We start from the raw sequence: 55,027 nt of genomic DNA on the forward strand, positions 1-55,027 counted from the left end.
CCATTGCTTTTAGCAATTGCCTGGATTATCGGAGGAAGAGGGCGTGTGTAGCTATTACCGATAAAAAGCACAGATAGAATTTCCTGAGTTTTCTGCTCAGTCTGCTTCTTTGGCCCTACTAGTAAGTAAGCTCCTACCAATAATAGAAAGATAAGAAAAAATATTTGGATTTTTAGATGGCTTTTAAATTCTTTCATTGTGTTGGATTTCCAAGTGGGGCTATTACCACTTAGGATAGGTCTATTTTGTAATTTGTTCTGTGCAGCGTGTTTAAGGATCTACATTCTTATGAGGTTGAATAGGTTATTGAGGGAATAAATTGTTATCTTGAAATTAGTCATCTGATTATTTTTCGTTACTTTATGAGCTGTGAGAATAATTATGAATATGAACGATCTAGATTCGCTAAATATAAGTCCTATTTTAATTTGGGGGGAGAAACATTACATATATTTAATGTTCAGTCCAGCAGAGGGTTAGTATGTCCTTTTAGACTTCCCTTTCAGTAAATGGGAGGAAAGAGCAGATATGTTGCTATCAAAAGGTAATCTTGTACTAGCTGCCTGTCTTGCAGTACTAGGCTGCAAGGATTCGGGGGACTCTGGAGGGAGGCAGGTGTTAGAACCCAGGGGTTCGCAAGTAGACTTAAGCCAAACGTCGGCTGGTTTTTTTGCGCACTATACCCGTGTCAACTCAGTAGATATTCCGGAAAAGATCACAGGACCTTATGCTGACATTATTGTGAACCTTGAAGGGAAAGGTAAGCTTGTTTTTGCTCGTGATCATAGTTATCGGCCTGTTTGGCACTTTGGAAAAAATTCTAATCCTGTAGCGCATTTGGCTGATATTTCGAGTGATGCCAATACTCGCTTTGATAAATCAAATGACTTTTCTTATGTTCGTATTTTAGAGCAGTCAGATGAAAAGGTTGTTATTCATTGGCGTTACTTCCCGAAAGCTAATGCGAAAATGGGGCGAGATCCCGAAGGGGTAGTCCATGAGATATATACGATTACTCGAGATGGCAATGTAACCAGGTTATACCGGCCAGGCACTGATACCATCACAGGCTGGGATGTGCGTCGAGGGGCTATTATTCAGACTATGCGTCTCACGGAAAATGGCATAGCCGATGTACAAAATAAGTCTGGAGAGCTACAGGCAGGTGTGTCTCAGGGTAATGGGAATACGATAGTTAATTATACTCCCCCTGCCTTACCAGTGGCGCATTGGAAGTTTGATGAGGGGGAGGGCACGAGTACTGTTGAGAGCTTGAAATCAGCGACTGGATATATTGACAGCCACGGGGGTGATTGGGTCGCTGGTGTGTCTGGTTCGGCCCTTTTTTTTGACGGTTATAGATCAGCAGTGGTGGTCGCGCAGGATGAGGCACCCATATTTAAGGAGGCTCTTTCTATTGAAGCCTGGATTAATCTAGCCGCTTATCCATGGAATAATGCTCCTATCATTCACCAGTCAGATAATATGGGAAATGAGGGGTATTATTTTGGAGTAAGTTCTGACGGTAAGCTGCTTTTTACGGTAAATGGAAAAACTTTAACTTCTGATAGTGTAATCCCAGTTAATCAGTGGATTCATGTTGGTGTTTCTGCAGAAAAGAGTTTGTCGCTCTATATCAATGGTGTTTTAGATAAAAGCCAATCTTATGATGTCAATTTTTCAATTCCAGATATGCCAATGATTGTTGGAATGAATAATTCACCTTTACCAGCAACAGATGGAGTTCGGGAGAGTGAATTGAATGAATTCAATCATTTCTCCAGTATATTCGGTATTGAGGGGGCAATAGACGAGATTGCCATTTATAAGCACTCTCTGACTTCTAAGGATTTTGATGATAGCTACAACGGTTTTTTATTGGCACAAAAGAAAGCTCCAGATCCTGGTTTTACGAAGCGGCAATTGCCAGACCTTGAAAAATACCCCCAGAAGTTTGGTGGGATTTATACAAAGTTAGACTTTCATGATGCTTGGGATAACCTATGGAGGGTTACGGACAACGAAGATATTGTAGTCCGATTCGATAATAAGCCGATCAGTTATGTATATTGGCGAGGAACATCACACGGCATGAACTTGGTGACAGATAATCGGTGGATGTCTGATCAAAGTGTGGAACTGGTGATTCCCGATCCGGATGATCCTGAAACCCCAGCTTCAGTCAACCCAATTGTTTCTTTGGCTGAACACATGTCTGATAAGGCCGCTCTACGCACCCATGTTCGTATGATTGAAAATACTCCTGCACGGGTTAAAGTTCACTGGCGTTATGCTGCCGCAGATGTATTTGATTTACTCGTTTTGGATACTGCTTATATTGATGAGGTGCATACAATTTATCCCGATGGGGTGGCAATCCGGGATGTTTTTTACCATCCTGCAGCTGATGAAGGTGGCGTAGAATTTTATCAGGACTTCCAATGGTTACTAGGACCGGGTCAAAAAGCTGAGGACTTTCTGAATTATAATGCAGTTTCGATTGCGGGGCTTACGGGTGACTCCTCTGATATCATTTATCCTATATCCTTAGACAGGCCTGGTGATGGAGTGGACCCCAGTCCTTTGCCCGGTAATATTGCGGTGCTCAATAGCCAAACTAACTGGAAGGTCTTTGGAGTAAGTCAGGCAGGTGGTTTTTTCCCCTCTGCTAATGAGGAGAGTTCAAAGCATATAGATTTCCTGGGAGGTATTTTTCCGTTTGCAGGCCCTTGGAATCATTGGCCAATAGCTCAAATTCCTTCCGATGGTCGATTCTCCGTTGCCAATGATAGAGTTTCTCACTTTGCGGTTGGTAATCTAGAGGCCTTTGAATATGGTTCTGGATCTATGATGTATGGCTTTACCCAGGGAACACCGGTTGATTTACAGGGCTTGGCAAGTTCATGGATTTCTCCACCTGTAATAGATGCGGTTCAAGGTGTTAAGGGCAATGTAATTAATTTTATCACTGATGAAAGAGCCTATAGCCTGACATCAGATGGGGTATCAGGAGATATTTCTTTGATAGTGAAGGCTAATGATAGTAGTCCTTTGGTAAATCCATCACTAATTATTCGCGAATGGGGAACAAGCAAAACTCCGAGAGTAAAATTCAATGGCAAAGTACTATCCGATGTAAAATTGGGTATTATCAGAGATACAGATGGATCCCAGACTTTGATTGTGTGGTTACCTGTGACGGCAATCACGGATTCATCCATTGAAATTGTTCGTAATTCTGTTGGTGAGAGTTAATCTTCTTATTGGTTGTTGCATTTTAAGAATAAGCAGAATAGCCGTACCATTGTATGGCTATTCTGCTTTGTAAGTGGAAATTATCTGTATAGAATTTTTAACTTCCTTGTACGGATAAATATTCAATATAATTCACTGAATTTACTTTCCTGAGAATTTAATGAATGGGCGGGATGTGGATCTGTGATTGAAGGGATATCTATCTGTATCTTTAATCCATTGCAGTTAGCTAGGTGAATCTTAGCTTTGTGCAAATTACAAACAGCCAAAACAAGACTTAATCCAAGTCCATTACCTTTTGTATGCCTATGCGATTCCAACCGGTAAAATCGCTCAAAGACCTTTTTATGATCATCTTCTGGAATTCCCGGACCGCTATCGTGTAGCTGCAATTGAAGATTCTCCCTACCTTGTTGAGGTTGAGCTGAAAGCCTAATATCCAGTTTGCCACTTCCTGGTGCGTACTTAATTATATTGTCAAATAGGTTTGCAATAGACTGAGACCATTGGTTTTTATCTCCAAAGATCATATGTTGGTCATCAATCAAAGTAACGGATGGAAGTATTCCCTGATCATGAAAAATCGGTTCATAGACTTCTACCAGGGTTTTAAGAAGGTTATGAAGCGAAAAGTGCCGAAATGCTGACCTTTGTGCTCCTTGCTCAATTTGCGAGATTCTGAGTAACGCATTAAAGCACTCGATGATCCTGTCGTTTTCATTAATAATGGCTTCGATAGTATCTTTATCTGGTTTTTCTATATGCAATAATAGTTCTAGCTGGCCTCGTAGCCGAGAAAGTGGGGACTTCAAGTCATGGGCAATATTGTCGGAAACTTGTTTTATTCCCATCATCAATTGTTGGATTTTGTCCAGCATTGTATTGATATGTATAGATAACTGATCATAGTCTCCGCCATTACTATTATATGGGATCCGTTTGTCCAGATCTCCAGACATAATTTGGCGGCATACTTTGTTAATCTCGCTTATTCTTCTGACTGCTTGCCTAGATACAAGATATCCACAAATTAGGCTAATAATTGCAGTGATCAGAAGTCCGTAAAAAATAACAGAGTTAAGACTTTTCAATAGGTGATATTCTTGGGTGAAATCCTTCCCCAGTATTAGTTCTCCCCCGTCACTTAGTAGGGAAGTTCTTGCTAGGCATATGTGCTGTTCATCTTCTTGACCAAATGTAGAGTCTGGATTGTAGGTTGCCGTGTAGGTAGACTTATAGTTCTTGCTTTGTGGGGAAATTCCTTCGATATTACTAAGTATAATATTTCCCTTCGCGTCTTGAAGTTTTACACAGAGATCCTCTGTATCTAGAAAATACTCTGTCTCAATGTAATATTTTGCGAGTAGTGTTGCATCTATGTGGCGTTTCTTATGATATTGGGGCCAATGGCTAAATCGCTCATCAGTAATGTTGTCTACATAATCGTGAAAATCTTCGGGGAATTCACTATTAAGTAGATGCCAGATTAGGTTGGCGGGAATTTTTTCTAGTGGGGGATTGATATTCTCTCCCAGTGCGAATAATCGCCCTTGAATAGCAAGTTTCTCCTGATTGCTTAAGCTGCTTTTATTTAAAAGATTTTTGAAGTAGTGTGTGTAGTCGCTAGTGAATTTTGATGGTGAAGTGTGGTTGTTAATGAAATTTCTAGGTTTTACATTTTTAAAGTTTGGAAATATATCAGGGTGAAAAAACTCTAGATCATTGATTTCCGCAATAGATTCTTTTGTTATATTTTCAATTTTATGAAATGTTGGATTTGCCAACGATTGTTTTGTGATTAAATAGATGCTTGCCAATGAAATACTGGAGCTAAGGCAGACGCAGCTGAATGTGATAATTGCCAGTCTGAAACTGGAGCTTTTATGTAGCTTAATTTTTTTTGCGAAGGACATAGCCGGCCCCCCTTACTGTGTGAATAAGAGGACTGTCCTGAGATTGGTCAACTTTCTTTCTCAATCTGCTTACGTGCACTTCTACTACATTAGTTTTCGGGTCAAAATGAAGATCCCAGACTTGCTCCAAAAGCATTGTTTTTGTAACAATTTGACCTTCATGTCTCATAAGATATTCCAGGAGTTTGAATTCCTGGGTTAATAGTTCAATACTACGGCCTCTGCGTTGTGCCTTCCTTGTTAAGAGATTGAGCTCAAGGTCTGAAACAATAAGGAATTCGCAGGTGTTGGACTGAGGTTGGCGCCTACCAATGACTTCGACTCTGGCTAAAAGTTCTGCAAAAGAAAAAGGTTTGGAAAGGTAGTCATCACATCCACTACGTAAACCCTCTACGCGATGGTCGACGTCTCCGAGGTTACTTAGCATTAAAACTGGTGTACTGATTTCCATTCCCCGCAGGGATTTTAATAGTTTTAACCCATCCATACCAGGAAGCATTCGGTCAAGGATTATTACATCAAAATTTTCGATGCTGGCTTGAATTAACCCTGTTTTTCCATTATGGCATAGCTCTACACCATGCCCTTCCTGACTAAGGCCCTTGTGAAGGTAATGACTTAATTTGATGTCGTCTTCTATTATAAAGATTCGCATATATCTTTAGCTGGTAAATAGTTTTGGTTGCCGGTTATTTGTTGATCGAGTTGTTTTTTTAAGGTTTTCTGATTTGCCTCAGACTAAGCCATGTACATATGGTGAATATAAAAACGTAACTAAATATTGCTAGGCACTTTCAGCCTTTTAGATATGAAAAGACTTAATTAAAAGTGACAAATGCTATTTTTACACCATTCTGAAGAACTGGAAGTAGTGAAGTCTTTCTAGTTTTTTGTTTGTGGAGAACACTAACAAAAAAAGAGTTGTTAGGCTAAAACTGCGTCTTAAGTTGTGTGTTAAGTGTGCTTCATACCCCTTGTAATATCAATGCTATGTGGATCAGGTATTGATAGAATACCCTTTTGGTTAAGCTCACCTTGGTGTAAACAGTGCATTAAAAATGACCTGTAATCTATCGGGAAATTTAGAGGCTGTTAAAAAGCTTTGGTTCACGGAGTTACAGCAAATGACTCAATTGAGGTAGTAGTTCTTGCTCTCCAGAGTAGACAGACGTGAGACCAGGAAGTCAAAGGATCGGAAAAACATGAGTAACGATAGCTTGACTGCACTGAGTTTTAATATGGATGAAGTGCACGAGGGTAATGATCACCGCTATTGATAGGTACTTGAGAAAATTATCCCGTTTATACCGAAAGGAGCGCCTTCCGAATTCCTGGGGTTGCAGTTTCAAGGTCCGCAGAACGGGAAACGAGATCTTGAGCTTGTTTCGATGTTTCTGCGAAACTCTTAGAGTAGGGTGAAGGTATGCCTTTGGATGATGGCATGTTTGGATAGTCAACCGGCACAATCGGATTCTTAGCTGGCGTCTTTAGCTTATATACTGATTCCAAGATTAACGCTTGGGAGACAGTTAAATGGAAACGGCACTTATTACAGGAGCCTCAGGTGGTATTGGCCTTGAGTTGGCCAGGATACATGCGGCTAAGGGCGGCAACCTGGTTCTGGTCGCTCGGTCTGAGGGGAAGCTTTCAGCACTCAAACAGCAGCTGGAGAAGGATTTTGGTATCCAGGCAATGGTTATTGCTGAAGATCTTTCCGACCCTTTGTCCGCACAGAGAATTTTTGAGCGAACCCAAAGCGAGGGTGTGGAGGTTGGTACCCTTATCAATAATGCGGGATTTGGTGGTCACGGTCTCTTCTATCAGCGAGATCTGGAAGCTGAGCAGGGTATGATGCAGGTGAATATGGTTTCCCTAACCAATCTCACCCACCTGTATGTCAAAGGCATGGTTGCCCGCAATAGTGGGCATATCCTTAATGTTTCATCCACGGCATCTTTTATGCCCGGTCCTTTACAGGCGGTTTACTACGCAACTAAAGCCTATGTGACTTCCTTTAGCCAAGCCTTGGCGGAAGAATTGAAGGGCACAGGTGTAACAGTAACCGCTTTATGTCCGGGCGCTGTTGCGACTGGGTTTGTAGCGGCTGGTGATCTTCAGGGAGTAGATATCTGGAAGAACGCCCGTTCAGCAGAATCCGTTGCTAAATGTGGTTACGGGGCTATGGAACGTGGGGATTTGGTTGCTTTTAATGAGAAGCGGCTTAAAGTATTTCTGAATTGGATAATGCCATTACTGCCCCGTAAAATGGTGTTGAAATTTTCCCGCCAGACGATGGAAAAATCTTGATTGCGAGTAGACCCGGTAATGACCAAGCGCGCAGCTAAATTTCTGGTATCCCCCAGCTGGAAGCTGATGTTACACGATATGAATATCGACTCAGCCATGGCTCTGGCTTATGCCGGGTTACCTGCAGATCTATTGCAGCGAGAGTCTGTGACACTTACTCCAATAGAGTACTTCCGCTTTTGGTGTGGTATAGATCAGGCCTCAAAGGATAGGCCGCTACCGCTCTTGTTGGCGGAGCATCTTACAGCTGAATCGTTTGATCCCCCTGTGTTTGCGAGTTTGTGTAGTGCAAACCTAAATCAAGCCCTATTGCGGATACAGCAGTATAAACCCTTGATTGGTCCCATGGATTTGCACCTGGATATTACCGAAGAATACACAAAGCTCAATTTAGAGTGCTATGGAAGTGACGGTAATATTCCTACTGCTTTGGGGCTAAGCGAATTAATTTTCTATATCCGCCTGGCCCGGTTGGGAACCCGGGAGAAAATTCGGCCATTGGAATTGGCGTTACCACAGTTACCAGAAGATCAAACGCCTTATAGAGAGTTTTTCGGTTGCTCAATTAAGCAATCAGATCGGGTACGAATTTGTTTCTCGGCGCAAGATGCGCAAAAGCCATTCCTGACCGCCAATATGCCTATGTGGGATTTTTTTGAGGGCAAATTAAGTCAGCAGTTAAAAGACTTGGATCGCGAAGCAACAATGGGAGACCGGGTAGGCTCTGTATTGATAGAACTCTTACCAGCGGGTGAGAGTTCTATCGAATCTGTCTCTGAGCGTTTATCTATCAGTAAAAGAACTTTACAGCGAAAACTTGGGGAGGAGAACCAAACCTTTCAGACAGTGTTACAGGAAGTCAGGTCAAATTTGGCCGATCACTATCTTGCCAGGTCCAGCCTACATTTGGGAGAGATCTCCTTTATGCTTGGGTTTAAGGAGCCCAATTCATTTATTCGAGCCTACCGAGGTTGGAAAGGAATAACACCATTACAATATCGGGATTCGATTGATTAGGCGACTAAAGTTATTTCTGGTAATAAAATTTAGTCGATTTTCTTTCGATTGTAGGTCTTACCGATGCACAATTCGAGAATATCAAAAATAAAAGATCTACTGGATTTGTTACCTGGCTGGACGATCAGCAAAAATTATTCCGTTATCTGGATTTACTTCCAGAGCTCTTAGTTCTCCTTGATACACGGCTTGTATTTTCCAGCGACCACCAACAAACCGCATACTGGTTATAGGTTTGAATCCCAGACTGTAGAGTTTTGCCCTAATAGTTGATGGATCAAGTGCGATTACCGAAGGGGTCGCCCCGTAAAGGTCGGGGCTATCATAGATAGGTGCTGGTTTATTAGGGTCTATCCCCGGGGGGATTGGATTGGTCAAGTTGCTCACGAGCACAACGGTTGTAATAAAACTCACATGAGGCTCCACACTACATAAAAGCCATATACTTAGTGTGGACAGGGGATGATCGTAGCGCCAGTGCTTAGGGGGGTATTTTTGGGTTTCCTTGCCAAAAAAATACCCCGGCAATGAGTTTTGCCGGGGCAATAAAATCAATTAGCGGTTAAAAATTTTACAAATGTATCTTGCGGTTAACGGGTCATCTTCAACATTACGTTCAAGATTTTGTTTGTGACATTCCCGTAGGGAGGGCGCATAAGTTTTAGTAGGTCAACAGGGCCCTGCTGAAATATTGGGCGTAACTTTGAAAAAGTGAGAAACCCTTCATAGCCGTGATAGTGCCCCATTCCACTCTCACCTATACCACCAAATGGAATATCGTGTTGGCCAACATGTAATACACAGTTATTAATCGATACACCGCCGGACATAATCCGCTCAATATAGCGGTTTTGCAGATTTTTATCGTAGGTATATGGGTATATTGCCAATGGTCTTGGGCGGGCATTGATATAGTCGATGACTTCCTCGGGCCTTGAGTAGGTCATAATTGGCAGGAGCGGGCCAAAAATTTCCCTTTGCATCGCCAGCATATCACCGTTCATATTAACCAGAATATGTGGTGGGAACTTGCGTAAGCTGTCATCCCGCTTGAGTTGCCCGCCACTGAGGTCATATACCTTAGCTCCTTTGTCGACTGCATCGTCCAGGGTTTTCCACAGGCGCTGGTAGGCGTTGCTATCAATAATGGAGGTGTAGTCAGAGCTGTGCCAATCTGGAAAGCGCTTCTTAATTAGCTGTGTCGCATGCGCAATAAAATTGTCCAGCTGGTTTTCTGGAAGGAAGAGGTAATCTACATTTACGCAGATCTGTCCGGCATTTACTAATTTCCAGTGGATCAGGCGCTCTGCCGCTTTTTCAATCGGGAAATCAGGGGCGATGATAGCCGGCGATTTTCCTCCCAACTCTAATGTGACTGGAGTTAGGTTTTCTGCAGCGGAGCGCATTACAGCGCGGCCTGTAGTACTTGAGCCAGTAAAAATTAAGTGATCAAATTTCAGGCTGGAGAATAGTGGGCCTATTTCGCCATAGTCGGCGATAAAAGAAAGCTTCTCCTGGGGAAAATACTTGGGGCTGATCTCTATTAACAGCTCGGCCAGCCGGCATGAGTTTGTGGACATCTTGACCATTGCCTGATTGCCTGCGGCAAAGACATTGGTCAATGGGGAAATACTCAGGTTAATGGGAAAGTTCCAGGGCACTATCACTCCAACTACACCAATAGGCTGGGGCACCACAGTATTTTTTGAGAGCGGGTAGGCCTTGAGGTCAATATGGCGCCGTCGAGGTTTCATCCACCTTTTGAGATTTTTTATCGCATCCTTGATACCTGCAAGTGCCGGGTAAATCTCCAGGAGCAGGGTTTCTTCCCTCGAGCGGTTCCCATAGTCTGAACATATGGCTTCTATGATCGCCTCCTGTTGTTCCCTCAACATTCGCGCCAGGGTTTTCAGGTCCTGTACTCGCTGCTGATAACTGGGGACTGGGTTGGCGTGATAGGCTCGACGCTGGCTATCCAGCTGACTCTGGAGTAGCGCCTTGTCTGCATCCTGCCGGGTAAGGGTCTGGATGGTCATTTTATTATCCTATGGCGTTTATCTTCGACCAGATTAACCGAATAATCGTTTGGGAGATTGACCAATCGCGTCAGCAGATTGACTAAATAGTAATTAAAGCGCACGTTCCAACTTTGAGGGTGGAAGTGCTAAGGGTCTGGCCCCGTCACAATAAATGTGTGCGGGGCGATAAGTAGGATCCTCGTAATTCGAGGGTCAGCACTTCTTTGTAAAGGCGACCGCTTAACTGTTGTCAGGTTTGTCAGACAAAACTTCTGCAGAATTAGGATCTACTTCCAAGTCGTGTTTCTGGTCTCCTTTATAGGCCTCAATTTTCCAGCGCCCATTGTCCAAGTCTACTTCGACAATGGGAGTAAAGCCTTGTTGTTCGAGTTTTGTCAGAACAGTGGATAGAGCCATAGCACCAGGAGGGGGTTTCTCATCGGCAAGAGCGGGATGGAGAGCGACCGCAGCGATACTCGCTAGTAATAGCTGGTAGGTGGTCTTCATGGTTGTACTACCTCGCTTGTAGTTGATTGACCGCTATTAGCGGAATAAATTGACCCCGCTCCTCTCCCCAGAGGAACGGCGGTAGAAGCGGTTTTCTGGCTCTTTATGGGCCCTGGCTACCTCCTTGAGTAAGGCGCTTTTGGATCTGCTCACACCACTCGGGACTTCCCGGTTCTATTCCGGGAAAGCTGCCACCTGTCAATATGGTTACTGCAGTAAACCATTCTTTACTGCCAACTGGAGGCAGGCCGGATGGGTATAGTTTTGCTATATGGGCACTTTGTCTGGCGATGATTTGTTGCTGCGCCCAAGCGAACCACTCTGGGGTGCAATCCCTTGCGTTCATACTGTGTTCTGTTGGTGGTGCTGGAGTGTTCCCTATAGGCGTGGGCGGCGCGACTGGCTCTTTCATGGCTTCTCTGGCAGTCCCGTCAGGGGCAGGGGTGTCGGGCTCGGGAGATCTGTGGCTATCGGACTGACGCTCACAGCCGTGAATGACAAGCATCAAGACGAGTAGGGGAGCAAAGCGGACCATGAAAACTCAAAAGGGTGACTGATTTGCTCCTAAGCATAGGAGGGATTTTGCGACTTTGCCGGTTACAGAGGTTCCAGGTTGACATTAACATTCATCCAAATGAGAATGCTTCTCAAGTTATCCCGAGGGTGATAGGACTCCCATGTTTACCAGATCTCTATTTCAAAAAGCGATTGCAACTATTGGTTTGATTGGTGCCTTTGGTGCCAATGCCGCTGAGCAAGTCAATATTTACTCTTACCGCCAGCCCTTTCTGATTGAGCCGATACTGGAAGAATTCACCGAGAAAACCGGTATTGAGACCAAAGTGGTCTACGCGAGCAAAGGCTTGAACGAGCGACTGCAAAGGGAAGGGCGCAACAGCCCCGCCGATCTGGTGCTCACCTCCAATACCAGTAGCCTGATGGACCTGCTTAACAAGCAGTTGACCCAACCAGTAAACAGTGAAGTCCTGAAAGACAATATCCCGGCACAATTCCGCGATGAGGCCGGCAACTGGTTCGGCCTGACCACCCGGGCGCGTTTGATTTACGCTTCCAAAGACCGCGTTAAGCCCGGTGAAATTACTCGCTATGAAGAGCTGGTAGACCCTAAATGGAAGGGGCGAATCTGTACTCGCAGCGGCAAGCACCCCTACACCCTGTCCCTGATCGCCTCCATGATCGCCCATCACGGTGAAGCAGAAACCAAGCAGTGGCTGCAAGGCGTGAAAGCGAACCTGGCGCGTAAGCCCCAGGGCAATGACCGGGCTCAGGTAAAAGCGATCAGCGAGGGTGTCTGCGACCTTTCCCTGGGTAATAGCTACTACTTCGGCAAAATGATTACCAATAAGGAGCAGCCGGAGCAGGTGGATTGGGCCAAGTCAGTCAACCTGGTCTTCCCTAACCAGAAGGATCGCGGCACCCATATGTTTATTTCCGGTGCGGCGCTGACCAAGCATGCCCCCAACCGTGAAAATGCCGTTAAGCTGCTGGAATTCCTCAGTGGCGCCGATGCTCAATACACTTACGCTGAGAAAAACTTTGAGTTCCCGGTGCGCCCCGGCACTGCCCGGTCTGGGTTGATTAAGGAATATATGGGTGAATTCAAGGAAGACGATCTGAGCCTAACGGAAATCGGTTCCTACGTTCCGGCGGCTTCCCGTATGGTTGATGAAGTGCGCTTTGACTTTTAGAATGGTCAACTAATGGGAATTGCTGCCTGGCATATTGGCAGCACTATCTCAGCCTTATTCGAACGGCCCTGTCGAGAGACCAGGGCCGTTCTTTTATAATGAGCTTTTGATTCCTTAATCCATGCTAAACCGAGCGAATTTATCAGCTTCCCGCTGGCTGCTACTGATAGCTACTATTTCCCTACTAGTGGCCCTGCCAGTGTTATCCATCTTTTGGTTGGCATTTTTCCCTGAAGAGAATATCTGGCCGCACCTGTTAGACACGGTGCTGCTCCACTATGTGTCCTCCACATTGATTCTGGCTGGTGGTGTCGGTTTGGTAACGCTGATGGCGGGCGTGGGCAGTGCCTGGCTGGTGAGCATGTGCCAGTTCCCCGGACGCCGTTTGTTCGAATGGGGACTGTTACTGCCGTTTGCTGTTCCCGCCTATGTCATTGCCTATGTCTATACGGATTTGCTGGAGTATGCGGGCCCTGTGCAAAAGTCCTTGCGCGCCTGGTTTGGCTGGCAGACGGCCAGGGATTACTGGTTCCCCGAAATCCGCAGCATGGGTGGGGCGATTGCCATGCTGTCACTGGTGCTCTTCCCCTATGTGTATATGCTCGCGCGCGCGGCATTTATCGAGCAGTGCGGCAGTATTCGGGCCGTGAGCCGGTCATTGGGCTGTACGCCCTGGCAGAGCTTTCTGAGAGTATCCCTGCCAATGGCACGCCCGGCAATTGCAGTGGGTTTATCACTGGTGTTGATGGAAACCCTGAATGACTTCGGCACTGTCGACTTCTTTGCCGTGCGCACCTTGAGTGTCGGGATTTACGATACCTGGCTGAGCCACGGAAATTTAGGGGGCGCAGCACAAATTGCCTGTAGCACTCTGATTTTTGTTGTTCTGTTAATTACGCTGGAGCGAATGGGGCGGGCGAGACAGAAGCACTTTGTACAGTCACCAAATTCCCAACGTGAACGCTATGTATTGCGCGGTTGGCGAGCCGGCGTAGCCCTGTTGTTCTGCGGGTTACTGCTGGTGGCGGGTTTTATTATTCCCCTGCTGGTTTTGGGAGGATACGCACTTAGTAACTTCTCCAGCTATTGGAGCGAAGATTTTATACAGATCGCCAGCAATAGCTTGTTACTGTCTATCGCAGCCGCATTGGTCTCTGTATTGCTGGGCTTGCTGTTGGCTTACGGTAAGCGGTTGCAACCCAAAGGGCCCGTGAAGCTTTTAGTCGGCTTTTCCAAGCTGGGTTATGCAATGCCAGGGGCGGTATTGGCGATTGGTGTCCTGATTCCACTGGCTGCATTTGATAATGCCGTCGACGCTTTTTTACGTGAGCACTTCGATATCTCCATAGGGCTACTGTTAAGCGGTAGTATTTTTGCCATTATTTTTGCCTACACGGTGCGCTTCCTGGCCGTATCCACGGGGGCCATAGAATCCAGTCTGGAGAAGGTAACCCCATCAATGGATAGGGCTGCCCGCTCTTTGGGGCGTAATAGCTGGCAAACCCTGTGGGCCGTGCATTTACCTTTGGTGCGTACAGGCCTGCTCACAGGCGGCTTGGTGGTCTTTGTGGATTGTATGAAAGAACTGCCGGCGACTTTGCTACTGCGCCCCTTCGGCTTTGACACCCTGGCGACCTATGTTTATCAATTTGCTTCCGATGAGATGTTGGAACGCTCGGCCATGGGGGCTTTATTGATTGTCCTGGTGGGATTAATTCCGGTGATTATGCTGAGTCGTTCCATTGGTTGGCGTAGAGGTGAGGAGCGCACAGCCCTGGCGAGCTCTGAAACGCCCGCCTTGTCCTGATCGCTTCTATTGGGCTTGGTCAAACACCAGTGCAGAGGAGAGGTGCAGGGGAAGTTTATCGCCCGGTGCCGCTTGAATATCTGCCTTCAAAGCGGCCTCGATAGTATCCCCTGCGGCCAGCTGGAAGCGATAGCTTACCTGGTTACCGAGAAAATTCTTTTCCAAAACCTGAGCCATCACAGCACCGGGATGTTCGCCTGCGGCAATATCCTCACTGCGCACAAACAGCTCGAGCTGATCTCCACTTTCGTACGCAGCTGTCGGCACCTTTACTTCCCCCAGAGGGGTGCTGATCAGGTCATTGCCCACAACAGTACCGGAAATGATATTTCCTTCACTGACGATTCTCGCAACCGCCAAATTCCTCGGCTTCTGATAAGTATCCTGTGGGCTGTCCCACTGCTGTAATTGGCCTTGGCTGAGTACTCCCAGCTTGTCTCCAGCAATAAAGGCCTCGTGGCGGTCGTGGGTAACAATAATCGCGGGGATTTTTTCCTCACGTAGTATATGGCGGACTTCGGCGGCGAGACTTCGGCGCAACTCGGTATCCAGATTGGAGAAGGGTTCATCCAGAAGCAACAACTTGGGGCGTGGTGCCAGCGCTCGAGCCAGAGCGACACGCTGCTGCTGTCCGCCGGATAGTTGGTGCGGGTACTGTTGCCCGAAGCCTTCGAGGCGCACTAACCGTAGTAACGACTGAGTGCGGGATTGCCGCTTGTTTTTTGGCATCGACTGGATACCGAAGGCAATATTCTGTTCAACGGTAAGATGTGGGAAGAGGGCGTAGTCCTGAAATACCACCCCTATTTTCCGCTGCTCTGCTGGAACCTGTATCTCAGGGGAGGAAATCACCTCCTTTGAGAGCTGGATACTCCCTTCCGTAACCGGCTGAAAACCTGCAATGGCGTGCAGCAGCGTCGTTTTGCCACAGCCGCTGGGGCCCAATAAACAGGCAATTTCCCCTGCCTGCAAAGCAAACGAGACTGATTCGATAACCACCTGCTCGCCGTAGCAGCACTGCAGGTTTTCTATAGAGAGTATGGGGTGCACAGGTTTTCCGGTAGTTTGGCTTTTAAACACTTCGGGCAGCTTTCGAGTGTAGTTGCTGATCATACTTACCACTAAACCAACCAGTCTAGTGTGAAGCATACCTTTAGCTGTACAGCGGAGGCTTCTTTTGATCGGAGTAGAGTTGGGTGTTTTTTAAGCAGGCAGGTTGTTAAAACACTCAACATAAACCCCATACGCTAATATATCCATTCTCAAGGATATTGAGATTTCACCTACTCCATAATCATAGTGATCAGCTGAATAGTATCGACATCTAATTGTAAAATAAGCTGGTCCAATTCAGATTATACCATCAGCCTAGGTATTTAGTCGTGTATTGGGCTACAAGTGATTTCGAACGGAGATAATAATACATCACTTACATTGAATTTTTCAGGGAGGGATATCTTCACTGGACGCTCATCAATACTGAGGTCGATGTGATGATTGGAATTCGCTTTTGAAGTGAGGAAAACTGGAGTAAAACTTTTTGAAGAGGCTAATCAAAGCTCCGTATACGCCTGAGTTTTCCTCCTGTCTATGCCACACTTCCGTTTTAGGCCGAAACCTAACTATACAAGGTATCTACTAAACGTGGGTAAGTTCTACCTTTAGCGCTGTGGCCAAATTAACTTTGCCACTATAGTCATGAAGCTTGTTTTTTAATCTTTGCTTTATGATCATTTATTAATAGAAAGTAAATCCATAAGGTCGATATTGCAGCAAAGAAACACCAGGTTGATACCCATGTTTCACGCTGAGTAAAGTAGACGATAACACCGAGTAGCATGACAAGTGCCCAAAACTTTCTAAAAATTAGATTGCTCGATAATAGAAATAAGAAACCAAGTGAAGAATAAATAATATGTCCTGCTGTAATGGAGAATAAGCTGTCATCGGACATGATATAACATAGGCTATGCCCACATACACTCGTTTTTATTAAGTGTCTTGGCCCTGTTTCTAATAGGACAGGTATCCAAAGGTATAAGCCAAAAATAAAACCTATCATAATTAATATAATAAAAAAAATCCTTTTCCATCTTTTTGTTTCAAGGCTAAAGGCTACGATTGGTATCCAGGCAAGCCAAAAAAGTAGAGCAAAAAATAAAAAGAAAATAGAAGATGCTGTTGTCAGTGAGGTTAAGTTTCCGTTGTGTCCAATCCATACCACGCCTTCACTCACTTGTTGTAGCGCAAAAAGAATAGGGGTAATCGCGAGCAACAAATAGGTTTTATCATTTTTTATAGCGTGTCTTATACACAAAGTCCCGCCGACAAGAAGCAGCGCTGCTGATCCGAATGATGCTGTGGCTGAAAAACACATAAGGATATTCTCTATATGTAGAATAATGTATTTTAAGCCAGGGTCTTATGACTTAATGTACAACATAACAATAGCCTTAACCTGGAAAATCAGTATAACTTCGCTAATTTGTACTAAACTTTGGAGTTGATCTGTGAAGACTATATCAAGTTCAGTGCTTTCAATTCTTCCAGTGAGTGAATCTGAAAACATCAACAAAGATGCATCAAAATTGCCCACGGAAATCGATACTTATACAGACAAAGTCTATGTCGCATGAGGGCAACAAGCCAATGCGATGCCGCTCGGTCAGTAGTCGTTCTTTATTCATTTATAAACGCTGGCCACCGTTTTGACCCTTGAATTGAGGATCGCCCGTTGCATATTAAGGTAATAATGCTCCCACTAAATTAAATGTATTTGGGGTATGTCGGTACTATCTGGTCAAACACGTTACGCGCGTTTAGCTTGGATCGCCACTGATCCCGCGACAACGGAGCTATTGAGTATGACTAATGTGGTTAGCGATGGCTCAGTCCGTCGCGTCTTGCTCAAACTGGCAGAAAAGCTCGCTAAAGATTTGTTGTAGCAACATTTACTTGAGAGTTATCGTCTCCTATCAACGACAACTTGGATTTTAGACGTGGATACCACGGTTAAACCTACCCGCGGTAAACAAGAACCGGCAGTCAAAGTTGATAACCCCATAAACCTGGGCGTCCTTGTCACACTTTTATGATCGTGAATTTACGGCTCATTTTGGATGTTGTGGTAAAGGCGGACACTCACTGCCATTCGAGTCACAGTTTTCCCGGATTACTGGTCATACTCGAACGACTAGAGCGTTCAAAATGGCCTCGTTTTGTACTTTGGTAACCCCAAGTAACTTAGTTGCATGCCACGGAAATAGCCGACAACAATAAAATTAGAAAAGTCATCTTGATATTCCGGTTATTTATAGATGACTTCCAACACTCTAATAAGGTGAAAAAAGAGGCGTAGCGTATAGAGATCGGATTAATTGGTTTTTTAGGCTGGTTTAGGTAATGCGTAGATATCTCTACTCAAACCGTCATTAAACTGTACCCGCCTAGTTTTTTTTCCACCTAGCCTTTCTACTAGGGCACGTGCAGCAATATTCTCATCATCCATATAGGTTTCTACTATATTCCATTTGAACTCATTATAAGCGTGCAACAAAGCTGCATTAGATGCTTCTGTAGCTATACCTTTTCCTCGCCCTTCAGGTGTTACCCACCAAGTAAGTTCTCTAGGCCAGTCTTTACCCTGCCAAAAACCACACGTTCCAATATAGCTATTATCTGATTTTAATTGGATGGCCCAAACACCAAAGCCAAGTAAATGCCATGATCCTAGATCGGCTTTCAATCTAGACCAAACTTGTTCTTTTTTAATAGGCCCGCCATACATTTTTGATGCTTCTTTATCTGTATAAAATTCCTCATATGCTTCAAAGCACTCTTCGCTTGGCGGAACTAATCTGAGCCTTTCGGTCTCTATTATTGGTATCATACTTTTCCCTTCAGTTTAACGCCTTTAGCAGCGGGCCGAAAAGGCGCCAGGATTTTTGATCCGTTGCCTAAACTTGTTAGAGTAAATATCGCACATTAGTTTTCGCGGACAAAGTTAATCAGACAGAGCGCTAAAAGCAAGGTTGCAATAACGCCAGATCCTCCAGCAATAGCAGAGGGCAAAAAGGCATCTCGTCCAAACGCAATCAAAATTGCATTAGCGAATATGGCAACAGCGCCAACTAATGCAGTCACACCTCCCAATGCCTTGCTATTCCCATGCATTTTGGCTATTCCAAAAATGAGTGCAGCAAAGCCTAACAAGAGCTTTGCTGCGTAATAGATCATGAAGGACAAGGCTACAACTGCTCCTGCCGTAGTTCCAAGCACGTCAAGTTGACTAGCGGCTTCGCGAAATGGTCCGAACATGGTAAGACCAATGCTAACCTGGACTACATTCAGTACTGCGCTGAACGCAATGGCGGACCATCCAACTTGATAGTTACTAGCTTGCACCATTGCGGCTCCGGCAAATGCTGAGAGAATAGTGAAGAGTAAGGCTTCGAGCCCCCAGAGAATTTGCCGCGGGGCGTTAATCTCAGCAATGTAGAGAGCAGTATAAACTGTCTGCGTAAGCGCCAGTACCAACAGCAGATATGATGTGATTTGGACAGTTTGTTTATTAGTAAAATTCATAATTACATGCCTCGTATTTTCTATGCCCGACTTTTGCTTTTAGGTGTAACTATCGTTCCAATACAATCCGTCTAAAGTTATTAGCTGGTGGCCGATTAGTCCAATTCATCAGGTTCCGTCTCACGCCGCCATCACCCACCGGAAGTAACTGGCGCTTTTTGTGCTCAGCAAAAAAGGTGACAGTTACCGGAGGTCCGTTGTCTGCCCTTGTTTGGTTGTTCTTGCCCGATTCTGATGTTGAAAATCCTTTTCTCTAATGGGTAAATTGAGATCCACTTTCGGCAGCTACCGAAGGCTTTGTTTACCACAGTTCGTTGCAGAGCCGGTTCATAAAGACCGATAGCAAGTAGGAACGTGACAGGCACTCACTAGGCATAATTCGAACAGTCATGTGGGCTTTGAGCCCGAATAGCATTGACGATGATGCTCCTCACCATCTAGATTTCTACTAGAGACGGTACTCTGAAACCCAGTCTATCTATATGAGAATAGAGAGGCATGTAAATAAACATAAAAGTGCCATACAAAAGAGTAAAATTCCTTGTGAATTTTCCTCTTCTAATCCTTCTAGTTCTTTCCAAGCCCTTTTACTGCTTTTCTCGCCATTTAAACACTTATAGCTACCATGCTCTTGTCAATAACGCCCACAGCAGGAGCGGCAGAAACGTAGTGTAGGCCGCCCCGCGCAGGCCCGAAGGCGAAAGGCCGGAGCAACCTGCCTGTATTTTTAAGCATTTTTTCGCTCTGCAAGTTTTAACATGCTGCATATCACCAAGGCCATTAACTCTGCAGCTAGAGTGAAAAGCAAGAGCACTATTGGTGCGACGATAACATGTATTTGTGTCGCTGATGTGTCTGAGTTTTCAGCGCGACCGTTCAAGGTGTAGTAGGTATAAGCAACCATGCTTAAGGCTACAGAAAAGATAGCTACAAGCTTGAAAGGAAGCTGGGGAAAACTGGAAAATTTAGAAACACCTTGTAAGATCAGATTGGCCAATATTGGCGCAGCTACAGCACCAAGGTTAGCTACGCAAAAGTCCCAAAAGTTGAAATAGCCTTCTTCGTACCAATTGTAAATCGATAGCAAGAAAATAAACGCTATCAGAATCCAAAGATATTTGTTCATACTTATGCTTAACGTTGCTGACACGCGCTTGTCGTGTGCTCAGCATTATTAAATTTTTTAACGTCCATAAGGCCACTCCGAGCCAATCGGCTCTGAAACATGCCAATAAAGAAGCTCGATGTACCGCAGGGGGCCATATACCCATACTGCAACTTGTCCTACCCCGGCAGCGAATGGCTGAAGTGAACCAATAAAGTCCCCTCTGCGCACACTATGCTGATATATCTTCTTATCAGTCCCTACCTCTGATTTGTAACCAGTCGCATGTACGAGAATGTCACTATGCCTGATCTCAACATATCCCAGGAGGTAAATTGCTAAAGCAACTAGGAGAGCTATTTTTTTCATGAAATTTAACGCCTCAATGTGCGGTGAGTGTTAGTGAGTCCAGCCCAAGCTCGCTTGGGCGATGCACCATTGACTTGTTATGAGTGATTCCTAGCACCAACTCGAATTGCTTATAGTTTTGTATTTGATAAAGACCTACTGATGCAGATTTAGCTAATGGCATTGACCATCCGCCACGATACAGCCAACGCCCAGAATCATTGCCACCAGTTTAAAGCCCTTTGACCAATCCATTCGTATCTTTTTGTCAGACGCAACCTTGGTTTGCCACAATGAGTAAAAGGCTTCAATGTCTTTTGGCTGAGTTAGCTCATTTATTTTTTTGAACTCACCATCAAAAACTGTAACGGACTTATTCTCTGCAAATGCCGCGCTACAAAATAAAGTCAGTGACAGAAATAGTATGTTCTTCATTAAATTACTCATAACGCCCGCTGAGGCCCGAAGGGCCGTAGCATTCTGCTTGCGTTTGTTAGGTGATTGATGCTTGCGCAGAGCTTTGCGTACCACTTTCACTTGCCGATAAATAGTGATTCCATACACCCGCTGCACCTGCAATTGCTACGCACACTAGAAAGCAGCCGATACATCTAAGGGCATTTACTCTATTTTTGTTACCTAGATCAGTAAACAAAGAAGGCATGAAGACCGCAAATGGGAGTGCCGCTCCCCATTTTCGATTTTCCCTCATGTTCTTGTTCGCTGCAAAGATATAGAAAAAACCAGCGATTCCAAATCCTAACCCAGCGACACTGGATAGCAAGAATAATACGTAGCTGACTAAGGCTATTCCTTCTGTACTCATAATCACCTAACGCCTTGCGGAGGGGCGAAGGGCGCAGCACCTTGTCCCGCTTGCGCAATTGTTATGTTTATGGCTGGCATGGTACTAGGTACTTAGCGTCAGGTTTTGGGACATTTTCTTCTTTTCCATTTATCCAGTAAGGGCTAGGGTGGACTAGGGAGAAAGATGGTAGTTCGATTTCCATTTCCGTACCACCTGAGGTTATGCTCCCCCGAACAGCTCAATATCTCCCAATTGTTCCCCACCCATGGTGAACTACTCTTGAGATGGTAATCTGAGTGCCTGACGGAACCTCAAATAGCATAGTCCTCTGTTTTTCAAATAGGAGCTTATCGAATTGTTTTTTATCAAATGCTTCACGATTTTCAAGATAAACAGTCCAGCTAGACGGAAATCCACCTTGTCCTACCGCCTGCACACTATTACATAGTTCGCTATTTTCATTAAATCCAGTTAAGTCAGCACATCGCCCTTCGTAAATGAATGCATTCTTCTTGAATTCGAAGCACTGCCCGATTAAATGCATTGCTTCAGGGGCCTCGCCCATATCCATGGAGGTGATGCAACCTGCCAGCAACGCAGGCAATAGTAAAACTAATTTTTGATGCATAAAAAATAGTTCTTAGTAAACATAACGCCCGCGTCATTTGCCGCAGCGCATCGGAGGTCAAATGCACGCGTTTATTATATTTTCGCCGCATTCTTTAGGTTGCTACCCTTTAGCGACACAATTTGATCTGCCAAAGTGAAAAGCTCTTCATCAATGGTACTGCCGTAGTATGGTTTAACTTCAATCACATTATTGTATTCAGACTTCACCAGATGTGGCTTATCATCAATGACTATAAAATTTTCGTAGCTCCAACCTAGCTCAACGATTTTTCTTGTATCTTTGACAAACGCATCATAACCGTCATTTTCAGTTATTTGAGCGCAATCTTCCCTAGTCAAAAGAAACTCTAGGTTATCTACACCACCAAAAAGTCTTTTAACGATATCCTGAATATACAGGCCATAAGACGCTGTCCAAACCGCTAAAACGAAATGCTCGGACAATTCTGCAAGGAGTCTCTCGGCTCCGGGCCTTATATGCACCATCGCATTTGATATAGAAAAACTTGGTTTCTTACCAATCCATTCATGGCATGAGTGAATTAGTGTTTCATCCAAGTCAAGAACAACTAGTTGCCTGCTCATAGTGCCCTAATAAATATAACGCCTACGATAATGGGCCGCAGTGCCGGCGCGAAGCGCCGGAACGGAGGTCCGAGGCCACTTGCGGCCGGGCGTTGATTGTATTGTTAGGCATTTAAGAAAACCATTCCTTTGACTCTTTTGCATTTAGCAGTAGAAACACGAAAAGAAAACACACTGCCTCCCCTATATCCGTGTATATAGAATACTCCTCTAAAGGGGTATAAATACTCATACCTGCAACCAATAATGCCAGAATTAGAAATGTATTCTTCGGATTGTCACTTCTAGTTCGGATTGAGCTTGAAACCCAATATAGAATTCCGGCCCAAACCGGGATAAATAGATAGTTATATATATCGTAGGGCCCTTCTTCCGAGGCATAGGTCAGCTCTTCAATTAGAAAGATTATAAAGCTAAGCACAATAAACCCAAATGCAAAATATATTGTTTTTGGCATCACTTTCGTATCTGTACTTAAATCTGATTCTGGAATTTTGTATGGGTCCATGATTTATGCCTAACGCCAAGCCTTGCTGCCTGTGATTGTTAACTTTGATCTACGCTCTTGAGCTTAACTCGCGCACTTAGCTTCCTAGCAATACCAGTGAGTACAGAGTCAAAGGGATTTTCATACTGAATAAAACGAACCCCATGCTCAGTAAAATGAAAGCAAACTTTCCCGTCGTAAGGAAATCGCTCTAAGTTCATAGAGCTTGGAACCCAGTAACCAGATCCCGGAATCTCAATTTCTAGAAACTCTTTTGTAAATGGGTTTTGCTGAATCAGTTTATCGGTGACTAGAAAGTTCGGCTCTCCACCCGCAACTTCACGCCATTCATCAACCGATATCCTTCCCCCATCCCTTTCTATGATGCAATGCTTCATTGGCTACTCGTAAAGCTAACGACCACAGCACGGGCGGCCAGAGCGCAACGTAGGCCGTCCCGCGAAGGACCGAAGGGCCGTAGCAACGTGCCTGTAATTGTTAGCTGCCTTTGCGTAATTGCTCATTATATATTTCCTGTATCTCAGCATGGCCAACTACTCTTGAGCCTTCTCGAACCTCCAGATGAGCACCAGTCTCTAGGCATTTTGGGTATGCCTCTGGCGTGATGAATTTAACAAACGCTAGAGTGCGCCTGTTAGGTTCCGCAATCCCCGCATCAATAAACCAATGAATTGTAGTCGTGAGGTAGTCGGCTTTAACCCTGTAATGAGGTCGGTATCCATTCTTTACGATGATATCTTTACCGGAAAGACATATCTGCACAAGAACATCAGGCTCCCAGTCTGGATTTTCAATTCTATTGAATTTATCAGATATCACATTTGTCTCTTACAACAGTTAACGTTGCCAACAGGGGTAGCCGGAGCGTTTGCGTGCGAAGCGCGCCGCGTAGGCTGTCCAGCCTAGCCCCACTGGGGCTGGGCGAGCCTGCTTGGCCTAGTTATGGGGCCCCATTGTATAATAAGTACCCCTGAATTATCCCATAAAATAACACACCCACCACAACACTACTTGGGACATAGTAACGAGCGTTGTTTACCGGTAAAGCCGCTGTCAATAATGCTGAACAAACTGCTGAAACCACAGCAACACCAAACCAATTTCCCTTTAACCCTGGTGAAACTGCCCAAAGTACATATGCCATGGGAATCAAGCTTGAAGTAAAAAGACAAACCATGAATTTCCACAGATATACACTTAATTTTTGGTCTTTGTGAATTTGGCTCAATTTCTAGCCCTATAACGCTTCAATAACCGGCAGCCAGAGCGTAGCGTAGGCTGTCCGGCGCCGAAGGCGCGTAGTTCATTGATTTGTTAAACATAATACACCACCAATGCCACTAGAACTAAAATTAACAACAGGTAGATTGGTTTGATCTCGATGGAGCCGGCATTCTCTGCCTCAGCCTCTAGCTTCAGTAGTTTTTCGGTATCGCCAATATTGTTTAGGAGCATTTTGTTTGAGAATTTCGCAATCCTAATACTCCATTCATTAGGGCCAAGCTCTTCTAAAGAATCACAAAGGGCAATCAGCTCTCTAGATTCTTGTTCGGGGAGACTTTCAATAACCTCAGAGATCAAATCATGCAACTCGATAATATCCATTAGATGTTTAACGCCGTGCTAAGCGGCTGATTTTTATTGATTTGAATTTGTGCTATTCAAGCACAAATTTGAAGCAATGAAAATGAGTCCGCCTTAAGCGCCTTGTTAGTTGTCGCCTCTAATTTACTCATTGAATTCGCCACTTAGTTTTGAATTTACACGTACCATGGTAACAACATCATCTTTTAGCCAGAACTCAATTTCTTTACCGGTATAATTGTATTCTTTATAATCGCGATCATTAACGTCCAATATAAGCTCAGGAAAAATCGAATTTAGCTCAATGTCTGTCAGTCCTACTGGTTTGATTCCTTCTAGAGTTACTTCCTGTGAAGTGATGTTTATTCCCCACAATTTAAACTTTTCATCCGGATTAAAATACAGTTCTAAGCCCATATTGTGGTACAGCCATATTTCAGAGCTGACGCCATCGGCTCCACCCTCATTATTTATTTCATCAGGGAATCCAAATATTTCTCGAGCTTCACTTAACAAAGCACCGAAACTGATGGCATCTAATCCTTTAAGTGGCTCTATGTTCATTGGCAACTAACGCCGCCAGCAGGGGCAGCTTACCTTGTGCACGTTTTGCGCAAAAATGGGAGCGTAGCGACCTGCGCAAAACGTGCACAAGGTAAGCTGTCCCGCGGAGGGCCGAAGGCCCGGAGCTTTTTGCCTGGCTTTGTTATGAGTATTACTTGCTCCAAATTGTTTCAGAGCCACTATGTGGAGGAACCTCTCCCCAAGAGAGCTTTATTGACTGAACCTCGTTTGGCTGGTTTAACCCATTGAAGCTCATAACTACACCATGATCCATACAGCCACTTACGAGGATATAACCTCTTTTAGGGCGCAGCTTTATGATTTTCAAGTCAGCAAATTCTGGCGGCATTGCTTCGCCTTCACCGTGAAAACTATAGACACGCCGTACATTTTCATCAGCCGCTAGTTTCTCGAAATCACTGAAAAGTAATGCTAAACGTTCATCTGTAAGTGAGCGAGCCCAGACGGCCGCGTCTGAATTTCTCCCGCAGCTATCAGTGCCTTTTGAGCAAGATACAGAAAAAAGACAACTGACGACCATAACAATAATGCAAATTTGTCTTTTCATTGGCTCGTGCTGATTTACTCATAACGCCGTGCACAGCGGCTGGCAAAGCTGGCGGTTTTTGTGCGGCGTAGCTGCACAAAAAGTGACAGGTTTGACAGTCCGTTGCTGCGCCTTGTTATGTGCCTAGTCATATTTTTGCCAATTTGCCACTACATTTTGATATTGAGAGGGTAAATGAGCTTTGGCCTCTTGAATAGATGCGTATTCAGAATCTTGCTCCGACTCCCAATCAGAGTCACAACTAAAACGGTAGATAATCTCGCTATTGGGATACTTACAAAGTGCTAGACCGAATATCTCTGCAGCAACCTTTCCATCTGGAAAGCAAACAGTACCGAACGGCTTGGAACCAGACCACGCCCACTCTATAACTCTAGCCCCGTCAATTTCTCTAGGAGGATTGCTCATGACTCTCCTTGCACATAACAGTGTATTCAAAAGCAGCTGCATTATATCACCAGTCAATATACCCCAAGAGTAGAAGGCTTCTCTAGCCAGAAAAAAGTATATAAATCAGTATGTTAGCCAGCACTGGTGGAAAATTAATCTAGTGGATATATCGCGACTGAATTATATCCTGATATTTAGCTGCATTTGATCACAGGCGTAAATCATTCAAAATCAATAAGTTAGCGATTTTTTTACTGTGGATATGTGCGGCTGCTCTTGATCTTTGATATGGATAGCATGAAAAGTCAATAAGGTGTATACAAAAATAACAAATTCAAGTCACTACGGTTGATATTTGCCCAAAGCTAACTGTTAAACCAGAGTCTCTGGTCGACAGTCTGGTGCAGCCTATTTCAAATAGTGTTTACCGTACCAGAAGGCTTCTAACTTAGATAATGGGTGAAAATAACACTATTGCTACGAATAGAATGCCGACCAAGATCCCACAGCAATATTTTAAAAGTCTGTAAGATAATTAGGTTATTGAGAGATCTTTCCTATTGATGCGTGGGAAATATTTCAAGTAGCAATACTACTATTGTTTTTTGTGTTCTAACGTGAGAAACGCTGAAGGGTTCTAATTTAAGTGACCATTTTTATGTGTGACTGAAATTTTTCAAAGCGTAAATAGCCAAAAATATAGGTGCAGAAATAATTTTATTAGATTTGTTTAAGTGTTAAAGCTGCGTAATATCTATACATATTTATTAGTATAACGTGTAGCAATATGGTTTTGTCGCGCCTGCTGGGGCTCAATAAGCAGGTAATTTCCCCTGGGAGCAGGGGGAACAGATTCGATCACGTGTTCTGCCTCTGCGTTGGAGAGATTGCCATAGCGGGACAGTAGCTTGACCTCCTTTTGGGAGCCGAATGTGACGGGCGTCCATCTTAGGAGGGAATAACACTTTCCTGCAGTTAAGGTGTTCCAATTGACCTTTGGGGGGCGGCGGTATGCAGACAGGAAATTTTTAAAAATTGCTGACAACGCTGTCATCAATCTTGTAGTATGGCTACAAATAGTTAGCGCAGGAGCGTTTATTGCTCTTCTGGCGTTACTTCCGGGGGACTGGGAAGCCCGGATGTAGTACATAACAATACAAATTCTTAGAGGCCGTTTCTGATGGCTGCGTTGGGAGACAGGGAAATTCTTTATATCGGTATCGATGGAGGCGGCAGTAAGTGCCGTGCTTCAATCCTCAACAGTGACAATCGGGTGTTGGGCACAGGGATATCAGGCCCCGCGAATCCACTCCACGGTTATGCGCAAACAATAGATTCGATTGTGCGCTCCGCCACGCTTGCGCTTTCTGATGCAGGCCTTCCGCCCCAAGCGCTCGGTGAACTCGTCGCCGGAGTTGGTCTTGCGGGCGTTAATATGCCAAGCCTCTACAATGAAATGGATGCCTGGGCGCACCCCTTCAAACAGATGTTCCTCACCACTGATCAGCACTCGGCCTGCCTTGGTGCGCATCGTGGTGGTGATGGGGCGGTCATTATTGCCGGTACCGGTTCTTGCGGTTACGCCTGGGTCAATGGTGAGGCTCGCCTTTTGGGCGGCCATGGGTTTCCCCATGGCGATAAGGGCAGCGGTGCCTGGATGGGGATGGAAGCGGTCAAGTACTTGTTTCTGGCCCTCGATGGTCTCGCTGAAGATTCCCGACTGAAAGATGAATTGCTGTCAGCGCTGGAAAGTGCCGATGCCCAGCAAGTGTTTGAGCGCATTGGTGGAAAATCCTCCAGTCATTATGCGCGCCTTGCAGTGCCGGTGGTGGAATATGCGGAAGCTGGTGATCCGGTTGCGCTGGCGATCGTGCGTGATGGTGCAAGTTACATCAGTGACCTTGCGGATAAATTATTTGAAATGAATGCTCCACGGCTTTCCCTGATCGGCGGCGTTGCACCGCGCCTGAAGCAGTGGATGGCTCCGCATGTTGTGGAGCGTGTGGCGGAAGCCCTGGACCCGCCGGAGTTTGGCTGTGTTTATTTTGCTCGCCAATGTGTTGCCGAGGCGGCGAGTGGCAGTGCAGGTCCTATCGATGCCGATGAAAAAGCATTGTTCGGATAATTGAAAAGATTGGTACGGAATTGAATTTTCCCGCTGGAGCCGTTAAGGGAGACAGGTCATGGCGATGACAATTATGGAAACCGAGGCCCGTGAAGCCCCGGATTGTATTGCAGAACAGCTGCAGAGTAATGCTGCGGTAATGGCCCAGCTGGGTGAACGCCTGCGCAACAAACCGCCGCGGTTTGTCATGATCGTGGGGCGTGGGTCCTCTGATCATGCGGGCGTGTTTACCAAATATCTGATTGAAATCGAGACGGGTACGCCGACTTTCGCTGCGGCGCCCTCTGTATCCAGTGTCTATGGGCGCACGCTCAAGCTGGAAGATTCCTTAGTCATCGTCATTTCCCAGTCGGGCCGTAGTCCTGACATCCTGGCTCAGGCGAAGATGGCTAAAGAGGCCGGTGCCTATACCGTCGCTTTTGTGAATGATGAATCGGCCCCGATCAAAGATATCGTCGATTTGATGGTGCCTTTGAAAGCCGGGCCGGAAAAAGCGGTCGCAGCGACCAAAAGCTATCTGGCGACGTTATCCGCGGTGCTGCAGTTGGTAGCCAACTGGAAGCAAGACGAAGAGATGCTGAAGGCTGTTGCTGAACTGCCGCAGGCGCTACGTGGTGTGGTTTCCGCGGAGACCCAACTGCGTCCGGAAGATCTCGCTGCGGTGAAAAACCTGGTTGTGTTGGGTCGTGGACCGGGTTATGGCATTACCCGCGAGCTGGCGCTGAAGCTGAAGGAAGTCTGCAATATCCATGCAGAGCCTTTTTCCAGTGCGGAGTTCTTACATGGGCCGGTAACCCTGGTTGAGCAGCAGCTGACCGTGATCAATGTGCCGATTGAAGATGAATCTTATCAGGCGCATAGCGAACAAATCGCAGATATTATCCGTCGCGGTGGCACCCTGATTAATCTGCATGTGCCTGCAAAAGGCATACATCCACGCGTTGCTCCGCTACCTCTGTTGCAGCGTTTCTATATTGATGTAGCGCATATCGCTGTCAGCCGTGGGATTAACCCGGACGAGCCGGCAGGTCTGAAAAAAGTCACCCAGACGGTCTGAGTTTGACCGCTAGAGCAGGGGGGGTGCGCGTGGTTCAGGTGTTGCTGGCAGAGCGTTTGTTTGATGGTGAGCGGGTTCTCAATGATATCCCGGTCTCAATCAATGCCGATGGCAGAGTTGCTGCGATAGGTGGTGATGTACCGGCTTCTGGCGCGGAGCGCTTGCCCGGTACCCTGGCGCCGGGCCTGATTGATGTTCAGGTCAATGGTGGTGGGGGTGCATTATTAAACAATGAACCGACGTTGGCATCGTTGCAGAAGATGGCCGGTGCGCATGCCGGTTTTGGCACCACGGGTATGTTGCCGACACTCATCACTGATGAGGTTGAAGTCATGCAGCGTGCGGCGGACGCGATTAGTACCGCCTTGCGTAAAAAAATACCCGGCATTATCGGTGTGCACTTTGAGGGGCCGCATCTCAGTACTCCGAAAAAGGGTACCCATGAAGCACGTTTTATTCGAGGTCTCAGTCAGGCAGAGCTGGATATTTACGCGCGTGACGACCTGGGTGTAAAAGTCGTGACGCTGGCGCCCGAAAATGTTGCGCTGGAGGATATCCGCAAGCTGGTGTCGCTGGGCGTGCATGTGTGTCTTGGGCACTCAAATGCCGATGGGGCGACAACCGCTGCGGCATTGGAAGCGGGGGCGAGCGGATTTACCCATCTGTATAACGCGATGTCGCCGTTCCAGTCTCGGGAACCGGGTGTGGTCGGAACGGCGTTGATCAGCGACGATGCGTGGTGTGGTCTGATTGTTGACGGCCATCATGTTTGTGCGGATGCAATTCGCCTGGCTCTGAAGGCCAAGCCCCGGGGGAAATTGATACTGGTGACAGATGCCATGTCGCTAGTCGGTAGTGAAGAGACCAGCTTTCCTTTATTTGAGCGCGTGGTGACCCGCGAGGGTGACAAGTTGACTTCGACTACCGGAGAGCTGGCAGGTTCTCACCTCGATATGATCGGTGCCGTACGAAATATTCGAGACTGGTGTGATGTGCCATTAGAGGAAGCGCTGCGAATGGCCTCCCTTTATCCGGCGACGTTCCTCAGCGTGGAAGGTGGCCGACTGGCAGTGGGTGCGCCGGCAGACATGATTTTACTGGATAGCGAGTTGCAGGTACGCAGGACCTGGATTTCGGGCAGGGAGGTTCACAGCATTTGAAGTTTTTTTCGTAATACGTTCAAACAACAATAAATATAAAAGGTGCTTCTTATGGAATCCGCCGTTAGTGTTCAAAGAGAGACGCGCAGCAGCCTGTTGCCTATGGCAATTATCGGCATGCTGTTTTTCATTTTTGGTTTTGTGACCTGGCTGAATGGCTCGCTGATGCCGTTCCTGAAAGTGCTCTGTGATCTCACAGAATTCCAGGCGCTGTTCGTTACTTTTGCGTTTTATATTGCCTACACCGTCATGGCGTTGCCCATGTCGTTTATCCTGCGTAAAACGGGATACCGCGATGGCATGGCCATTGGCCTTGCGATCATGGCAGTCGCTGCGCTGATTTTTATTCCGGCTGTGCAAACCGGTAGCTACCTGGTTTTCCTGGTGGCTCTGTTTGGCTTGGGGGCTGGCCTGACCATTCTGCAAACGGCTTCAAACCCCTACGTGGTGAAGGTGGGGCCTGCTGAAAGCGCGGCCATGCGTATCGCCATCATGGGCATTATCAGTAAAAGCGCGGGTGTGCTCGCACCTTTGGCCTTTACAGCGCTTGTGCTGTCTGGCCTGACCGATTTCAATAGTGAATCACTGGCCGAACTGTCTGCGGCTGAACGGGAAGCCCAGTTGGCGGAAGTTTCCAGCCGCCTGATCATGCCTTACATCTACATGGCGATTGCGCTGTTCGCGTTGGTTGGACTGGTGAAGTTTTCCGGCCTGCCGGAAATCGACGAAGATGACGCTGGCCAATCTGAGGGAAGCTTCCTCGATATTCTGCGTTACCCCCAGGTTGTACTCGGCTCTCTGGCGCTGTTCGCCTACGTTGGTGTCGAGGTTATTGCGGGTGACACCATCGGCCTCTATGGCGAAGGTCTTGGTTTGTCCAATTACGCCGCCCTCACGTCCTACACCATGGTGTTTATGGTGATCGGTTACACCATTGGTGTTGTAGGGATTCCACGCTTTATCAGCCAGCAGCAAGCCTTGTTCGGGTCGGCGGTGGCTGGCAGCCTGTGTGTGGTCGGTGTGCTGTTTGGTTCACAGGAAAGTACTTTACTGGCCGATATCCTGTGGGGGTGGAGTGGTATCGCTCCAGTAGTCCCTGACACCATCACTTTCGTTGCCCTGATGGGGTTGTCGCACGCACTGGTGTGGCCTGCCGTCTGGCCTCTCGCCCTGGACGGTCTTGGACGTCTGACCGCGCAGGGGTCTGCGCTGTTGATTATGGGCATTGCCGGTGGGGCCATTATCCCAACCTTTGGTTTCGGTCCTCTGTCCGAAATCGCCGGTGAAGTGCGCACGGGCTACTGGGTAGCGCTGCCGTGCTACCTGTTCATCCTTTTCTATGCCCTGAAAGGGCATAAGATACGCAGCTGGAAATAATTCCGCTGCATGTTGCATCAGTCAGTTTGATTCTCGTCGTTGTATCCCTTTGGCTCGCGTGAACCTGCCCTCCTTAAAGGAGGGCTTTTTTTGGGGGAGGTAAAAGTTGGAAGGATCAGTTGCCCGGAGCGCTTCCGCTCGAATCACGTACGACGAGCTCGGGAGTGAATTCACGTTGAATACCCGCTTCCTTGCTGGCGCTGGCGTTCTCACCGGATGTTTTACCGCGCGCTTTGCTCAGCACGAGTGCGGCAGCACACTTGGCGATTTCGTTGTTGGGCTGGTGCGCGGTTGTCAGTTTCGGCCAGGTCTGCCTGGAGAAAGGGCTATCTTCGAATCCTACGATGGAGAGCTGGGACGGGATGTCGACGTTCATTAATCGAGCGGCAAAGAGTGCACCGGCCGCCATTTCATCGTTGCTGGCGAAGATGGCACTGGGTGGGTTGTCAGTACCAAGCAATGCTTTGGCACCCTGAACGCCGGAATCAAACGAGTACTCTCCTTTGAGAATCAGGGATTCGTCCACAGGGAGGCCGGCTTCCTTCATGGCATGCCGATACCCGTCAAGACGACTGTGGGTAGAAATGTGTTCTTCTCCACCGCAGAGGAAGCCGATGCGCTTGTGGCCGAGCCCGATGAGGTGGCGGGTGATATCAAACGCGGCGGCAGAGTCGTCTACCTGAATGCAGTTGTCCTGGTCCTTTACATCCGCGGTTTTGGAAACGATGCGTACGTAGTCTGCGTTGAGATCCTGGAGTGTCTCGATCACGGCAGGTGTTTCCGAAAAAGGCGGAGTCAAAACGAGTCCGGCCACCTTTGAGTGTTCGACCAGATTTTTCAGTTCATCGTGGACCGATGCCGATTTGGAGTTACTGGGATGGATCAGCAACTCATAGCCCCTGGCCTTACAGGCATTGAGGATACCGTTTTGCATGTCGATCACATAGTAGGCGTTCGGGTTGTCGTAAATAAACGCGATGGTATATGTCCGGGAGCTGGCCAAATTGCGGGCGGCCAGGTTGGGCTGGTAATTCAGGGCCTTGACCGCATCCTCGACCTTCTTTTTGGTTGCGGGGCGCACCGAGGGCTCGTTGTTGATGACCCTGGATACGGTTTTTATGGATACTCCCGCATGCGCGGCGACGTCGTTAATGGTGGCTTTCATGGGGCCGTCTGGTCCTTGAACTGTTTCGTCGGCGCTTGTCGCTGCACCGTTGGTCTGTCCGCCATCCTAGCAGAAATGACCGGAAATTCGCCGTGAGTAGCGTAAGTAAGTGCTGGATTTGATGTGGATGAAGCTTGCGGAACGGCCCCCCGGATTTTCCGCCCTTGAGCTAACGGCTTTAAATTAAAGGGTTTTGGTATCTACGAGGTGCGGAATGTCGTTACATCAATCGCTCGGACCGAAGGTTTTTTTACTCCAAAGACGGTAGCAATTCCGGGTAATCCTGTGTATCTTCGATTATTTAGAATGACAGCGCTATCATAACCTTAAATGACAGCGCTATCATTTTGCGGTACGAGGTGAAATAAAAAAAATTACTCACAACCTTCATATAAATAATAAGCAAGGAAGGGGAAATCGATGCTAAAGCGCAATCAACTCGCTCTGTCTATCAGTGCAGCTGTACTTAGTGGTGGCCTGATGGCTCCGCTGGCGACTGCCCAGTCGGATGAAGCTATTGAGGAAGTCTCTGTAACCGGTATTCGTGGCTCTCTCCAGGATGCCTTGAGCACCAAGCGAAATGCTGGTGCAATTGTCGACGCAATTTCTGCGGAAGACGTCGGTAAGTTCCCGGACAAAAACATCGCTGAATCTCTATCCCGTATCACGGGTGTGGCGGTAAGCCGCGAGTTCGGTGAAGGGGAACGTGTCTCTATTCGTGGTGCGGGTCCAGATTACAACCGTACAACCCTGAACGGTCAATCTGTCGGTACTGCTGACTGGTTCATTCTGGATAATCCGTCTCGCAGCTTCAACTTTACCCTGTTGCCTTCCACTCTGATCTCCTCCCTCGAGGTAACCAAGAGCCCGCAGGCTTCTCAGGACGAAGGTTCCCTGGGCGGTACCGTTAACGTGCGTACTCACCGCCCTCTTGATCTCGACGCGGGTCAGGCTGCGATTGCAGTAGAGAGCATCTACTCCGAAACTTCGGAAGAGTATGACCCGAGCATCTCTGGCCAGTACTCCTGGAAGAACGATAGCGAAACCTTTGGTGTGCTGGTATCTGCGGCCAAGCAGGACCGCACTGTTCAGCGTTCCGGTTTTGAAGTGCTGTCCTGGACCGACGAAGCCACTCCTGGCGTAATGGTTCCCGGTACCATGGGTACCCCGACTTTCTTTCAGGAGCGCGAGCGCGAAACTGTATTCCTGTCTGCTCAGCTGCGTCCGACCGACGAGCTGCAGCTGACTCTGGACGTGCTGGACACCAGCATGGACGCGGATAACATGAATGCCAACTGGCTGGTATTCGCAGGAGACAATGCGGTCGATCATGCAACTAATGGTCAGCTGAGTGGCAACAGTGTTGTGGCTTCCCAGATTTCTGGTGATGGCCGTGGTGTTGTGAACTGGATCAACCGCGTATCTTCCTCTGAATCTCAGTCCTATACCCTGACTGCCGAATATGTAACTGATGCATTCAGCGTTGATATTGTTGCCGGTAATACTTCTGCCAAGGGCGGTACCTATCGCGAGACTTCTTGGGAGTATGGTTGGTCCGGTGGCGACTATGAGTTTGACCTGAACGCGCCATCTCTCGACTCCAATCCTGCGCCTAGTGATGCAGATGCCTATGCCGCTGGCTGGATCTGGGGCGGTGAGCGCCCGACCACTGATGAAGAAACCTACTTCCAGGTAGATCTCGAGCTGCCGATAGAGGCGGGTGCATTTACCTCTATCGAGACAGGTGTCAAGGTTCGCAACGCCGAGCGTACCCAGCAGCGTATCGTATACAGCTGGCATGGTCCTGAGACTATGACTGGCAACGAGGATCTCGCTGGCTCATACCTTGATTATATCTTCGCAAATTGCCCGACTTTATCTTCTTGTGGTTTGAACTCTGGCGGCGTTGTGAGTTTTGATACGCCCGCCGGTGGTAACTCCACCACCGCACTGGCACAAATGCGTGACGTGATGGAGCAAATCGCGTTTGCTGGCTTGAACGGTGTCAGCGCCGATTACGCACGCTCTCTCGAGCTGGCCAATAACTGGGCAGTGGAGGAAGATATTTTTGCGGTATATGTTCAGGCGAATTTCGAGGGTGACAACTACCGCGGTAACTTCGGTCTGCGCTATGTATCTACTGAGCAAGCCTCTTCCGGCTACGAGTTCAGCAGCGATTCCTGGGGCTTCCAAACGGTTGATCGCGATTGGTTGAATCCGTCTTACCTGGCCTGGGTCACGGAAGATAACGACTACAGCGAAATCCTGCCGAGCTTTAACATTGCTTATGACCTGAATGACGATATGGTGATTCGTACTGCGGTTGCCCGTGTTATGGCTCGTCAGAATTGGAACCAGATTTCTCCGTTCGAGACCTTTGGTGCTCTGAATGCACCGGACCCCCAGGGGCAGGCCGGTAACCCTCAGCTGGAGCCGTTCCTGGCGGACCAGTTAGACGTTTCCTACGAGTGGTACTACGGTGATGTGTCTGCGTTCTCCGCAACGACCTTTATTAAAAAGAACCACAGCTACCTGGCTCAGGAGACCTTTACCGAAGCGCGTTACGATGAACAGACTGCTACCTGGGTTGACGTTGACTTTAGTCGCCAGGTGAATGGTGATGGTGGCCTGGTCGCTGGTGTTGAGCTGGCTGTGCTGCACGACTTCGACAACGGCTTTGGTGTTCAGGCGAACTACACCTACACCGATACTGGTTCCGATAGTGTTGTTGGTATCTCCGATACCATGGCTAACCTGATGGGTTACTACGAAAACGATACCTTCGGTGCGCGGATGATGTACAACTATCGCTCGGAGTGGAGCAAGGGCTTCCATTGGAACGGCAACCCGCTGTCCAATGACGCGTTTGGTCAGCTGGATGCGAGCTTCTCGTACAACGTCACTGACAACGCACAGATCACTCTGGAAGCAGTGAACCTCACCAATGAGCAGGTCGTAGAGTACAGCGAATATGAAGATCGTCTCATGTCCCTGTATGAAAATGGCCGTCGCTTCGTTGTGGGAGCACGATACAATTTCTAATCGAAGTTGAACGGAAAAAGCCGGGCATTGCCCGGCTTTTTTTGTCGCTGAATTATTGTAATTATGGGTATTGATAAATATGAGTAGCAGTATTTTTATCCCGTATGACCGGTACTTTGATTGTGGAAGTCGCAAGCAGGGAGTGGAGCAAAGCCTGATGGAGGCTCCCTAGGGGCTGACAAACAGTTTTCGACGGTAAAGCCAGTGGAGAATAATCCACTGTACCGCCAGCACACCGATAACAATCACCAGGTTCCCGGCATCCGCAGAAGAAAATACAGAGGCAATGCCGCCAAACAGGCTTTTGCTTGTGTAGGTCCAGTTCACCAGGCTGCTTGCCATATACACCAGAATGGCATTGCAACCGATCACGGCAAACAGAGTGGTAAACCCGCGCCACTTCCATATATCCGAAATCAGATAGAAGCAACCGAGGAACAGCAGGCTGCAACCAATGGTGACGAGGGAGAAGGATCCCGTCCATAAATCTTTATTCACCGGGTAAACCAGGTTCCAGGTCCATCCGAGTGCGCATAGGGTGATACCCGCGAGGAACAATCCCCTGAGCAGTTTGCCTGGCTGGTCTCGGTGCAGATGCAGCCAGCGGCCGGCAAAAACGCCGGCGAGGGCATTGGCGACGGCGGGCAGGGTAGACAGCAGCCCTTCAGGGTCGTACGGCTTGCCTTGATAAGTGATGCCCGGCAGGCAGCATTGGTCTACCGCAGCGTTAATTGATCCCGAGATACTGAAATCCCCCAGTCCGAGTTGCAGGAGCCAGTAGCCAAGCAGGATACCCGCAAAAATCAGGTACTGGGCGATGGGGCGACAGTGCCAGACAATCAGTGCGGCAAAGAACCAGGCAAAGCCAATGCGGGCGAGAACACTGGCATAGCGTATTTCGGACAGGTCGGGGGGAACACTTGCGCCCCAGCCGTGGTTATAAAGCACCCCGAGACCCACAAGAATCAGCAGTCTTTTGATCGCTTTTTTGTAGGCGCTCTGGCGTTGTTGTGGTGGCTGGCCCCGCAAGGTTTTATTGGCCAGACCGAGGGTAACTCCGGAAAGAAAGATAAACAGTGGGAAGATCAGGTCATACAGGGTAAATCCATGCCATGTACTGTGCTGCATCTGTGCTTGTCCCCACGCAAAAGCACCGAGCCCGGTCAGGGACAGAAGCGGGGCGAACAGGGATTCGCCCCCAATAATCCAGAACATATCAAAGCCACGCAAGGCATCGACGGATGCCAAGCGCCTGTGGCTAGTGGGAGAGTAGTTGGTCTGTTGTTGCATGCTACCGCTTGATTCCGTATCAGGATTCATGAGTGCGAGGCGGTCATTGTTGTGCGTGCAGTTCGGGAAGTTGCGCTTACGAGCATGAGAAAAATTCCTTGGTCAAAAAAAAAGGCCCCGGAGACCGGGGCAAGTACAGGAGTAATAACCTGTAACGTCTTCAGAGAGAAATTGGCAACATCCTGTTGTAACAGCGGAGGGCTTCCTGCCCCCGCTAAAACTCAGTTCACGTTGCAGACAAATTCCCAGCTGCCATCGGGGCTTCCTGGAACCGAATTTGTCCACCACTTTGCTCGGTATACGCTGCCATCATGAATGATTTGTTGACCGCCGCTGGCGTGATCGCCAGAGGGCCACTGTGGATAGGTCACCAGTCCACTGGTATCGATACCGGCGTCGGCGCAGCTGGTCCCTCCGCTGCCTCCGCCAGTGCCGCCGTCGCCACTACCCGCAGGCGTCGCCAGAGGCAGTTCCGGATGCTCGAATGCCAGTGCGTACGTTGTACCGTTCACGGTGGCTGTGTAGGCCTGAGGGCCTGAAACGGGCAGGTAGTAATTCATGGTCATATCCCAGGTCTCGCCATCGGCAAGATCCTGCCAGCCCGGCAGGGCGAAGCGCACGCGGTGGAATTCGTTCTCGAGTCCGCCGACATTGCCGCCACCGGAATTGGCCCCGTCCTCAATGACTTCGAGACCGGCACCACTCTGATCGGTAATGATGTTGGATGTCGACGTCGGCATATCGAACTCAAATACAGTACCGCCGGGCAACACACCACCGGTGTTATTGGTAATGTACAGCTTGGGGTTTAGCGGGTAGTTCTGGTCGCCGAGTTTGAATCCGGAAATTTCGATACCCACATCGATCGCTTCAGAAGGGATTACGCGATCACTGCGCTGCTCGCGATAGGGCACTGCACTGGCAAATTTGTCGTAGGCGAGGGTCGTCAGGGTGGAGCCCATATAGTACTCGCCTTTGGCGGCATCCCAGTCGTAGTCACCGGCGAGTTCCCAGAACATGATGCCACCGACACCCTGGTCGATGACGTACTGTACCTTCGCGTCCATTGACTCTTCGTCTTCTGTGGAAATATACACATTCTTGGTGCTGTTCCAGAGCCACGGCGCTTCAGACACGGCATCGTAGTTACGTACGTAAGTGCCGACAAACGCATCGTCCGGGTCGCCTGCTGGATCGAGCCCGTAGTCCGTGGCATAGGAACCGAGAATGCCATTTTCCAGATTCTTGGCATGCCACATAGGGTTGGAGCCCGCGCCCATTTCCACGCTGTTTTCGTCCAGGTCGTGCCACATGTTGTCGATGCCAATGGCACCGTAACCGCACTTGGCAGAGCCGCCGGTACCGGTCGGACAATCGGACTGGTTTGGCAGTGCGGCAGAGCCGCCCAGGCCGTTGTTGCCACCGCTCACGCCCTGCCAGCCTCGGGTGTAGTAGGGAATACCGATATTAATTCGGCCCGGGGACATGGATCCGCGGAAGTACTTCACAGCCCAGTCGATATTCAGGTAGCCAATACCACCATACTGGGAAGTGGAGTAAACACTCGCGGCGGCCAGTTCCGGATCTTCGCCGTTGTCGAACAGTGCGGAGTTGTGGCCCACATATTCATTCCACGCGCCGTGCAGGTCGTAGGTCATGATGTTGACGTAGTCCAGATACTGGGTGATCTGCATGGTTTCCATGCCGCGCAGCAGGTATCCGGAGGACGGCGAGGCGATGGTGAGCATGTAGTGGGTGCCATCTTGCTCACCCGCGATGTCCAGCTTTTCACGCAATACACGCATCAGCTCCACATAAGATTTCATGAGAGAACCGCGCAGCGGATTGGCGATGCCAAAGTCCAGCGGGTTGCCGGCATCGTTCATTGAGGTGGGATATTCGTAATCGATATCGACGCCATCAAAGCCATACTGGCGGATAAAGTCCACGGCGGAGTTGGCGAACGTTTCAATGCCGGCATGGTTGATGCTGCCATCGGCATTGGTGGTCATGGTATAGAAACCACCATTGGCAACACGATCACCAGATTCGTTGAAGTAACCACCGGTTTCTGCCCAGCCACCGACGGAAATGAGGGTGCGCACTTCAGGATGCTGCTTTTTAAATTTATTCAGCAGGTTGAAATGGCCCTGATAGCTGAAGTCCGCATCCATCTCTGCGCCACTGACGCCGGGCCAAGTCATGCCGGTGGCAGGGTTGGCGGGATCGGCGGTATTGCCAACGGATACTTCGTTGCTGTCATTGATATGGGCGAAAGCGTAATTAATGTGGGTGATCTTGTCCCAAGGGATATCGTTCACCAGGTAGGTGGGCTGTCCATTGGCACCGTTTCTCCAACTGGTGAAGTAACCAATGATCCGGCGCGGATGATCGGCCCCCATGATCTCCCGGCCTTCTGCGGTATAGATATCGCAGTAGTCCGGTGCCGTCCCGGGGCTGGTAAACAAGCCATCGGGACGACAGGGGAAGTCACCCGCTACGGGTTCACCGTTTACGGTGATTGAAACCGGCGCGGAGTCAGTGAACTGGTTAGCGGTATCGAATGCTCTCGCGAAAACGGAGGCACTGCCGGGAGTGGCGACCCAATCGATACTAAACGGCGCACTGGAATCTTCGCCCACTTTCTGCCCGGCGACAAAGAACTCCACTTTGGAAATCGCACCTTCTGTATCGCTGGCTGTGGCCGCGATGCTGACACTGGTGCCTTCATCAAACACGCTACCGTCGACAGGATTATTCAGGGTTACGGTTGGCGGGATATCGGGTGTGGTGACGTTGATATTGGCTGAGTCTGATTGAGTGCTTTGGCCATCGTTGTCGGTGGCCGTTGCGTACAGGACATGGCTGCCTTCGGTCGCTGTCCACTCGATCGCGTAGGGTGCGCTGGTGTCACTCCCCAGGCTGTTACTGTCGACGAAAAACTCTACCGAAGTGATGCTGCCATCTGCGTCACTGGCGCTGGCTGTGAGGGATACAGTCGCACCGGTATCCAATTGCGTACCGTCTATCGGGTTGTCGAGCGAGATGACCGGGGCCTGTGGGCCGCTCACGGTGATGGTGACATTCGTGGTGAACGCGTCCTGTCCCGTGTCGTCCACTATGCGTGCGCGCAACACCGGGTTGCCGGCAACGGCGGTCCAGCTGGCCTGCCAGGGTGCGCTGGTATCTGTACTGATAGCGCTACCATCGACGAAAAATTCCACACTGACGACCTGGCTATCATCGCTCGCGTCCACGGTAATGATAACGCTGTCATTTTCGCTAAATGTCATACCGTTGGTGGGGGCGGTGATGGAGCCGGCTGGAGGCTGGTCAACAGCACCCTCACAGGCGCCTTGCAGCGTCCATTCCTGATACTGGCCGGAGAACTGCTCCGGATTCTGGTTCTGTGTCCACCAGTTGGCCCGATAAGCGTTGCTGTTGTACTGGACTTCTGCACCGCCGTTGTAGGCGGTTGCGGCATCCCAGTCCGGGAGGCCTGTGCAGTCCACGGCATGCGCCTGGCCTGCGGCAAAGATCGCCACGGCAAGACTGCCGAGCGCGAGAAAGTGTTTCATTGGGTTCACCTTGAGTAAGTTATTTTTGTTGTTGGTCATCGGCAGTTAGGTGACGCGATTGCCAAAATGACATCGCTGTCAAAATATCATCGCTTATAGGGAATCGCAATGCAGAAAGGGACGAATTACTACGGGGTAAAGACAATTAAAATGAAAGTTCCGCCACTGGAGTTGATATGAGACCCGTATCACGATCAAAGCGGAACATTAAGAGAATATGACTGAGGCAAGACATTGCGTCTTGTCCCCGGGGAGATACGGTGTGATCAACCTGAATCAAGGGGAGAAAACGAGTGGTACTGGTAGGTTGCTTTTCTGCCTTAAGCAGGGGCTTTACCGGTGGTGATCATTACGGTTCACCGACCAGCTCGCCAGCCGGTAAGGGAGGCGCAGGAATAACAAAGTTAAATGGAAGCCTACATGAAGCCAATCAATCTATTGAGAAACCCAGCCCTTCTGGTGGTAGCAATCGCTGCAGCGTCTGCTTCGGCAATATTAACGGGTGCCTGAGATCTACCCGGCCGACTACCGCTTGTACGTGAGGCAAGTTCACTGGTTGACAGCGTTGTCTTTTTCGTTATTGTGGACCTTGCAATCACTGGTGCCATAACAAATAGAAAAGGACTCCCATGCTTTGCGCCATCCCCTCCCTGAATAAGACCAAGCTAAGAATTTCAGTCTTTTCCCTGGCCTTGGGATTGACGATCGCCCTGACGGGTTGCGGTGGGCACGACAATCCGGAACGGGGTTCGGCCCGGCAGATTGCCGAAGATTTCTCGGTGCAGTTGGAAGTGCTCACCAACTACCAGGCGACCGGCGACGAACTTGCAGAGCGTTGCAAGCGCGAAGGCGGTAGCGGGGCAATTTGCTCGACCTACCGGATATCGCTGACCAACGCCGGCGAGGCCGCTTTGGCACCGGGTGCTTTGGAATGGAGTCTCTACTTCCACAGTGTGCGCCGTACCCTGGCGCTGATGAACCGTGACGATTTGCGCCTGGAGCATGTCAAGGGAGATCTGCACCGTTTGGTACCTCTGGCCCATTTCCCGGGGCTGGCACAAGGGGAGACGCTGCAGCTGGATTTTCTCGCCGAGTACTGGTTCCAGTTCGAATCCGACTTTATGCCGCGCCTGTTTACCGTCGATGCGAACGGACAGGCACAGGTTATCCAATCCACCGACTCCAATAGCATTGCCGAACTGGTTCTGCCGATTGAGAAAAACCACTCCGATAATTGGAAGCGGGCATCCACGGATGCCAATGTCCTGGCAACCGCAGCCAGTCGGTTTGAGGAATTCTCCCGGCGTGGTGTTCAGGAAGGTGATCAGTGGCAGTCCCGTATTATCCCCAAGCCCCTGAAGCTCGAAAGTCGTGGTATTGCCGTTGATATCAGTGCGGGTCTTTCTGTAGATGGGGGGGCGTTATCGACCGCGACCCTCAACGTTATAAAACAGCGTCTGGATGCCTTTGGCCTCGTTGGTGAAGGCGCTGGAGCCTATCCCGTATCAGTGGTGATCGATACAAAGCTGTCTGCGAATACTGCAGAATCTTACCGGCTTGAGGTGGGTGAGACAGGCGCTTTGGTGACCGCCGCGGACCAGTCGGGCGCCTTCTATGGACTTCAGTCATTACTTGGCCTGATCAATGTACGCGCCGGCACGCTGATGACAGCCCGGGTTGAGGATGCGCCGCGTTTCCCCCATCGCGGGCTCTTTCTCGATGTAGGCCGTAACTTCCATACCAAACCGCTGGTGCTCAAGCTGCTCGACCAGATGGCGGCTTATAAACTCAACCGTTTCCACGTCCACCTGTCTGAGGACGAAGGTTGGCGCCTGGAAGTGCCCGGTCTGCCAGAACTCACTGAGATTGGTTCTCGCCGCTGTTTCGACCTGGAGGAGAACCAGTGTCTGTTGCCTCAGTTGGGCTCTGGCCCTAATACGGATAACAATGGCAGCGGCCATTTCAGTGTCGAGGACTACATCGAGATTGTTCGCTATGCCGGTGAGCGTCATATCGAGGTGATCCCCGAGTTCGATATGCCCGCCCATGCCCGGGCTGCGGTTGTGTCGATGGAGGCGCGTTATCGCCGACTGGTGGAATCAGATCCGGAAGCGGCTGCGCGCTACCGACTGATTGATGCAGAAGACAACAGCCGTTTCCTGTCGGTCCAGTTCTACGACGACAGCTACGTTAACCCCTGCATCGACTCCACTTACCAGTTTGTGGGCAAAGTGATATCTGAGGTGCAGGCGATGCACGAGCGCGCAGGCTATCCGCTGCAAAGCTGGCATTTCGGTGGCGATGAGGCCGTCAATATTTTCGCCGGTGACAGCTTTGAAGATGCGCCAGGGCAGGACCCCGCCAAAGGAGATGTTGACGCTGGTGCTCGCAAGCAGCCGTGGTCGGGCTCCCCTCAGTGCCAGAAGCTGGTTGCCAGTGGCGCGGTTGCGGACATCTCGGAGCTGGGTAGCTACTACGCGCGCCGTGTTGCCTCTCTGGTCCATGATACCGGGATTCCCACGCTCGGCGCATGGAATGACGGTGTTAAAGCTGTAAAAGATGCCAGCGAGGAACTCGCGACAGAAAACAACTATGTCAACTCCTGGGCCCCGCTGTTCTGGGGTGGTGGTGATGAAAGCTCGCATTTCGCCGCCGTCGGATTTGACGTGGTGCAGTCTCACTCCGACTTTCTGTACTTCGATATGCCTTACGAGGTCGATCCGAAGGAGCTTGGTTACTATTGGGCGTCACGCCATACCGACACACGTAAGACCTTCAGTTACGCCCCCCTGGTCACGGCCCAACTGGCAGAAGTATCTACTGATCGCGATGGCAATGCCTGGTCGGCGAAAGCGGCAGATGAAAGCTTTGCCAACAGCGTACGCGGTATACAAGGTAATCTGTGGAGCGAAGTGGTGCGCACCGATGCGCAGGTGGAATATATGATATTCCCGCGGCTGCTGGCCCTGGCCGAGCGGGCGTGGCACCAGGCGTCCTGGGAGTTGGATGCGGTCCCGGGGCAGGAGTTTTCTGCTGAGAGTGGTCTCGTTGATGTTGCCGCTTTGGAGGCGGACTGGAGAGGATTTGCTGCCGCGGTGGGGCACAAAGAGCTACTCAAGCTGGATCTTACCGGGGTAGGGTATCGCATCCCGGTGCCTGGGGCGTTGAATGATGAAGGATATCTAAAAGTTGCCCAGGCCCTCCCAGGGCTGGTCACCGAATACTATGATGGTGAATCCTGGCGCCCCATCACATCCGAGACACCAGCAGAGAAAGTAGATGCCATTCGAGCGCTTAGCGCCGATGGCCGCCGCGCCAGTCGCGCTGTATCTTTCAGTGTTGTGGAAGAGACACTGTAATCTTCCAACTCTTGGGCCTCGGCACGGGGCCCTTCCTTCTTACGCTGAGTGAGTTGCTTTTCCAATTTCCGAATTTTTGCAAGTGCATTCCTTGGCTCAAGACTGTTCTGATGCAGATTATTTTTGTAGGTCCGACCGGTTTACTCTTTTTCACTTTCGACTTTTCATCCTACTTACCGTCATTAAACTCCTTGCGCCAGCGATAGATCAGGACCGGATGTATATCTAATGCCTCGGAAATATAGGTGACTTGGATATAATTATGATTTGCCAACCTAACGAGTACCTATTTGAACTCAGATGTGTATTGGAAATAGTTTCTTCTTTAAGTTTGTCCCATAAGGACCCCCTTTAGTGGATACTAAATTTACTGTCCACTAAAGCGTTATAAGTTCAAAGCATGGCGGGATTGCGGGCCGGGTCGTGTTGCAGCCTTTTGTTAGGTAACGGTACATGAGTGAGCCGCTTTAACCTGAAGGCTATTATCCTGATTGGCCCATATACGCGTAAACCTGAAATCTCCGTTAGTTGGATTGCCATCATATGTTCCACATATTTGTACTCGAGCGGTAACTACAGCAGTGTTGCCTAGTATTTTTATACTATTTTCTGAAATATTGATTGACTCTATATCAAGCCTTCCTGATTCATGTGCCGATAAATCGTCTCTTTTGGTAAGCAATTGGCCGAGGTGGTTTGTAAAAACTAAATCATCAGCAAGAAGCGCTGATAATGCATTTAAATCAGAATCCAACATCGCATTCCGTAGCTTTGTTTCTGCTTCTTGTACTGCTTTACCAAGCTCTGTATTCATGTGTAAAACTCCAGTTTTTGCCTATCGCCGTGCTCTGCGGTAATTTGGGAGCGCCAGCGAGTAAATTTTCTGCAGCAGCACCTTGTTATAACTCACTTACTAAGTATTGCTTAATCGATGACGCCATGACAACTAACTCAACAGAGACCCCGCTAGAAAACTCAAACTTTAGAGCATCAGAATAGCCTTGATTATTCCTCATTTCCCAAGCCCAAGTTAGCTTATTCCCTATGCATTTGTGAAACACTGTAGGGGAAGTCCTTTCAGCCAATAAAGAGCCTTCCTCGAAACTCTTTAGATAGATTTCATCCGTGTCATCGATTACACAGAATACACAACTCGAGTGCTCAAACCTCAGCAATATCTGCGTTATTTCGCCAGGCAGTTCTTGGGGCCCATATGATGAAACCTCTTCAAGTATTCCGGCCGACTCGACTAACTCTGAAAGTTTCACATCCACCCTCGAGAGTTATAACGCCACCAACATGGGTCGAAATGGAACAGAGAAGCTGCGGAGTGTAGGTCCAGCCAGCTTTGCTGGCGAGCGCGCTTGGCTTTGTTAAGTGTTTGGTTAGCTCTATATAACATCAGGGTTGTTACCTATTTGCATACACACTGTAGGGAATTTTTTAGCTTTGAACTCAAATACTGCGAGACCATCCTCTGCCAACCAAGGCTCAACTACCTGATTTTCTGGAACCTTACTAACTGTATACTCCAGGCCGTACTTACCAAGGGCTTTGATTGCCGGTTGCCACAACCCCTCACAATTTTCTGAATCAATGGGGAATTCGCTATTGTACTCTGAGTTAAAAAGTCGCTCGCGCCATGTAGGATCTTGACTAAGATCAATAATCGCTAACTCCAACCAGCGCCTATGGATTTTCTTCAGTACTCTAGGCTTTCTCTTCATGTGAAACTTAATGCCTTCTGCATGTGGCCGAATATGAAGTCCGGGTTTTGTGTGAGTATGTAGTCGCATAAAGTTCAAGCGGAGTTTTTGGGTCCATGCTACTAAACTTGTTAAATCCTGTTCATAATATACGATGATTTATGGATATCAATACGCTTCACTACAGCAGCCAATCCGACAACATTAAGATAATCCGAGTCACTTGTAGAAACACTAACTTTTTTCAGCCATATAAGCTGCAAGAGCAATTGAAAGCAATGATTTTCCGCCTTCAGTTTTTGAATCAAAAGCAAAAACTCCAGTGCCCGTTAAACATGAATTGATTGCAGCATCCCCCCGGCCAGTAGAGGACCATAATATTGTTGTCCCAGTATCTGTAGTGACGATACGATCTAAGCTAGCATTTTGATAATTACTCGCTAAAGATTGTTGTGGAATTGTTAACAACAATGTAAAGAGCGAAATATGTTTCATAAGTATTTAATAATTATTACGACTAAAGATTTGACGTCTCAATAACCCGCAGCTGGAGCGCAGTGAAGCGGAATGTAAGTTGTCGGGTGCCGAAGGCGCGTAGTTAATTGATTTTTTAAATATATAACCACACTACACTAATGATAAGTAGAGCCATTATTACCGCTTGGATTTATTGGATTTACCTTGCTCAGCTTTAGCTTCAAGTGTATCAGTCACTCCTTTATTCATTGTTTCTCCCTCCGCATAACGCCGTAATCGACTGCGCAAAAAGTGCGTAAAATTGGCTGTCTGCTGCGTTTCCTTGATGTACTGTTTTTCTTGCGTCAAGTTAATCACTGACTATACCAATTGAAAAGACGAAAAATAATATTGCTAGAGAGCCAACAAGAATCCATTGCCCATACACAGCAAACAGAATCATACCAAGAAACAAGAAAATAGTTATTAAAGTTGATCCGAGATCATTAAGAACCTTCTTTCGCTTCAGTCTTTTGATCTTGGGTTTTAATTCCTTTTCCTGCAACAGCTCTACGTTATTTTTCAAATATTATTCTCTCTAAATGTATAACGCCGCGCTCAGCCGCCGCAAACTTTGGACGCTTTATACGCAAAAATAGGGGCGAGGCGACCGCGTATAGAGTGCATAAAGTTAGACGTCAGTCTGCAGCGATTTGTTACGCCTTATTTTACCAAGCTAGCCTTCCCCGCTTCTACACTCCATAGGCCGGTAGAAGTACTTACATAAATTGGCTTTCCATGATGAAGGCTCAAAAACACATGAAATTCAGTTGGCACGTTTGAAATAAAGTGTGTAGAGAAGGGGATGCTATCCCCCTCAGCATGAACCAATAAGCATGTTTTTGTGGATGGGGACACATCCACAATATCATTTGTACCTAGTTTGAATCTGAATTTCAAGTGACGACCAAATTGAATACCGGAATCATTCTCTGGGCTTAACACAAAATATATATTTTCAGTTTCAAACTTATTATCTATTACAGATACAGCCTTGTACTTTCCGTCACACACAAGATCTTTAGACATATCTAAAAGATCTTGCTCTCTACTCGTGTAGGGCAAGCTTCCATCTTCCGAACGGATAGCATCATATAGCTTTTTGCCTAAGTATTCTGAGTGTGCAATCTGAAACGCTGCATCTATGTCATTTTTTACGGACGTAGTTTTGCATCCAGAAATAGCCAGAATAGCGAAAATTATCGATATTATTTTTTTCATTGTTATTTTCCCTGATTGAAGTAAAACGCTATGGGTATTGGGCGGACCGCGCGAAGCGTGGATCGTCCGGTGGAAGCCATGTTGTGGCTGGAACGAACATCATCCACTTGTTGCTTAGCAACACTTTAAACCAATCCTAACCACTCTGTTTGCCCCTCTGTATCGGGTACTTGAACACCTCTGGCCTGAGATATGAGTGATAGCGCTTCTTGTGAAGTGAGGCCCGATCTTACCAGTACCGCACCGGCAATAATGCCAGTGCGACCGATGCCTGCTCGACAATGAATTACGACATGTTTACCTAATGAAATCTCATGTAGAAGTTGATCAGCTAGTTCTATCGCATCTTTTGTAACTGGAAGACCTCGATCGGGTATAGGAAAAGAAACATACTCTATCGAATTCTTTTGGCAAAGTTCTTCTTCTGATTCCAATCCAACTTCGCGCTGCTCGAATAATTCTAGAAGGCTCACAATTTTATCAATGCCTAGACGAGCAAGTCCTTGGAATTCGTCTTCGATCCATTCGCCAGAAACAGGCTTTGCCATGACTGACAAAGCACCATTTCCAATATCTTTTACTTTATATGTGGTGGGTAGCATAATTTCCTTGAGGTACGTAACGCCCGCGGCAGCGGCGGATTACCTTATACGTTTATTGCGCGAAAATGGGAGTGGAGGGACCAGCATAAAGCGTGCATAAGGTAAGCCGTCCCGCGGAGGCCCGAAGGGCTGTAGATTTATGGCCTGTACCTATTATATTTCTCAGGGACATACTGGTAGTGTCCGGTTATTTTGAACTCAAATAGCATATCCTCAAGCTCAGGACCGCGCCCAATATTGTGGACAATCATAGGATTTCCAGATTCAGAATGAATAGTATCGGTGACTATACCTATATGAGGTAAGTTACCTGGCAACATCCAAGTTACTATATTTCCTGGTTTGTAGTCATTTGCCGAGTTTGAAACTGCAAGCTCTTTGCCATTTCTTTTAAAGAATGCCTGTAAATTAGGAACCCTGCGATGATCGATATTCTTATCTGGCTTGTTTAGGCCCCAAATTCTATTCGACGGATAAGAGCTAAAATGAGAGCGCATATCTTCATGGACCAAAACCTGAAGGTCCACTCCTAGTCTTCTGTAGGATCGAATAACTACATCAGTGCATACGCCTATATTCTCTGGAACATCCCCTCCAGGGTATGGGATTGAAATATAACGACCATCATATGTGACCGCTTTCTTTATTCTTTCATGGGCGGCTTCAACAAAATCCGTTTCAAATGTGGCGCCGCTTGCGGAGCAAGAGACGAAAAACAAAGCTATCAGAATTTTTCTTTGCATCTTAGCTTCCTAGAGATATAACGTTGCCAATAGGGGCAGCCAGAGCGTTTGCGTGCGAAGCGCGCCGCGTAGACTGCCCAGCCCAGCCCTGAAGGGGATGGGCAAGCCAGTTTGGTTTTGTTAAATAGCTGGCCTACAAACATGTCCCCACCTGTTCTATTGTAGATTTAGCAACTACCCCTTTAGAGTCCGCCTTGAATGTGATGATATAGTGCCATTTACTACAGACAATACCTTCAGTCTCACCAAAGTCTACAATCGTTAATGTATTTTCAGAAGAGTTAAAAATAGGCTCAAACACTTTGTATTTTACCATTAGATAACCAATTTCCAGCCTACGTGACTCGATAGATTCTATTTCTGCCTTCCAGTATTCAACTCTTCTTGGCCCCTCATTACCTAACTCACAAGAGTAAAGAAAAACAACCATTATCAGGGTGCATAAATATTTCATAGGCTATTTAGTGTCTGCCGAAAAAGCGAGCAACTTGTTGCGAGTCCAAAGCGCGAAGCGCGTATTTGCACCGGCGCTTGTTAGTTGTTTTTTTTTAGCCGAAATATATCATCCAGAACAGACTCCCCATGGACAGTAGGTGCTAATTCATACTGCCAATTGCGATCTCTTGAATATGAGTTTGACCAATTCCAAGGATCATTAATGAATTCTACCAAGTCAGGCCCATCCAAAGTCCTCGTATTTTCTGGTGAATACGGAACCTTCGAGTCCGGCTTTAGCTGATACAGAGCCAGCAAGCCTTTCGAATTTAGAGAAATTAAAAGTTCAATAGCCAGCTCAAATTTAGCTACTAGGCTCATTTCAAGATTATCAGAATGAATCTCAGAGATAAACTCAGGAAGCGACTTTCCAAAATCGGTTAACTCTACTAACAAGCATTTTTCTTGATCTGACAAATTGATAGCTTTTTCTCCTTGGGCAACTAACGCTTTTAGCACCTGCACCGTAGGCGCTTAAACTTGTTAAGTTATTGTGCATGCTAAGTCCTTTGCCACTGCTAACCTAACTTGATTACTTTTACTTAGCCCGTGCATGTAGGATTTTAATTCGCTTCTCTCCACTATTGGCGGTTTGGAGTTGTCGTACTTGGCGATCTCTACATCAACTAGGTAAGAGCCACTTATTAACACTGTGTATAAATCTTCGAGCTGCTCTGGTATCCAGTGAAGAACATACGCTGTTTTAGTGTTATGGCCTTTGGCAGTCAATACCTTCCGAAGTTTTGAGTCAGGCTCTTGGATTGCGTCGTTGGATCGTATCAACTCTTTGCGAAAGTCACTTTCCATTTTACTTCCAATTAGCGTCATCTACTCGATGCCTCGTGAAACATAACGCCCGCAGCATACTGCCTGCGTTTGTTAAAGGGACTTGGCACACCAATGTGTTACAGCCACTTTAGCGTCAACCTCAGGTTCATTAACCTTTTCTCCAGAGCTAGCAGCGCACTCATTGCTACCACACGTATAGCCAACAGCACGATCTACTTCCCCATATTCTTGAATTAGGCCAACAACTGCATTGTTACGAAGATAAAAACGATTCTTATACGTTCCAGTTGGAACCGCGATAGGAACCGGTACTACCCCTATAAATGCTCCTGCACCCGCCCATGAGGTTCCATCTTTATAAATGAGTACTTTGCATTGCTCAAATTGATCTACAGAATCAGGACTACCCCAATGCTCAACAATTTCAACCTCTGAATAAGGCGAAGCTCTCTTTTCGAAAGAGAATTGATTTCTCTCTTTCCCTAAGCTGAATTCTGTTCTCGCCCATTCGTTTTTCCCATAAGTACCAACAGCCAAACCAACACAGCCAGATACTATGCTTAGAGAAACTAATACGAAAATAGATTTGATCATTGATTTACCTTTAATGCCTTTGGCTGCAGTGCAAGAAGTGTATCTGGGCCGCAATGCGGCCGCACTGCCTAAATTTGTTAAGCTTTGGACCATATTGGATTTTTGATTCGTCCATAACTAAAGAGAGCAAAATATCCTGGAAGTGACATAATATAACCAATAGCTATAGAGATGTGAAATTCACTTTCAGACATACCCATTCTTAAATCAACCTCGGATATAAACATGTAAATAATCCCATAAATAAAATATAGAACTAAAAACATCATCCAGAACTTTGGAAAGAGTATTTGTTTAAGAAAGCAGTAACCGAACAATCCGACAGTTGCAATAACTAAGCTAAAAAGACTTAGGTATTCAGGAATACCTGAATTCTCCGCTACAATATAAGAATAAGAACCAAGAAACGACAAAACCGTAATTAAGAAGAAGTATATCTTCCACCAAATCGACCTTTGCAATTCGCTGCTCTCATCTAAATCTACGCTCGGCGGAGTGTACGGGTTTTCTAACATTAGTTTTTCCTTTAGATAAATTAGCTTAACGCTTTTTAGTAGGCGCGCCGATTTTTGGCGTCACCTGCTTGAACTTGTTAAGAGCTACTTGGCACATACTCATGCCAAAGCAACTCGAATTGTTTTTTATATTGTTTTTCCCCGAAATCCATCTTGGGAGTTTATTTCTTCAAAAGGCAGTACGACTTCAGTGCCATAACCTCGTATGGAGGCTTTCTGTTGATCCGAAAGCAAAGCCAACCGAACCATCATGAAAGAACTCCAATTTCCTTGCTTCGTAGTCATCTATGCCAATTTCAGACACAATCCTTGTAGGTTCATCATTGAAATAATGCTTCCATTCTAAGTCTATATATCTCATAAGATCTTAACGCCTGCAGCACAGGCGGAGCGTCAGCGACATCCAGCCACCTTGCTGGCGATTGTGCCTGCGTTTGTTATGCATTTTTCTGAAGACGAACATGGACAGAGACTTTATCTTCCAAAATACGGACAAGCACTGGGTCCATCCGGTCATAGTTATCAGGTATTGCCAGGCAAACTAGCTTCTTACCCTTTAGTAAATCCTTAAACTTTTTCATTACCTTATTGCGGTGAGACTTCTCCATAACGAAGATTATGTCAGCCCACTCAATAAGATCGCCGCTAATAGTTGTTTCTGCATCTTTATTTGTGCCGCAACCAATAGCATTGATGCCATCATACTGAGAAAAGACTTCTTCTCCAGTTGGGCTTCTCAATCTATTCTCGCTGCAAACGAATAGCAAATTCATTGAACCTTACCCATTGGTGAATAACGCCGCCGGTAGGGGCAGCTTACCTTGTGCACATTTTACGCAGGTCGCTGTGCTCCCATTTTTGCGCAAAATGTGCACAAGGTAAGCTGTCCCGCGGAGGGCCGCAGGCCCAGAGCAAATTGCCCGGCTTTGTTAAGGGCGCTCACTGGCTAATAGCTCCAGTAGCTTCGCATTGTATGCCTGAGCAAAGTATTTATTGTATTCATGGCTGCCTATGTCTAGCGCAAAATTTTTATAGTGGAGCCCGGTGCCACAAATAAGGAAAGTATTGGGCGCAAAATCCTGTAGGCTACCCTTGAGAGCCGACTCCGAAATCCCTGGGACTTTGTACCCTTCGCCGGGAATGTAAACTTCAACAAATTGCTTGTGATCCTGACGATAGTCACTAAGGGCCTCTTCAAAACCACGGTTAGCAGACGCTATAGGATCATTCGCTATTGCGATCAATTCATTACTTTTCGATATTTCGACCCAAACCCACGAAACTAGTCCAGCTAATAGAGTCACACCTAAGAAAAATACGTTTTTTATGGTGTTGTTCATTCTGCCCCTTAACGCTTTGCTCAGCCGCCGCCGGAATGGAGTCGCTTTTTGCTAGCGTAGCGTACAACACAAAGCGAGCGGAGTGTAGATGGTCGGATGTAGTAACTTGTTAAAAGCTTATCGGGACCAGTAACCCAAAATATGGTATTTTCCTGACTCTTCAGGTTTTAAGCGAATGCCGAGAGTTCTAAAGCCAGGGCAGATAATCAGAGCACGATTGCTAGCGCTACCATCGCCTATTGGTTGTTTGGCATCACCTTCTAGAATGTTGAGGGCGCATGATGAGGCAATACTTCGCCGCTTATTGAATTCTGCCTGTGTGCTGTTGCCGACGTGAACGAAGCTATCTGTACTCCCAAACTCTAATAGAGATCTGACGGTTGTTGAAAGTGCCTGATCTGATGAGGCACTAGAAGATAGAGTAAACAAAATAAATGCTGCGATAGTTTTCATAACTTTTGACGCCTCAATAACCCGCAGCTGGAATGCAGCGAAGTGGAATGTAAGCTGTCGGGCGCCGAAGGCGCGTAGTTAATTGGTTTGTTAAATGTAAGGCCACACTGCACCTATGATAAGTAGAACTATTGTTGCCACTTGGATTTTATTGGCTTTACTGTGCTCAGCATTGGCTTCAGGTGTATCAGTCACTCCTTCTTGATGATCGAACCCTCCTTCATCAAGATCTTCGTTGAAGATGATGAGGCCATTAATCAAAACAGCGATCATTACCAGTAACATTGCTGTTAGCCAGTAAAATCCCGTGAAGTACTGGATGCCCAAACCAATTAGAAGACAAAAAGTAATCATTACTGCTGCGGACTTTAGGTCAATACCATTCATCTTCGAGTACATCTAACGCCCGCGTAATCGGCTGGACACGCGAAGCGTGACCAGTCCGGTGGAAGCCCGCAGAGCTGGAATGAAGTTCACGCGCTTATTATGCGCTTTACGTGTCATACTCACCACTATCCCATGGCTCAAAAAATGCCATGTAGTTACCAGGCAGTAACTCTACTGACCAAATATCATCTTCGTCCTCAGGCTCTATAGCAATTAACCCGAATTTAGTTCCATTCAACTCTACAGAAAAAGGCTTAACTTCAATTCTCTCTAAACTTATATTTCCGAGGCTTTCTAATTTAGATGAATACTTTGCCTTTGCTTCATCTACTGAGAACGAACTTCTGGGGCCTAAAGGCTCAATATCTGAATCTACTAAATTACCCAAAGCATCAAATTTGAATAACGCAATATATTCAGCGATACCAGGCTCAAAAGGAGTTGTGAGGAAGAACTGTAACCCGTCTTTGGTAGTTCCGATATGCTGAGCATGATAATTATCATGATCTATTGCGATTAGCTCTGGTTTTCCATTCATGTCTTTATAACTCTTCTGACACATAACACCGTAAGCAAAGTCGCGCGGTAGCGCGTCCAGTGGAGCGCAGCGGAACGATTTCACCTTGCCTTTTTATACGTTTACAGATCTTCTTCACTTATTTTCAATAACCTACGGCTATCTCCTAACCAGACCTCTGTGCCAGAATACATTCTGATCTCACCGTTATTTTCATTGTTGAACGAGAAATTTAATTCCCCGCTAAATGTAACACCACTAATTTGGATATTGTTAAGTTCATCTCGCAGATAGACATCTGCGGTGCACACACGGCAATCGATGACCGGTGCATCTTTAACAATCCAAACTTTACCGTCAGGAACGACATAGCCTTGCTCTTTACTCAAGGTTAATTCTGCACCGAATGCAGAACTAGAAAGTAGGATTAGAGGGATAATAGTTCTCATATCTCAATTACGTTGGTCTTGCCCACAAAAAGTAGACACTCTAACTATGCGTTTTTTCGCTCATACTCTGCTGGACTTACATAGCCCAATGCAGAGTGCCTACGAACCCTATTGTAGAAAATCTCAATGTATTCAAACACCTAAGATTTTGCTTACTCTTCGCTTTCGAATGTTCCGGCATAGACCAGCTCGACTTTTAGCCTGCTAAAGAATGATTCCATTGCCGCATTATCCCAACAGTTAGCCTGGCGACTCATACTCGGCTTGCACTTGCTTTCGGACAAGAGATCCTGGTATTTCTGCGATCGATATTGCACACCCCTGTCAGAGTGAACTATTA

General features: G+C 47.4%; 59 protein-coding genes and 1 pseudogene (1 of these 60 running past the window's edge). 13 read left to right on the forward strand and 47 right to left on the reverse strand.

Annotated features, from left to right (window positions below):
• On the reverse strand, positions 1-197 hold the beginning of the coding sequence (locus tag G367_RS0106550; protein WP_020412317.1) for a DUF4886 domain-containing protein. It extends 583 nt beyond the left edge of the window; 197 of the gene's 780 nt are visible here — the first part of the coding sequence; its start codon is at positions 195-197; its stop codon lies off the left edge, out of view.
• Positions 198-528: 331 nt separating this feature from the next.
• Between G367_RS0106550 and G367_RS0106555 the strand changes: the two genes are divergently transcribed.
• On the forward strand, positions 529-3,255 hold the full coding sequence (locus tag G367_RS0106555; protein ID WP_020412318.1) for a LamG domain-containing protein: 2,727 nt from the start codon (positions 529-531) through the stop codon (positions 3,253-3,255).
• Between the two features lie 122 nt (positions 3,256-3,377).
• Here G367_RS0106555 and G367_RS24950 read toward each other — a convergent pair whose 3' ends face one another.
• Positions 3,378-5,168 (reverse strand): sensor histidine kinase, encoded by a 1,791-nt coding sequence (locus tag G367_RS24950; protein WP_020412319.1) that lies wholly within the window; start codon positions 5,166-5,168, stop codon positions 3,378-3,380.
• Positions 5,146-5,823, reverse strand: a complete 678-nt coding sequence (locus tag G367_RS0106565) for a winged helix-turn-helix domain-containing protein (RefSeq protein ID WP_020412320.1) — start codon at positions 5,821-5,823, stop codon at positions 5,146-5,148. Before G367_RS0106565 ends, G367_RS24950 begins: the two co-directional genes overlap by 23 nt.
• 878 nt (positions 5,824-6,701) lie before the next feature.
• On the opposite strand from G367_RS0106565, the gene G367_RS0106570 reads away from it, so the two are divergent.
• Together G367_RS0106570 and G367_RS0106575 are read left to right on the forward strand one after the other, a co-directional pair.
• Positions 6,702-7,475, forward strand: coding sequence for an SDR family NAD(P)-dependent oxidoreductase (locus G367_RS0106570; protein ID WP_020412321.1), 774 nt, complete (start codon positions 6,702-6,704; stop codon positions 7,473-7,475).
• An 18-nt stretch (positions 7,476-7,493) separates the two neighbouring features.
• Entirely contained in the window at positions 7,494-8,492 is a 999-nt protein-coding gene (locus tag G367_RS0106575) for an AraC family transcriptional regulator (RefSeq protein ID WP_020412322.1), read from the forward strand.
• 108 nt (positions 8,493-8,600) lie between these two features.
• Here G367_RS0106575 and G367_RS0106580 read toward each other — a convergent pair whose 3' ends face one another.
• The 4 genes from G367_RS0106580 to G367_RS0106595 form a co-directional block, all read right to left on the reverse strand.
• Positions 8,601-8,906, reverse strand: coding sequence for a hypothetical protein (locus tag G367_RS0106580; RefSeq protein ID WP_020412323.1), 306 nt, complete (start codon positions 8,904-8,906; stop codon positions 8,601-8,603).
• 176 nt (positions 8,907-9,082) lie between these two features.
• Positions 9,083-10,528 carry a coniferyl aldehyde dehydrogenase gene (locus G367_RS0106585; protein WP_020412324.1) on the reverse strand — a complete coding sequence of 482 codons (1,446 nt, stop codon included), beginning with the start codon at positions 10,526-10,528 and terminating at the stop codon, positions 9,083-9,085.
• A 222-nt stretch (positions 10,529-10,750) separates the two neighbouring features.
• On the reverse strand, positions 10,751-11,017 hold the full coding sequence (locus G367_RS0106590; protein ID WP_020412325.1) for a PepSY domain-containing protein: 267 nt from the start codon (positions 11,015-11,017) through the stop codon (positions 10,751-10,753).
• Positions 11,018-11,120: 103 nt separating this feature from the next.
• Positions 11,121-11,552: a hypothetical protein gene (locus G367_RS0106595; protein ID WP_020412326.1), complete on the reverse strand. Its 432-nt coding sequence runs from the start codon at positions 11,550-11,552 to the stop codon at positions 11,121-11,123.
• Between the two features lie 142 nt (positions 11,553-11,694).
• Here G367_RS0106595 and G367_RS0106600 point away from each other — a divergent pair, with 142 nt between their 5' ends.
• Both G367_RS0106600 and G367_RS0106605 read left to right on the forward strand, forming a co-directional pair.
• The gene (locus G367_RS0106600; RefSeq protein WP_020412327.1) at positions 11,695-12,726 is read left to right on the forward strand and encodes a Fe(3+) ABC transporter substrate-binding protein; all 1,032 of its coding nucleotides are present in this window, start codon (positions 11,695-11,697) and stop codon (positions 12,724-12,726) included.
• Between the two features lie 121 nt (positions 12,727-12,847).
• Positions 12,848-14,533: an ABC transporter permease gene (locus G367_RS0106605; protein WP_020412328.1), complete on the forward strand. Its 1,686-nt coding sequence runs from the start codon at positions 12,848-12,850 to the stop codon at positions 14,531-14,533.
• Between the two features lie 6 nt (positions 14,534-14,539).
• On the opposite strand, the gene G367_RS0106610 is transcribed toward G367_RS0106605, so the two are convergent.
• Positions 14,540-15,646 (reverse strand): ABC transporter ATP-binding protein, encoded by a 1,107-nt coding sequence (locus G367_RS0106610; protein WP_020412329.1) that lies wholly within the window; start codon positions 15,644-15,646, stop codon positions 14,540-14,542.
• 583 nt (positions 15,647-16,229) lie between these two features.
• On the reverse strand, positions 16,230-16,910 hold the full coding sequence (locus tag G367_RS24955) for a DUF6629 family protein (protein WP_020412330.1): 681 nt from the start codon (positions 16,908-16,910) through the stop codon (positions 16,230-16,232).
• A gap of 406 nt (positions 16,911-17,316) precedes the next feature.
• On the opposite strand from G367_RS24955, the gene G367_RS26040 reads away from it, so the two are divergent.
• Entirely contained in the window at positions 17,317-17,478 is a 162-nt protein-coding gene (locus G367_RS26040; protein WP_157533383.1) for a hypothetical protein, read from the forward strand.
• A gap of 440 nt (positions 17,479-17,918) precedes the next feature.
• On the opposite strand, the gene G367_RS0106620 is transcribed toward G367_RS26040, so the two are convergent.
• The 10 genes from G367_RS0106620 to G367_RS23265 all read right to left on the reverse strand — a co-directional run bounded on the left by G367_RS0106620 (position 17,919) and on the right by G367_RS23265 (position 23,920).
• Positions 17,919-18,422, reverse strand: coding sequence for a GNAT family N-acetyltransferase (locus tag G367_RS0106620; protein WP_020412331.1), 504 nt, complete (start codon positions 18,420-18,422; stop codon positions 17,919-17,921).
• A gap of 95 nt (positions 18,423-18,517) precedes the next feature.
• Positions 18,518-19,117 (reverse strand): hypothetical protein, encoded by a 600-nt coding sequence (locus G367_RS0106625; protein ID WP_020412332.1) that lies wholly within the window; start codon positions 19,115-19,117, stop codon positions 18,518-18,520.
• 727 nt (positions 19,118-19,844) lie between these two features.
• The gene (locus G367_RS0106630) at positions 19,845-20,243 is read right to left on the reverse strand and encodes a hypothetical protein (RefSeq protein WP_020412333.1); all 399 of its coding nucleotides are present in this window, start codon (positions 20,241-20,243) and stop codon (positions 19,845-19,847) included.
• Between the two features lie 501 nt (positions 20,244-20,744).
• Entirely contained in the window at positions 20,745-21,017 is a 273-nt protein-coding gene (locus G367_RS0106640; RefSeq protein ID WP_157533384.1) for a hypothetical protein, read from the reverse strand.
• 46 nt (positions 21,018-21,063) lie between these two features.
• On the reverse strand, positions 21,064-21,396 hold the full coding sequence (locus G367_RS26045; RefSeq protein ID WP_157533385.1) for a hypothetical protein: 333 nt from the start codon (positions 21,394-21,396) through the stop codon (positions 21,064-21,066).
• 220 nt (positions 21,397-21,616) lie between these two features.
• Positions 21,617-22,006, reverse strand: coding sequence for a hypothetical protein (locus G367_RS0106645; RefSeq protein WP_020412336.1), 390 nt, complete (start codon positions 22,004-22,006; stop codon positions 21,617-21,619).
• Positions 22,007-22,080: 74 nt separating this feature from the next.
• Positions 22,081-22,593 carry an HAD family hydrolase gene (locus G367_RS0106650; protein WP_020412337.1) on the reverse strand — a complete coding sequence of 171 codons (513 nt, stop codon included), beginning with the start codon at positions 22,591-22,593 and terminating at the stop codon, positions 22,081-22,083.
• A gap of 112 nt (positions 22,594-22,705) precedes the next feature.
• On the reverse strand, positions 22,706-23,101 hold the full coding sequence (locus G367_RS0106655) for a hypothetical protein (protein ID WP_020412338.1): 396 nt from the start codon (positions 23,099-23,101) through the stop codon (positions 22,706-22,708).
• A 38-nt stretch (positions 23,102-23,139) separates the two neighbouring features.
• Positions 23,140-23,478, reverse strand: a complete 339-nt coding sequence (locus G367_RS0106660; RefSeq protein ID WP_020412339.1) for a hypothetical protein — start codon at positions 23,476-23,478, stop codon at positions 23,140-23,142.
• A gap of 100 nt (positions 23,479-23,578) precedes the next feature.
• The gene (locus G367_RS23265; protein WP_020412340.1) at positions 23,579-23,920 is read right to left on the reverse strand and encodes a hypothetical protein; all 342 of its coding nucleotides are present in this window, start codon (positions 23,918-23,920) and stop codon (positions 23,579-23,581) included.
• A gap of 212 nt (positions 23,921-24,132) precedes the next feature.
• Between G367_RS23265 and G367_RS26050 the strand changes: the two genes are divergently transcribed.
• The gene (locus G367_RS26050; protein ID WP_157533386.1) at positions 24,133-24,318 is read left to right on the forward strand and encodes a hypothetical protein; all 186 of its coding nucleotides are present in this window, start codon (positions 24,133-24,135) and stop codon (positions 24,316-24,318) included.
• A gap of 97 nt (positions 24,319-24,415) precedes the next feature.
• On the opposite strand, the gene G367_RS0106670 is transcribed toward G367_RS26050, so the two are convergent.
• The 4 genes from G367_RS0106670 to G367_RS0106685 all read right to left on the reverse strand — a co-directional run bounded on the left by G367_RS0106670 (position 24,416) and on the right by G367_RS0106685 (position 26,225).
• Positions 24,416-24,706, reverse strand: a complete 291-nt coding sequence (locus G367_RS0106670) for a hypothetical protein (RefSeq protein ID WP_020412341.1) — start codon at positions 24,704-24,706, stop codon at positions 24,416-24,418.
• A 123-nt stretch (positions 24,707-24,829) separates the two neighbouring features.
• Positions 24,830-25,249, reverse strand: coding sequence for a hypothetical protein (locus G367_RS0106675; RefSeq protein ID WP_020412342.1), 420 nt, complete (start codon positions 25,247-25,249; stop codon positions 24,830-24,832).
• Positions 25,250-25,400: 151 nt separating this feature from the next.
• On the reverse strand, positions 25,401-25,817 hold the full coding sequence (locus tag G367_RS0106680) for a hypothetical protein (protein ID WP_020412343.1): 417 nt from the start codon (positions 25,815-25,817) through the stop codon (positions 25,401-25,403).
• Between the two features lie 123 nt (positions 25,818-25,940).
• The gene (locus G367_RS0106685; protein ID WP_020412344.1) at positions 25,941-26,225 is read right to left on the reverse strand and encodes a hypothetical protein; all 285 of its coding nucleotides are present in this window, start codon (positions 26,223-26,225) and stop codon (positions 25,941-25,943) included.
• A gap of 1,162 nt (positions 26,226-27,387) precedes the next feature.
• Here G367_RS0106685 and nagK point away from each other — a divergent pair.
• Genes nagK through G367_RS0106710 form a run of 4 tightly spaced genes read left to right on the forward strand, consistent with a single transcriptional unit; the run spans position 27,388 to position 31,926 of the window.
• Complete coding sequence (nagK, locus tag G367_RS23270) at positions 27,388-28,332, forward strand: N-acetylglucosamine kinase (RefSeq protein ID WP_020412346.1); 945 nt, start codon at positions 27,388-27,390, stop codon at positions 28,330-28,332.
• A 58-nt stretch (positions 28,333-28,390) separates the two neighbouring features.
• Positions 28,391-29,389 carry a glucosamine-6-phosphate deaminase NagB-II gene (gene nagB-II / locus G367_RS0106700; RefSeq protein ID WP_020412347.1) on the forward strand — a complete coding sequence of 333 codons (999 nt, stop codon included), beginning with the start codon at positions 28,391-28,393 and terminating at the stop codon, positions 29,387-29,389.
• Positions 29,390-29,418: 29 nt separating this feature from the next.
• A complete protein-coding gene (gene nagA / locus G367_RS0106705) occupies positions 29,419-30,549 on the forward strand; it encodes an N-acetylglucosamine-6-phosphate deacetylase (protein WP_020412348.1) in 1,131 nt (376 codons plus the stop codon).
• A 51-nt stretch (positions 30,550-30,600) separates the two neighbouring features.
• Complete coding sequence (locus tag G367_RS0106710) at positions 30,601-31,926, forward strand: sugar MFS transporter (RefSeq protein ID WP_020412349.1); 1,326 nt, start codon at positions 30,601-30,603, stop codon at positions 31,924-31,926.
• A 115-nt stretch (positions 31,927-32,041) separates the two neighbouring features.
• Here the strand turns inward: G367_RS0106710 and G367_RS0106715 are convergent, their stop codons facing one another.
• A complete protein-coding gene (locus tag G367_RS0106715; RefSeq protein ID WP_020412350.1) occupies positions 32,042-33,091 on the reverse strand; it encodes a LacI family DNA-binding transcriptional regulator in 1,050 nt (349 codons plus the stop codon).
• 420 nt (positions 33,092-33,511) lie between these two features.
• On the opposite strand from G367_RS0106715, the gene G367_RS0106720 reads away from it, so the two are divergent.
• A complete protein-coding gene (locus tag G367_RS0106720) occupies positions 33,512-36,133 on the forward strand; it encodes a TonB-dependent receptor (protein WP_020412351.1) in 2,622 nt (873 codons plus the stop codon).
• A 168-nt stretch (positions 36,134-36,301) separates the two neighbouring features.
• Here the strand turns inward: G367_RS0106720 and nagX are convergent, their stop codons facing one another.
• Together nagX and G367_RS0106730 are read right to left on the reverse strand one after the other, a co-directional pair.
• Entirely contained in the window at positions 36,302-37,423 is a 1,122-nt protein-coding gene (nagX, locus tag G367_RS0106725) for a transmembrane glucosamine N-acetyltransferase NagX (RefSeq protein WP_020412352.1), read from the reverse strand.
• A 221-nt stretch (positions 37,424-37,644) separates the two neighbouring features.
• Positions 37,645-41,001, reverse strand: coding sequence for a chitinase C-terminal domain-containing protein (locus tag G367_RS0106730; protein ID WP_157533387.1), 3,357 nt, complete (start codon positions 40,999-41,001; stop codon positions 37,645-37,647).
• 629 nt (positions 41,002-41,630) lie between these two features.
• Between G367_RS0106730 and G367_RS0106735 the strand changes: the two genes are divergently transcribed.
• Positions 41,631-44,360 (forward strand): family 20 glycosylhydrolase, encoded by a 2,730-nt coding sequence (locus tag G367_RS0106735; protein WP_020412354.1) that lies wholly within the window; start codon positions 41,631-41,633, stop codon positions 44,358-44,360.
• Positions 44,361-44,799: 439 nt separating this feature from the next.
• On the opposite strand, the gene G367_RS0106740 is transcribed toward G367_RS0106735, so the two are convergent.
• The 21 genes and pseudogenes from G367_RS0106740 to G367_RS27090 all read right to left on the reverse strand — a co-directional run.
• Positions 44,800-45,174, reverse strand: coding sequence for a nuclear transport factor 2 family protein (locus G367_RS0106740; protein WP_020412355.1), 375 nt, complete (start codon positions 45,172-45,174; stop codon positions 44,800-44,802).
• Between the two features lie 85 nt (positions 45,175-45,259).
• Positions 45,260-45,634 carry a DUF6334 family protein gene (locus tag G367_RS27075; protein WP_020412356.1) on the reverse strand — a complete coding sequence of 125 codons (375 nt, stop codon included), beginning with the start codon at positions 45,632-45,634 and terminating at the stop codon, positions 45,260-45,262.
• Positions 45,635-45,751: 117 nt separating this feature from the next.
• Positions 45,752-46,087 carry a hypothetical protein gene (locus G367_RS0106750; protein ID WP_020412357.1) on the reverse strand — a complete coding sequence of 112 codons (336 nt, stop codon included), beginning with the start codon at positions 46,085-46,087 and terminating at the stop codon, positions 45,752-45,754.
• A 213-nt stretch (positions 46,088-46,300) separates the two neighbouring features.
• Entirely contained in the window at positions 46,301-46,561 is a 261-nt protein-coding gene (locus G367_RS26055) for a hypothetical protein (RefSeq protein ID WP_157533388.1), read from the reverse strand.
• 159 nt (positions 46,562-46,720) lie between these two features.
• Positions 46,721-46,891 (reverse strand): hypothetical protein, encoded by a 171-nt coding sequence (locus tag G367_RS26600; protein WP_211214900.1) that lies wholly within the window; start codon positions 46,889-46,891, stop codon positions 46,721-46,723.
• A gap of 354 nt (positions 46,892-47,245) precedes the next feature.
• Entirely contained in the window at positions 47,246-47,803 is a 558-nt protein-coding gene (locus G367_RS0106765; RefSeq protein WP_020412360.1) for a hypothetical protein, read from the reverse strand.
• A gap of 125 nt (positions 47,804-47,928) precedes the next feature.
• The gene (locus G367_RS0106770; protein ID WP_020412361.1) at positions 47,929-48,405 is read right to left on the reverse strand and encodes a protein-tyrosine phosphatase family protein; all 477 of its coding nucleotides are present in this window, start codon (positions 48,403-48,405) and stop codon (positions 47,929-47,931) included.
• A gap of 137 nt (positions 48,406-48,542) precedes the next feature.
• Positions 48,543-49,148, reverse strand: coding sequence for a DUF1287 domain-containing protein (locus G367_RS0106775; protein WP_020412362.1), 606 nt, complete (start codon positions 49,146-49,148; stop codon positions 48,543-48,545).
• A 534-nt stretch (positions 49,149-49,682) separates the two neighbouring features.
• Positions 49,683-50,108: a hypothetical protein gene (locus G367_RS0106785; RefSeq protein WP_020412364.1), complete on the reverse strand. Its 426-nt coding sequence runs from the start codon at positions 50,106-50,108 to the stop codon at positions 49,683-49,685.
• An 18-nt stretch (positions 50,109-50,126) separates the two neighbouring features.
• Positions 50,127-50,450, reverse strand: a complete 324-nt coding sequence (locus G367_RS26605; RefSeq protein WP_020412365.1) for a hypothetical protein — start codon at positions 50,448-50,450, stop codon at positions 50,127-50,129.
• A gap of 72 nt (positions 50,451-50,522) precedes the next feature.
• Entirely contained in the window at positions 50,523-51,026 is a 504-nt protein-coding gene (locus tag G367_RS0106795) for a hypothetical protein (protein ID WP_020412366.1), read from the reverse strand.
• A 77-nt stretch (positions 51,027-51,103) separates the two neighbouring features.
• Positions 51,104-51,541: a hypothetical protein gene (locus G367_RS0106800; protein WP_020412367.1), complete on the reverse strand. Its 438-nt coding sequence runs from the start codon at positions 51,539-51,541 to the stop codon at positions 51,104-51,106.
• Positions 51,542-51,728: 187 nt separating this feature from the next.
• Positions 51,729-51,902, reverse strand: a complete 174-nt coding sequence (locus G367_RS27080; protein ID WP_353056846.1) for a DUF6881 domain-containing protein — start codon at positions 51,900-51,902, stop codon at positions 51,729-51,731.
• Positions 51,903-51,978: 76 nt separating this feature from the next.
• Positions 51,979-52,314, reverse strand: a complete 336-nt coding sequence (locus G367_RS0106805; protein WP_020412368.1) for a low molecular weight protein tyrosine phosphatase family protein — start codon at positions 52,312-52,314, stop codon at positions 51,979-51,981.
• Positions 52,315-52,470: 156 nt separating this feature from the next.
• Positions 52,471-52,881 carry a hypothetical protein gene (locus G367_RS0106810; protein WP_020412369.1) on the reverse strand — a complete coding sequence of 137 codons (411 nt, stop codon included), beginning with the start codon at positions 52,879-52,881 and terminating at the stop codon, positions 52,471-52,473.
• 117 nt (positions 52,882-52,998) lie between these two features.
• Positions 52,999-53,334, reverse strand: coding sequence for a hypothetical protein (locus G367_RS26060; protein ID WP_157533389.1), 336 nt, complete (start codon positions 53,332-53,334; stop codon positions 52,999-53,001).
• Between the two features lie 90 nt (positions 53,335-53,424).
• Positions 53,425-53,721 carry a hypothetical protein gene (locus G367_RS0106815; RefSeq protein WP_157533390.1) on the reverse strand — a complete coding sequence of 99 codons (297 nt, stop codon included), beginning with the start codon at positions 53,719-53,721 and terminating at the stop codon, positions 53,425-53,427.
• A 106-nt stretch (positions 53,722-53,827) separates the two neighbouring features.
• Complete coding sequence (locus G367_RS26440; RefSeq protein WP_020412371.1) at positions 53,828-54,259, reverse strand: hypothetical protein; 432 nt, start codon at positions 54,257-54,259, stop codon at positions 53,828-53,830.
• Positions 54,260-54,360: 101 nt separating this feature from the next.
• Entirely contained in the window at positions 54,361-54,687 is a 327-nt protein-coding gene (locus G367_RS0106825; protein ID WP_020412372.1) for a hypothetical protein, read from the reverse strand.
• 44 nt (positions 54,688-54,731) lie between these two features.
• Positions 54,732-54,827, reverse strand: a complete 96-nt coding sequence (locus tag G367_RS27085; RefSeq protein WP_157533391.1) for an IS3 family transposase — start codon at positions 54,825-54,827, stop codon at positions 54,732-54,734.
• Between the two features lie 12 nt (positions 54,828-54,839).
• Positions 54,840-55,027, reverse strand: a pseudogene (locus tag G367_RS27090) (DDE-type integrase/transposase/recombinase); the annotation flags it as partial.

The sequence above is a fragment of the Microbulbifer variabilis ATCC 700307 genome, from assembly GCF_000380565.1.
In the GTDB taxonomy this organism is placed as follows: Bacteria; Pseudomonadota; Gammaproteobacteria; order Pseudomonadales; family Cellvibrionaceae; genus Microbulbifer; species Microbulbifer variabilis.

Excerpts from the sequence above, each read along its gene's own strand:
- G367_RS0106620 (WP_020412331.1), bottom strand. The coding sequence starts at position 18,422 with ATGATACCAATAATAGAGACCGAAAGGCTCAGATTAGTTCCGCCAAGC.
- G367_RS0106570 (WP_020412321.1), top strand. The coding sequence starts at position 6,702 with ATGGAAACGGCACTTATTACAGGAGCCTCAGGTGGTATTGGCCTTGAG.
- G367_RS0106595 (WP_020412326.1), bottom strand. The coding sequence starts at position 11,552 with ATGGTCCGCTTTGCTCCCCTACTCGTCTTGATGCTTGTCATTCACGGC.
- G367_RS0106575 (WP_020412322.1), top strand. The coding sequence starts at position 7,494 with ATGACCAAGCGCGCAGCTAAATTTCTGGTATCCCCCAGCTGGAAGCTG.
- G367_RS24955 (WP_020412330.1), bottom strand. The coding sequence starts at position 16,910 with ATGTGTTTTTCAGCCACAGCATCATTCGGATCAGCAGCGCTGCTTCTT.
- G367_RS0106710 (WP_020412349.1), top strand. The coding sequence starts at position 30,601 with ATGGAATCCGCCGTTAGTGTTCAAAGAGAGACGCGCAGCAGCCTGTTG.
- G367_RS0106730 (WP_157533387.1), bottom strand. The coding sequence starts at position 41,001 with ATGAAACACTTTCTCGCGCTCGGCAGTCTTGCCGTGGCGATCTTTGCC.
- G367_RS0106660 (WP_020412339.1), bottom strand. The coding sequence starts at position 23,478 with ATGAAGCATTGCATCATAGAAAGGGATGGGGGAAGGATATCGGTTGAT.
- G367_RS26040 (WP_157533383.1), top strand. The coding sequence starts at position 17,317 with ATGTCGGTACTATCTGGTCAAACACGTTACGCGCGTTTAGCTTGGATC.
- G367_RS0106750 (WP_020412357.1), bottom strand. The coding sequence starts at position 46,087 with ATGAAGAGAAAGCCTAGAGTACTGAAGAAAATCCATAGGCGCTGGTTG.
- G367_RS0106775 (WP_020412362.1), bottom strand. The coding sequence starts at position 49,148 with ATGCAAAGAAAAATTCTGATAGCTTTGTTTTTCGTCTCTTGCTCCGCA.
- G367_RS0106800 (WP_020412367.1), bottom strand. The coding sequence starts at position 51,541 with ATGTTAGAAAACCCGTACACTCCGCCGAGCGTAGATTTAGATGAGAGC.
- G367_RS27080 (WP_353056846.1), bottom strand. The coding sequence starts at position 51,902 with ATGAGATATATAGACTTAGAATGGAAGCATTATTTCAATGATGAACCT.
- G367_RS0106735 (WP_020412354.1), top strand. The coding sequence starts at position 41,631 with ATGCTTTGCGCCATCCCCTCCCTGAATAAGACCAAGCTAAGAATTTCA.
- G367_RS0106805 (WP_020412368.1), bottom strand. The coding sequence starts at position 52,314 with ATGAATTTGCTATTCGTTTGCAGCGAGAATAGATTGAGAAGCCCAACT.
- G367_RS0106685 (WP_020412344.1), bottom strand. The coding sequence starts at position 26,225 with ATGAGCAATCCTCCTAGAGAAATTGACGGGGCTAGAGTTATAGAGTGG.
- G367_RS26055 (WP_157533388.1), bottom strand. The coding sequence starts at position 46,561 with ATGAAACATATTTCGCTCTTTACATTGTTGTTAACAATTCCACAACAA.
- G367_RS0106795 (WP_020412366.1), bottom strand. The coding sequence starts at position 51,026 with ATGATCAAATCTATTTTCGTATTAGTTTCTCTAAGCATAGTATCTGGC.
- G367_RS26045 (WP_157533385.1), bottom strand. The coding sequence starts at position 21,396 with ATGAGTACAGAAGGAATAGCCTTAGTCAGCTACGTATTATTCTTGCTA.
- G367_RS0106825 (WP_020412372.1), bottom strand. The coding sequence starts at position 54,687 with ATGAGAACTATTATCCCTCTAATCCTACTTTCTAGTTCTGCATTCGGT.
- G367_RS0106720 (WP_020412351.1), top strand. The coding sequence starts at position 33,512 with ATGCTAAAGCGCAATCAACTCGCTCTGTCTATCAGTGCAGCTGTACTT.
- G367_RS0106810 (WP_020412369.1), bottom strand. The coding sequence starts at position 52,881 with ATGAACAACACCATAAAAAACGTATTTTTCTTAGGTGTGACTCTATTA.
- G367_RS0106600 (WP_020412327.1), top strand. The coding sequence starts at position 11,695 with ATGTTTACCAGATCTCTATTTCAAAAAGCGATTGCAACTATTGGTTTG.
- G367_RS0106650 (WP_020412337.1), bottom strand. The coding sequence starts at position 22,593 with ATGAGCAGGCAACTAGTTGTTCTTGACTTGGATGAAACACTAATTCAC.
- G367_RS26060 (WP_157533389.1), bottom strand. The coding sequence starts at position 53,334 with ATGAAAACTATCGCAGCATTTATTTTGTTTACTCTATCTTCTAGTGCC.
- nagX (WP_020412352.1), bottom strand. The coding sequence starts at position 37,423 with ATGCAACAACAGACCAACTACTCTCCCACTAGCCACAGGCGCTTGGCA.
- G367_RS0106675 (WP_020412342.1), bottom strand. The coding sequence starts at position 25,249 with ATGAACATAGAGCCACTTAAAGGATTAGATGCCATCAGTTTCGGTGCT.
- G367_RS0106645 (WP_020412336.1), bottom strand. The coding sequence starts at position 22,006 with ATGCATCAAAAATTAGTTTTACTATTGCCTGCGTTGCTGGCAGGTTGC.
- nagB-II (WP_020412347.1), top strand. The coding sequence starts at position 28,391 with ATGGCGATGACAATTATGGAAACCGAGGCCCGTGAAGCCCCGGATTGT.
- G367_RS0106680 (WP_020412343.1), bottom strand. The coding sequence starts at position 25,817 with ATGAAAAGACAAATTTGCATTATTGTTATGGTCGTCAGTTGTCTTTTT.
- G367_RS0106605 (WP_020412328.1), top strand. The coding sequence starts at position 12,848 with ATGCTAAACCGAGCGAATTTATCAGCTTCCCGCTGGCTGCTACTGATA.
- G367_RS0106630 (WP_020412333.1), bottom strand. The coding sequence starts at position 20,243 with ATGAACAAATATCTTTGGATTCTGATAGCGTTTATTTTCTTGCTATCG.
- G367_RS0106740 (WP_020412355.1), bottom strand. The coding sequence starts at position 45,174 with ATGAATACAGAGCTTGGTAAAGCAGTACAAGAAGCAGAAACAAAGCTA.
- G367_RS0106610 (WP_020412329.1), bottom strand. The coding sequence starts at position 15,646 with ATGATCAGCAACTACACTCGAAAGCTGCCCGAAGTGTTTAAAAGCCAA.
- G367_RS26440 (WP_020412371.1), bottom strand. The coding sequence starts at position 54,259 with ATGAATGGAAAACCAGAGCTAATCGCAATAGATCATGATAATTATCAT.
- G367_RS0106640 (WP_157533384.1), bottom strand. The coding sequence starts at position 21,017 with ATGAGTAATTTAATGAAGAACATACTATTTCTGTCACTGACTTTATTT.
- G367_RS0106555 (WP_020412318.1), top strand. The coding sequence starts at position 529 with ATGTTGCTATCAAAAGGTAATCTTGTACTAGCTGCCTGTCTTGCAGTA.
- G367_RS0106655 (WP_020412338.1), bottom strand. The coding sequence starts at position 23,101 with ATGGACCCATACAAAATTCCAGAATCAGATTTAAGTACAGATACGAAA.
- nagK (WP_020412346.1), top strand. The coding sequence starts at position 27,388 with ATGGCTGCGTTGGGAGACAGGGAAATTCTTTATATCGGTATCGATGGA.
- G367_RS0106670 (WP_020412341.1), bottom strand. The coding sequence starts at position 24,706 with ATGGATATTATCGAGTTGCATGATTTGATCTCTGAGGTTATTGAAAGT.
- G367_RS0106625 (WP_020412332.1), bottom strand. The coding sequence starts at position 19,117 with ATGAATTTTACTAATAAACAAACTGTCCAAATCACATCATATCTGCTG.
- G367_RS0106815 (WP_157533390.1), bottom strand. The coding sequence starts at position 53,721 with ATGAATGGTATTGACCTAAAGTCCGCAGCAGTAATGATTACTTTTTGT.
- G367_RS0106770 (WP_020412361.1), bottom strand. The coding sequence starts at position 48,405 with ATGCTACCCACCACATATAAAGTAAAAGATATTGGAAATGGTGCTTTG.
- G367_RS0106765 (WP_020412360.1), bottom strand. The coding sequence starts at position 47,803 with ATGAAAAAAATAATATCGATAATTTTCGCTATTCTGGCTATTTCTGGA.
- G367_RS0106585 (WP_020412324.1), bottom strand. The coding sequence starts at position 10,528 with ATGACCATCCAGACCCTTACCCGGCAGGATGCAGACAAGGCGCTACTC.
- G367_RS0106590 (WP_020412325.1), bottom strand. The coding sequence starts at position 11,017 with ATGAAGACCACCTACCAGCTATTACTAGCGAGTATCGCTGCGGTCGCT.
- G367_RS0106715 (WP_020412350.1), bottom strand. The coding sequence starts at position 33,091 with ATGAAAGCCACCATTAACGACGTCGCCGCGCATGCGGGAGTATCCATA.
- G367_RS24950 (WP_020412319.1), bottom strand. The coding sequence starts at position 5,168 with ATGTCCTTCGCAAAAAAAATTAAGCTACATAAAAGCTCCAGTTTCAGA.
- G367_RS0106565 (WP_020412320.1), bottom strand. The coding sequence starts at position 5,823 with ATGCGAATCTTTATAATAGAAGACGACATCAAATTAAGTCATTACCTT.
- G367_RS26605 (WP_020412365.1), bottom strand. The coding sequence starts at position 50,450 with ATGGAAAGTGACTTTCGCAAAGAGTTGATACGATCCAACGACGCAATC.